At 46.1% G+C, this 57,671-nt stretch carries 49 protein-coding genes, 4 tRNA genes and 3 pseudogenes (1 of these 56 running past the window's edge); 35 read left to right on the top strand and 21 right to left on the bottom strand.

The features are described 5' to 3' along the window. The 30 genes from LRY47_RS10345 to LRY47_RS10200 all read left to right on the top strand — a co-directional run. Positions 1 to 1,267, top strand: partial view of a hypothetical protein gene (locus LRY47_RS10345; protein ID WP_295225034.1) — the 3' portion only. The gene continues 5 nt to the left of window position 1, outside the view; the window shows 1,267 of its 1,272 coding nt (coding positions 6-1,272); the start codon falls outside the window, past its left edge; its stop codon occupies positions 1,265 to 1,267. 2 nt (positions 1,268 to 1,269) lie between these two features. Next, positions 1,270 to 2,715, top strand: coding sequence for a CDP-glycerol glycerophosphotransferase family protein (locus tag LRY47_RS10340; RefSeq protein WP_295225031.1), 1,446 nt, complete (start codon positions 1,270 to 1,272; stop codon positions 2,713 to 2,715). Between the two features lies 1 nt (position 2,716). Next, entirely contained in the window at positions 2,717 to 3,181 is a 465-nt protein-coding gene (locus tag LRY47_RS10335; RefSeq protein WP_295225028.1) for a hypothetical protein, read from the top strand. Beyond that, on the top strand, positions 3,168 to 3,854 hold the full coding sequence (locus LRY47_RS10330; protein WP_295225025.1) for a formyltransferase family protein: 687 nt from the start codon (positions 3,168 to 3,170) through the stop codon (positions 3,852 to 3,854). Before LRY47_RS10335 ends, LRY47_RS10330 begins: the two co-directional genes overlap by 14 nt. Positions 3,855 to 3,904: 50 nt before the next feature. Further along, complete coding sequence (locus LRY47_RS10325; RefSeq protein WP_295225023.1) at positions 3,905 to 5,125, top strand: glycosyltransferase; 1,221 nt, start codon at positions 3,905 to 3,907, stop codon at positions 5,123 to 5,125. Between the two features lie 16 nt (positions 5,126 to 5,141). Then, the gene (locus LRY47_RS10320) at positions 5,142 to 6,371 is read left to right on the top strand and encodes a glycosyltransferase (protein ID WP_295225020.1); all 1,230 of its coding nucleotides are present in this window, start codon (positions 5,142 to 5,144) and stop codon (positions 6,369 to 6,371) included. A gap of 1 nt (position 6,372) precedes the next feature. After that, the gene (locus tag LRY47_RS10315; RefSeq protein WP_295225018.1) at positions 6,373 to 7,557 is read left to right on the top strand and encodes a glycosyltransferase family 2 protein; all 1,185 of its coding nucleotides are present in this window, start codon (positions 6,373 to 6,375) and stop codon (positions 7,555 to 7,557) included. A gap of 69 nt (positions 7,558 to 7,626) precedes the next feature. Continuing rightward, positions 7,627 to 8,136: an adenylyl-sulfate kinase gene (locus tag LRY47_RS10310; protein ID WP_295225016.1), complete on the top strand. Its 510-nt coding sequence runs from the start codon at positions 7,627 to 7,629 to the stop codon at positions 8,134 to 8,136. Positions 8,137 to 8,174: 38 nt separating this feature from the next. Further along, positions 8,175 to 10,526 carry a PEP/pyruvate-binding domain-containing protein gene (locus LRY47_RS10305; protein ID WP_295225014.1) on the top strand — a complete coding sequence of 784 codons (2,352 nt, stop codon included), beginning with the start codon at positions 8,175 to 8,177 and terminating at the stop codon, positions 10,524 to 10,526. After that, entirely contained in the window at positions 10,523 to 11,140 is a 618-nt protein-coding gene (locus tag LRY47_RS10300; RefSeq protein ID WP_295225011.1) for a gamma-glutamyl-gamma-aminobutyrate hydrolase family protein, read from the top strand. Before LRY47_RS10305 ends, LRY47_RS10300 begins: the two co-directional genes overlap by 4 nt. Then, a complete protein-coding gene (locus LRY47_RS10295) occupies positions 11,137 to 11,895 on the top strand; it encodes a phosphocholine cytidylyltransferase family protein (RefSeq protein ID WP_295225009.1) in 759 nt (252 codons plus the stop codon). Before LRY47_RS10300 ends, LRY47_RS10295 begins: the two co-directional genes overlap by 4 nt. Positions 11,896 to 11,905: 10 nt before the next feature. Further along, complete coding sequence (locus LRY47_RS10290; RefSeq protein WP_295225006.1) at positions 11,906 to 12,481, top strand: SIS domain-containing protein; 576 nt, start codon at positions 11,906 to 11,908, stop codon at positions 12,479 to 12,481. After that, positions 12,478 to 13,467, top strand: coding sequence for a GDP-mannose 4,6-dehydratase (locus tag LRY47_RS10285; protein ID WP_295225003.1), 990 nt, complete (start codon positions 12,478 to 12,480; stop codon positions 13,465 to 13,467). Before LRY47_RS10290 ends, LRY47_RS10285 begins: the two co-directional genes overlap by 4 nt. A 111-nt stretch (positions 13,468 to 13,578) precedes the next feature. Further along, positions 13,579 to 14,541, top strand: a complete 963-nt coding sequence (locus tag LRY47_RS10280; protein ID WP_295225001.1) for an SDR family oxidoreductase — start codon at positions 13,579 to 13,581, stop codon at positions 14,539 to 14,541. Continuing rightward, entirely contained in the window at positions 14,525 to 15,325 is an 801-nt protein-coding gene (locus LRY47_RS10275; protein ID WP_295224998.1) for a transketolase, read from the top strand. The genes LRY47_RS10280 and LRY47_RS10275 overlap by 17 nt, the downstream gene beginning before the upstream one ends. After that, positions 15,318 to 16,235, top strand: coding sequence for a transketolase C-terminal domain-containing protein (locus LRY47_RS10270; RefSeq protein WP_295224996.1), 918 nt, complete (start codon positions 15,318 to 15,320; stop codon positions 16,233 to 16,235). Before LRY47_RS10275 ends, LRY47_RS10270 begins: the two co-directional genes overlap by 8 nt. Further along, positions 16,232 to 16,834: a hypothetical protein gene (locus LRY47_RS10265; protein ID WP_295224993.1), complete on the top strand. Its 603-nt coding sequence runs from the start codon at positions 16,232 to 16,234 to the stop codon at positions 16,832 to 16,834. The genes LRY47_RS10270 and LRY47_RS10265 overlap by 4 nt, the downstream gene beginning before the upstream one ends. After that, the gene (locus tag LRY47_RS10260; protein WP_295224990.1) at positions 16,827 to 17,801 is read left to right on the top strand and encodes a phosphotransferase; all 975 of its coding nucleotides are present in this window, start codon (positions 16,827 to 16,829) and stop codon (positions 17,799 to 17,801) included. The genes LRY47_RS10265 and LRY47_RS10260 overlap by 8 nt, the downstream gene beginning before the upstream one ends. Positions 17,802 to 17,808: 7 nt before the next feature. Beyond that, complete coding sequence (locus tag LRY47_RS10255) at positions 17,809 to 18,471, top strand: class I SAM-dependent methyltransferase (RefSeq protein ID WP_295224987.1); 663 nt, start codon at positions 17,809 to 17,811, stop codon at positions 18,469 to 18,471. Between the two features lie 8 nt (positions 18,472 to 18,479). Next, a complete protein-coding gene (locus tag LRY47_RS10250; RefSeq protein ID WP_295224984.1) occupies positions 18,480 to 19,529 on the top strand; it encodes a zinc-binding dehydrogenase in 1,050 nt (349 codons plus the stop codon). Beyond that, positions 19,526 to 20,230 carry an SDR family oxidoreductase gene (locus LRY47_RS10245; protein WP_295224982.1) on the top strand — a complete coding sequence of 235 codons (705 nt, stop codon included), beginning with the start codon at positions 19,526 to 19,528 and terminating at the stop codon, positions 20,228 to 20,230. Before LRY47_RS10250 ends, LRY47_RS10245 begins: the two co-directional genes overlap by 4 nt. Position 20,231: 1 nt before the next feature. Beyond that, complete coding sequence (locus tag LRY47_RS10240) at positions 20,232 to 21,302, top strand: class I SAM-dependent methyltransferase (protein WP_295224979.1); 1,071 nt, start codon at positions 20,232 to 20,234, stop codon at positions 21,300 to 21,302. 17 nt (positions 21,303 to 21,319) lie between these two features. Next, entirely contained in the window at positions 21,320 to 22,813 is a 1,494-nt protein-coding gene (locus LRY47_RS10235; protein ID WP_295224977.1) for a PfkB family carbohydrate kinase, read from the top strand. After that, positions 22,810 to 23,523, top strand: a complete 714-nt coding sequence (locus LRY47_RS10230) for a nucleotidyltransferase family protein (RefSeq protein WP_295224974.1) — start codon at positions 22,810 to 22,812, stop codon at positions 23,521 to 23,523. Before LRY47_RS10235 ends, LRY47_RS10230 begins: the two co-directional genes overlap by 4 nt. Further along, positions 23,520 to 24,665 (top strand): glycosyltransferase family 2 protein, encoded by a 1,146-nt coding sequence (locus tag LRY47_RS10225; protein ID WP_295224972.1) that lies wholly within the window; start codon positions 23,520 to 23,522, stop codon positions 24,663 to 24,665. Before LRY47_RS10230 ends, LRY47_RS10225 begins: the two co-directional genes overlap by 4 nt. Further along, complete coding sequence (locus LRY47_RS10220) at positions 24,662 to 27,229, top strand: glycosyltransferase (RefSeq protein ID WP_295224970.1); 2,568 nt, start codon at positions 24,662 to 24,664, stop codon at positions 27,227 to 27,229. Before LRY47_RS10225 ends, LRY47_RS10220 begins: the two co-directional genes overlap by 4 nt. Continuing rightward, positions 27,226 to 28,242: an NAD-dependent epimerase/dehydratase family protein gene (locus tag LRY47_RS10215; RefSeq protein ID WP_295224967.1), complete on the top strand. Its 1,017-nt coding sequence runs from the start codon at positions 27,226 to 27,228 to the stop codon at positions 28,240 to 28,242. Before LRY47_RS10220 ends, LRY47_RS10215 begins: the two co-directional genes overlap by 4 nt. Further along, complete coding sequence (locus LRY47_RS10210) at positions 28,227 to 29,288, top strand: NAD-dependent epimerase/dehydratase family protein (RefSeq protein WP_295224965.1); 1,062 nt, start codon at positions 28,227 to 28,229, stop codon at positions 29,286 to 29,288. Before LRY47_RS10215 ends, LRY47_RS10210 begins: the two co-directional genes overlap by 16 nt. An 8-nt stretch (positions 29,289 to 29,296) precedes the next feature. Beyond that, positions 29,297 to 30,400 (top strand): radical SAM protein, encoded by a 1,104-nt coding sequence (locus LRY47_RS10205; RefSeq protein WP_295224963.1) that lies wholly within the window; start codon positions 29,297 to 29,299, stop codon positions 30,398 to 30,400. After that, positions 30,397 to 31,455: a DUF354 domain-containing protein gene (locus LRY47_RS10200; RefSeq protein WP_295224961.1), complete on the top strand. Its 1,059-nt coding sequence runs from the start codon at positions 30,397 to 30,399 to the stop codon at positions 31,453 to 31,455. Before LRY47_RS10205 ends, LRY47_RS10200 begins: the two co-directional genes overlap by 4 nt. On the opposite strand, the gene LRY47_RS10195 is transcribed toward LRY47_RS10200, so the two are convergent. Genes LRY47_RS10195 through hisB form a run of 5 tightly spaced genes read right to left on the bottom strand, consistent with a single transcriptional unit; the run spans position 31,452 to position 35,104 of the window. After that, positions 31,452 to 32,678: a CinA family nicotinamide mononucleotide deamidase-related protein gene (locus LRY47_RS10195; protein WP_295224958.1), complete on the bottom strand. Its 1,227-nt coding sequence runs from the start codon at positions 32,676 to 32,678 to the stop codon at positions 31,452 to 31,454. The genes LRY47_RS10200 and LRY47_RS10195 overlap by 4 nt on opposite strands. A 7-nt stretch (positions 32,679 to 32,685) precedes the next feature. Next, the gene (locus LRY47_RS10190) at positions 32,686 to 33,153 is read right to left on the bottom strand and encodes a phosphatidylglycerophosphatase A (RefSeq protein ID WP_295224956.1); all 468 of its coding nucleotides are present in this window, start codon (positions 33,151 to 33,153) and stop codon (positions 32,686 to 32,688) included. Beyond that, on the bottom strand, positions 33,154 to 33,873 hold the full coding sequence (gene hisA / locus LRY47_RS10185) for a 1-(5-phosphoribosyl)-5-[(5-phosphoribosylamino)methylideneamino]imidazole-4-carboxamide isomerase (protein ID WP_295224955.1): 720 nt from the start codon (positions 33,871 to 33,873) through the stop codon (positions 33,154 to 33,156). Further along, the gene (hisH, locus tag LRY47_RS10180; RefSeq protein ID WP_295224953.1) at positions 33,867 to 34,487 is read right to left on the bottom strand and encodes an imidazole glycerol phosphate synthase subunit HisH; all 621 of its coding nucleotides are present in this window, start codon (positions 34,485 to 34,487) and stop codon (positions 33,867 to 33,869) included. The genes hisA and hisH overlap by 7 nt, the downstream gene beginning before the upstream one ends. A 32-nt stretch (positions 34,488 to 34,519) precedes the next feature. Further along, on the bottom strand, positions 34,520 to 35,104 hold the full coding sequence (hisB, locus tag LRY47_RS10175; protein WP_295224950.1) for an imidazoleglycerol-phosphate dehydratase HisB: 585 nt from the start codon (positions 35,102 to 35,104) through the stop codon (positions 34,520 to 34,522). A 115-nt stretch (positions 35,105 to 35,219) separates the two neighbouring features. Between hisB and LRY47_RS10170 the strand changes: the two genes are divergently transcribed. Both LRY47_RS10170 and secA read left to right on the top strand, forming a co-directional pair. After that, positions 35,220 to 36,110: a phosphate-starvation-inducible PsiE family protein gene (locus tag LRY47_RS10170; RefSeq protein WP_295224949.1), complete on the top strand. Its 891-nt coding sequence runs from the start codon at positions 35,220 to 35,222 to the stop codon at positions 36,108 to 36,110. Between the two features lie 12 nt (positions 36,111 to 36,122). Then, a complete protein-coding gene (gene secA, locus LRY47_RS10165) occupies positions 36,123 to 38,723 on the top strand; it encodes a preprotein translocase subunit SecA (protein WP_295224947.1) in 2,601 nt (866 codons plus the stop codon). On the opposite strand, the gene LRY47_RS10160 is transcribed toward secA, so the two are convergent. From LRY47_RS10160 to LRY47_RS10110, 11 genes are all read right to left on the bottom strand, one after another. After that, complete coding sequence (locus LRY47_RS10160; RefSeq protein WP_295224945.1) at positions 38,720 to 39,874, bottom strand: hypothetical protein; 1,155 nt, start codon at positions 39,872 to 39,874, stop codon at positions 38,720 to 38,722. The two genes, secA and LRY47_RS10160, sit on opposite strands and share 4 nt — an antisense overlap. 8 nt (positions 39,875 to 39,882) lie before the next feature. Then, on the bottom strand, positions 39,883 to 41,298 hold the full coding sequence (locus LRY47_RS10155) for an MBOAT family O-acyltransferase (protein ID WP_295224943.1): 1,416 nt from the start codon (positions 41,296 to 41,298) through the stop codon (positions 39,883 to 39,885). A gap of 171 nt (positions 41,299 to 41,469) precedes the next feature. Further along, the gene (gene rpsU / locus LRY47_RS10150) at positions 41,470 to 41,688 is read right to left on the bottom strand and encodes a 30S ribosomal protein S21 (RefSeq protein ID WP_132871188.1); all 219 of its coding nucleotides are present in this window, start codon (positions 41,686 to 41,688) and stop codon (positions 41,470 to 41,472) included. Positions 41,689 to 41,713: 25 nt separating this feature from the next. Next, positions 41,714 to 44,023, bottom strand: coding sequence for an endopeptidase La (gene lon, locus LRY47_RS10145; protein WP_295224938.1), 2,310 nt, complete (start codon positions 44,021 to 44,023; stop codon positions 41,714 to 41,716). A 114-nt stretch (positions 44,024 to 44,137) separates the two neighbouring features. Next, on the bottom strand, positions 44,138 to 45,379 hold the full coding sequence (gene clpX, locus LRY47_RS10140; protein WP_295224936.1) for an ATP-dependent Clp protease ATP-binding subunit ClpX: 1,242 nt from the start codon (positions 45,377 to 45,379) through the stop codon (positions 44,138 to 44,140). A 119-nt stretch (positions 45,380 to 45,498) separates the two neighbouring features. Then, the gene (gene clpP, locus LRY47_RS10135; RefSeq protein ID WP_295224934.1) at positions 45,499 to 46,086 is read right to left on the bottom strand and encodes an ATP-dependent Clp endopeptidase proteolytic subunit ClpP; all 588 of its coding nucleotides are present in this window, start codon (positions 46,084 to 46,086) and stop codon (positions 45,499 to 45,501) included. A gap of 1 nt (position 46,087) precedes the next feature. Continuing rightward, a complete protein-coding gene (tig, locus tag LRY47_RS10130) occupies positions 46,088 to 47,437 on the bottom strand; it encodes a trigger factor (protein ID WP_295224932.1) in 1,350 nt (449 codons plus the stop codon). Positions 47,438 to 47,490: 53 nt separating this feature from the next. Next, a tRNA-Gly gene (locus LRY47_RS10125) sits at positions 47,491 to 47,563 on the bottom strand. Between the two features lie 13 nt (positions 47,564 to 47,576). Continuing rightward, positions 47,577 to 47,657 (bottom strand) — tRNA-Leu (locus LRY47_RS10120). Between the two features lie 19 nt (positions 47,658 to 47,676). Continuing rightward, positions 47,677 to 47,749, bottom strand: a tRNA-His gene (locus LRY47_RS10115). Positions 47,750 to 47,761: 12 nt separating this feature from the next. Beyond that, a tRNA-Arg gene (locus tag LRY47_RS10110) sits at positions 47,762 to 47,835 on the bottom strand. A gap of 130 nt (positions 47,836 to 47,965) precedes the next feature. Here LRY47_RS10110 and LRY47_RS10105 point away from each other — a divergent pair. Genes LRY47_RS10105 through LRY47_RS10095 form a run of 3 tightly spaced genes read left to right on the top strand, consistent with a single transcriptional unit; the run spans position 47,966 to position 50,367 of the window. Beyond that, positions 47,966 to 48,748: a DUF72 domain-containing protein gene (locus tag LRY47_RS10105; RefSeq protein ID WP_295224930.1), complete on the top strand. Its 783-nt coding sequence runs from the start codon at positions 47,966 to 47,968 to the stop codon at positions 48,746 to 48,748. A gap of 1 nt (position 48,749) precedes the next feature. Further along, entirely contained in the window at positions 48,750 to 50,030 is a 1,281-nt protein-coding gene (locus LRY47_RS10100) for an aminotransferase class III-fold pyridoxal phosphate-dependent enzyme (RefSeq protein WP_295224928.1), read from the top strand. 16 nt (positions 50,031 to 50,046) lie between these two features. Beyond that, on the top strand, positions 50,047 to 50,367 hold the full coding sequence (locus LRY47_RS10095) for an EscU/YscU/HrcU family type III secretion system export apparatus switch protein (RefSeq protein ID WP_295224926.1): 321 nt from the start codon (positions 50,047 to 50,049) through the stop codon (positions 50,365 to 50,367). A gap of 98 nt (positions 50,368 to 50,465) precedes the next feature. Here the strand turns inward: LRY47_RS10095 and LRY47_RS10090 are convergent, their stop codons facing one another. The 5 genes and pseudogenes from LRY47_RS10090 to LRY47_RS10070 all read right to left on the bottom strand — a co-directional run. Then, positions 50,466 to 50,819, bottom strand: coding sequence for a response regulator (locus LRY47_RS10090; protein WP_295224924.1), 354 nt, complete (start codon positions 50,817 to 50,819; stop codon positions 50,466 to 50,468). Further along, positions 50,816 to 52,279: a HAMP domain-containing sensor histidine kinase gene (locus LRY47_RS10085; RefSeq protein ID WP_295224922.1), complete on the bottom strand. Its 1,464-nt coding sequence runs from the start codon at positions 52,277 to 52,279 to the stop codon at positions 50,816 to 50,818. Before LRY47_RS10085 ends, LRY47_RS10090 begins: the two co-directional genes overlap by 4 nt. 65 nt (positions 52,280 to 52,344) lie before the next feature. Beyond that, positions 52,345 to 54,968 (bottom strand): annotated as a pseudogene (gene ppdK / locus LRY47_RS10080) (pyruvate, phosphate dikinase). A gap of 16 nt (positions 54,969 to 54,984) precedes the next feature. Beyond that, positions 54,985 to 57,047: pseudogene (gene glyS / locus LRY47_RS10075) on the bottom strand (glycine--tRNA ligase subunit beta). Positions 57,048 to 57,281: 234 nt separating this feature from the next. After that, positions 57,282 to 57,671, bottom strand: a pseudogene (locus LRY47_RS10070) (isopropylmalate isomerase); the annotation flags it as partial.

Genomic DNA, 57,671 nt, shown 5'->3' with positions numbered 1-57,671 from the left:
ATATCTTCATATACCCGAAGGTTTTACCGACAGACAGACATTGGAAAGAGTGCTCGGCGTCATAGCGTACCGATGGAAAAACGTGCCTCTGAAACTCCTTGTCAACGAACGGTCACTGCCTTTGGACGGTTCAATACTATATAAAGAAGAACCTTCGGTGCTTTCACCTATGTGGCTTCACGGCACTTTCGGTATCTCTCCGGATAAATCCGACGTTCTGGTCTCCATGAGAACTGAAATTTCAGACGATTTTAACATTCCGATATATCTGCCCAATATGGACGGCTACGCGGGGTTGAGCGTCATAGGAAAGTTCGATAATAAGGCTTGCAGCCATCTGGACACACATTATTTCTCCAGCATAAGCGCTGCGGAAGGCTATGGACTTTATTACTTTCCTTACACCTTCATGCAAAGAACAAACGGGTTCGGAGATATAAACGAATACGGATTCAGAATCCCCGAAAACTGGCGGGAGGCATCTGCCAGAGGGAAAAACGAAAAACTTATTCTCATCTTCGGCGGGTCGGCTGCGTTTGATATTCTGTCGAAAGTCGGCGAAAGATTCAGCGACATCCTCGAATCACGTCTGAACGAACATTTTAAAAATAAGGATATTTCGTTCAGAGTTTTCAATTTCGGCGCATCTGCCTATGTTCTGCTAAATGAAATGACGGCGTTCACCCTGTTTTGCCATAATCTCATGCCTGATGCCGTAATTTCCCATACCGGATACAATGACCTGATGAACGGTCAGATCAGCAGTATCGGGCTTCAAAGACAGTTTGATATCAACTACATGCAGGAACAGGAAAAATGGGCTGATAAGGTTCAGAGTCGTAAATCCGTTCAGAACTTTGGAACCGTAATGTCATCCGTACCTGCGCATATCGTCTGTGAAACATTTGCAAAACGGGTCTCCCTGTTTGAATCTTATGCCGGATCATACACCGGAGGCAGGTTTATTCTGGGGTTTCAGCCGTTCATAAACAGCAAAAAGGCAATTTCCCCCATCGAAGCGGAAACAATAAGCAAATATGAAAACAACTCTCACAGGTTTTTACATAAGCAGCTCCCAAAACTGTACGACGAATCAGACAGACTGCTTAAAGCCGGCGTTAAAGAATACATCAATTTCCATGAGATATTCCGTCAGTACGGTTCGGGAAGTACAATGTTTCTGGACACAGTTCACCAGCTTCCGGAAACAAACAGCATCATCGCAGAAGAATATTTCAAAAAACTTATCGGTATTTTTGAGGTCTGATTATGAAATATGCTCTTTACCCGTCAGGAATACACTATTCGTCAGTCAGAAAAATTGCCGAAAAATACGCTGACATGGAGCTTGAATTCATAATTGACGATTCAAAATGCGGAACCTGCTTCGACGGTGTTGATGTGGCGGGACTTGACGATGTTTCCGACAGGATAAAGCGCGAAAACATCTGTGTGATAGTCAATTCAGATACGTATGCGGAAGCTATCACGGAAAATCTCCGAAAAAAGGGAATTACAAATCATACGCACTACAAAGACTTCATTGTCACAACCCTTGACCGTATCGCAGAGAACATGGCAAAAGGGAAAAAAGGCAGCATAGGTATATATTTCCAGCACAACATGTATCGCAGGCACCTGGGCGATATCCCTTTCAGACTCAAAGAGATGGGTTACGGAGTAACGGTTTTTTCGGAAGTTGATTCCAAAGACCGCTACTCTGAAGAATTTCAGTTTATCGCTCCTATTGAGGGCTGGATGGTGGAAAACCTTAAGAATATTGATGTCTTCATCACAACCGATATGTTCACTAAACTTCCGAAAGCGTCCCGAAGAGTACATTTCCCCCACGGCATGTTCACATTTGAAAGCTTCGTCAGCACTGACCTTGTTGACAAGGACAACAGAGCCAACATACCAAGATTCACAGAGATTTTTGAGGGATTCGACTATATCGCCTGTATGAGACCAAGCACTATCAGGCTTCTTGAAACCGTCTCGGATTATACCCGCAGAGAAAAATCCACCGTGCTGATCCCGTGCGGATACCCAAGCGTCGATATAAATCTGAAGGAAACCTCTGACATTTCAGATGCAAGGGACAGCGTATTGTATGCTCCGGCAGGCAAATACGTTCCCGGTTCCTCCACTTTTGCAGATTACACATCGTTTCCGAAATACAGCGCAGATATCTTAAATGAACTGGCAAGAATATTTGAAGATAAACGGATAATTTTCAGACCCCACCCGGGTTCACTGAAAGATGCCTCAGAACACATCGCAAGGATAATGGAAGAGACCGCATTGTCAGGCAGGGTGGTTCTGGACTCCGGCAATAATTCTCAAAAAGAAGCTATGTCAAGATCTGTTCTGACAGTAACTGATCACTCATCCACAGGGTATAATTTTGCTCTGACACAACTTCGCCCCGTTGTCTTTTTCCAGAGGGGAAATCCGGACATCACCGCCTTTGTAGGAGAAACGGCTTTTACAGACGCCTATTTCAGATTCCGCAACGAGGTCGGAGTTGTCGTATCCTCCGTAAATGAACTTAAGCAGGGTATAGAAAGCGCTTTCAGAAAATTCGACGAGAAACATATTATGGAGTTCAGAGAAAACTTTTTCTTTAATCCGGGTAAATCAGAAGATTATTTCATAGAGAACTTTGAATCCATTATAAAAGGTACAAACGCCTCCGGCTGGAAAATGGTGTGACATGAGCGGCTATCCGTACACCGAAAGAGACCTTCTTATTGAGCCTGAAAAATATTCGTTCTGCGACTGTTCCGCGCCCGATTTTCTGGATTCATACAGAGAGAACAGAGCGGAAGCTATCAGGAAAATTGAAGTTCTTTGCGGCAAACTGCCGGAAGAAGCGCCAAAGGCAGATGTCTTTGATATGACTCTCCTGAAAAGATTCGAGATATCAAAAAGACTGGACAAAGCAGATTATGACAATGATATAAAGCTGATAACTTCGGCTTCATATGCACTTTCGGCAAGGTGTCTTTCAGTTGGAAAGCCTGAGCTTCTCATATGTTTCAATACCCTTTTAAAGATGAACGACTCTCTGATATCAGCGGCTTATGAACGGCTTTCCGGAGAACAGCTGATCCTTTTCGCATTTTCGCTCATGAACGAATTAAAAATATTTGAAGAGCTTGTGAATGAAAACCATTAACTGTTCTGTAATAGGCACACCTTCTTCAAGACTGTTTATGTACCTCTACGCCATGCGGAATGTGGGTTTTCTCCCCGCACAGATATACCTTTACGGCGCAAAGAAAGCAGTTTCACCAGGTTATGGCTTCTGCGAAAAACTGCATAAAAAACCGGAAATCAGCTTTGAAGAGCTCACCGAAAACATACCGATAATAAACATCGAAGCAGACGACATCAACTCTGCCCTTGAGCATGTTGCTGAAGGGGCTGATTTTTACATATTCGCCGGAAAGGGCATAGTTAAGGAACATCATGTCAGCAGATTCAGGATTCTGCATATCCATCCGGGTCTGCTGCCGCTTTACAGAGGCAGTACGACTATTTACTATTCCCTGCTAAACGAAGGAAAGGCGTACGCCACTGCATTCATAATGGACAAATCAATCGACGGCGGATGTATCGTCGCCGCAAAAGAGTTTGAAATATGCGGATGCAGTGTTGACGGTTCATACGACAGCAGGATACGTTCGGAACTGCTTGCCGACGTTTTAAAGGAGTACGACAGAAACGGCTCATTCAGCCAGACACCTCAACCGCAAAACAAAAGCATGATGTTTTATAAGATTCATCCGGTACTCAAAAAAATAGCCCTTAACAGACAGGATCAGATATCCAATAACAATATCCGGTAATTATCCCCGTTTTTCAGACGATAATTAATAAAATGCACCTCGGAGGAGCAATGCCTCTTTTTTCCATATTGATAGCAACATACAACCGACCGGAAATGCTTGTAAAAGCTGTGGACAGTGTTCTTTGTCAGGACTTCGGTGATTTTGAAATAATAATTTCAGATGACTGCTCAAACGAAGCCTGCTCTGAAAAAGCAAGAGACATTGCCGCAGGCGACAGCAGAATAAGGTATTACCGCAACAGCGAAAATATGGGACCGGTCAGAAACAGCAGAAAAATGTGCATGGATTACCCAAAAGGCGAATACACAATATTTCTGTGCGACGATGATTATTTTACCGATGAAACTTTTTTCAGATCTGTTGCCGATGTTGTCCGTAAAAATCCCGAAACGGGTATGGTTGTCGCCAACAGCAGAATTTTAAATACCTTCGACGGTTCATTTCTGGACGGAATACAAAAAGAATACGGTGTTTTCTACGGCAAAGACTATCTGAGAAAATATGACAATATTGTGCCTAACTTCGGCACAGCCTTTTTAAAGACAGAGCTCATGCAAAGCTATTATGCGCAGGTGGCTGATTCAAACTGGGAATCGGGTCTGGAGATAATGCTTCTGGCCTATTACTACACAACAGTTGCCCATATCAGCAACATGGCTTTCGTCTGGCGGTTCCATTCCGAAGGAACCGGAAATGCCGTCGCAATAAAAGACCCGAAAATCTATGTCAGAGCTATCGACGCCTACTGGAAACTGTTTAAATTGTTTCGCAATGACGGCTATTTTACAGAGACCGAAAAGATGGAAATGGAATATAATTATATGATCCGCCCTCTGAAAGAATTCCTTACGGTTCTTGTCGGCGGCAATATTAAGAGTATTGCGGAAACATCTGATATTTTTGCCGAAAGAGATATGGAGCTGGGTTCTTATGTCAGAAAAACAATCATGGAAAGACGTTCCGGACTGTTTGATAAAGAAAAACCTTTCGCCATATACGGCGCAGGTGTAGCAGGCAAAGAGGCGGCGGAATGTCTCATCAACGGCGGATTTACCCTTGCTTATATAGCCGATGACAGAAAAGAAGGGAGCATCTGCGGAATTGAAATTGTTAAACCCGATTCTGTGGACTGGAAACAGTATAATATCGTAATAGGTGTCGGCGACAGAAAAATATCAGTAGATATACAAGATCGGCTCGAAAGTATTAATGCCGAACACATAAGCAAATTTGAAAATTTTGTTTTTGACTTGTTTGATGATGTTTAAGGAGCAAGGTAACGCCATGCCTTTATTCTCAATTCTCATCCCGACATACAACAGATCAGCTTTGCTTATCAATGCTCTGAAAAGCGTTATGGCACAGGATTTCGATGATTTTGAAGTCATTGTATGCGACGATTGTTCAACAGATGATACAATGTCCGTTATGCAGGAAATATCCGGTAATGACAAAAGAATAAAATATTACAGAAACAACTTTAATCTCGGTCCGGTTGAGAACACTAAAAAACTGCTCTATGATCATGCCGCAGGTAAATACGTTCTGTTTCTCTGTGATGATGACTATCTTTTTGACAGTTCATTTTTCAAAGCAGCCGCAGACGCCATATTTGAAGATCCGGAAGTCGGCGTTGTCATAGCGGATTCAAAAGTTGTCAATTATCATGATAACAGTGAAATAACTGCCAACCTTGAAGGATACGGCATATTTCAGGGGAAGGACTATTTCAGAACCCACAGGCGTCTGGTACCGAATATAAATGCCGCATTTATCGAAACGGAACTTGTTAAAAAGGTATATCGGAGTATCTCCTCTACAAACTGGGAAGCGGGACTTGAAATTCTCTTCAAAACCTACTGGTATTCCAAAGTTGCCCATCTGAACATTACTGCATCTGCATGGGTTCACCATCCGGGCGGAACAGGATTTGCGGCGGCAAACAGAAGTGCCGTATTTTTTATCAGAGCGGTTGACTGCTACTGGAATCTTTACCGTATAATCCTCGAAGACGGAACATTCACAGCCGACGAAATGGCACACGTTGAAAAATATTTTCTCACAAACCCGTTATACGATTTTTTATGCGCCCTCTATAAAGAAGGTATAAGAGACGCGGCAGAAGTTGAAAAACTGTTCAGCGAGAGAAATCCTCTGCTGGGTGAATACCTGCATGAAAAGATAAGCGGACTGACGTGCCGAGGATACGCAAACGGCAAAGGGTTCGCCATATACGGAGCCGGCATAGCGGGAAAAGAGGTTGCCGCGTACCTTAAAAAAGCAGGCATAAAGACAGCTTTCTTTCTTGATGACGGCATAACCGGGGAAGTTTCAGGAATACCTGTCCGTAAAATCTCTTCAATTAATACAGCAGATTATAATATCATCATAGGCATAGGAAACTTAACGGTTTCGGAAAAAATACATGAAGAACTGACTTCACTCGGCGCAGCCAGTATATGCGGATTCAACGATTACATATTCGCCCTTTTCCTTAAAGGCGGGGACAACTGACATGCCTTTCTTCTCTGTTCTGATAGCAACATACAACAGGTGTGATCTGTTACCGAGAGCTGTTGAAAGCGTCATGAGCCAGACCTTTGCAGATTTTGAGGTAATAATCTCCGACGACTGCTCCACAGACCAAACAGCTCAGGTTGCAGAAGAACTGACAAAAAAAGATAAACGTATCAGATATTTCAAAAATGAAAAAAATCTTGGTTCGGTTGCAAACAGTAAAAAGATGGCAATGGAATATGCAACAGGCAAATATTGCATCTACCTGTGCGATGACGACTATTTTACCGATCCGGACTGTTTGGACGAAGTTTATGTGGCGGCGCAATCAAGTACAGATATCGGCTATATCACAGGCTGTTCCGATATCGTAAACGATGACGGAACGTTTTTAAAAAAGAACTGCCACGGATTGCCTTCCGGCACTTATTCAGGAAAGAGGATATTACTAGATCATAAGCTTTTTCTGTCGTTCAACGCCGCATTTACTGAAAGAAATATATTGAAAAAAATATATTCGGATGTTGCAGACGACAACCTCTCTTCCGATGCGGAAATAGTTCTTTCAATTCATGCCTCTGACTGTAAAACAGCTTATATTAACAAAGTTTTTGCCTGCTGGGTGCAAAGTGACGACAGTTACGGGTTTGCTGAGATGGAAAAGTATCCCGCAAAACTCATGTGCTCACTGGACGGATATTGGAAAGCCAGAAACAAATTCAAAAACGAAGAACTTCAGAGATACGATGAACTGCATTTTGTGCCGAAACTTCTGGAAATTATCATGAAACTTGTCGTTTCCGGCATAGATGTCAAAACCGCCTTTCTTTCTATTGAAAAAAGATGTGCGGGAATTGAAGAATATTTTCAAGCAGAAGTTGCTGCAGCAGAACATATTTTCAAACCCGAAGGTAAAAATGCAGTATTCGGCTATGGATTTCTGGGCAGTCTGTTCTGTCGTCTCCTCGATAAATTCAACATCAAATATGACATTATCGACGACAACCCGCAGATATCTGCCGTACGCATGTCCGAAGTAAAACAGAATGAGTATGGCATGTGCGCCATAACCGTGAGCGATTCGGAAGTGTTTAAAAAAATATCCGCAAAATTAAGTGAAAAGAATATTCTGTCGGCAGGTCTGAAAGAGAGCGTCTTTTCGGTTCTTCTATCAGCTCTTTAAAACAAACAACTCTGTACTTGAAAATATCAATTTGGTACAATCAGGTTATACTATTTTGGCGGTGTTCTTTTGGCTAAACTCATCTGGATAACCGGACTCGCGGGAAGCGGAAAAAGTACGATAGGGAATATTATCTACGAACGTTTCAAAGCACTTTCGCCTGCCACAGTATTTCTCGACGGAGATAGAATACGGAATATCTTCGGGGACGATCTGGGGCACGACCCGGACGGACGCATCAAAAATGCCAGAAGAATAGCCGGCTTATGCAAATTCCTTGTTGAACAGGATATCAACGTCATCTGCGCGACCATGTCCCTTTACTCTGAAATTCATGAGTTCAATAGAAATTCCCACACTGAATATTTTGAAATATTCCTCGAATGCAGCATGGATGAACTGAGAAAACGCGACCAGAAGGGGTTGTATTCCATGGCTATGGAAGGCAAAGCCAAAAACATCGTAGGCGTTGATTTGGCTTATGATAAGCCGGAAAAAGCCGATCTGGTTCTTGAGAATACTGCTATGTCAGACATAGAAGGCAATGTAGAAAAAATCCTGAAACTTGTTTTACCATAAGCAGCTTAAGGACACATCGCAGACCCTCGCAGGATAAGATGAAAACAGAAACTTCTGAAAAGAATGAAAAAATAATACTGTCTTCCAAAGCTCAGAATCTTTTTGCGCTGAAAGATCGCGTTAAACAATCTGTAATACTCCCGCTTTTCTGCTTCAAAGTCTCCGATTTTTTTGAAAATGAAAACGCCGTGGCAGACAAAGCCGTGTCTATGTTCGGTAAAACAGACGTAATAATAAGGTCATCCGCAATGTCCGAAGACTGTGCGGAAAGTTCATGTGCCGGAGTTTTCCGCAGTGTGCTTAACGTTTCACCGGATAAAGAAAGCATCATTTCCGCTGTAAGGGAGGTCATAGACAGCTATGACAATTCCGGAGAAAATGAAGTATTCATCCAGCCGATGCTGACCGGCACGGAATATTGCGGCGTAGCTTTTACGGAAGATCCGGAAACAGGGGTCGGTTATTACATCATAAACTACTCTGCAGACGGCTACACCGACACTGTTACGGCAGGGAAAAACAATACCGAAACATGCATAGTTTTCAAAGAAGCAAAAGACATGTGCGCTGACAATTTCATTAAAAAAGTCATCGGTTCATGCGAAGAGATCATGTATCTTACGGGTGAACAAAGGCTTGACATAGAATTTGCATACGCTGAGGAGACAGTTTACATTTTTCAGGTACGAAAAATCACTACTGTTCCGGATGCAGCATTTTCGACGCTGAATCTCTCCGATTCGCTTAACAAGATACACAAAAAAATAAAGAAGCTTAATTCCAGACATCCGGGACTGCTCGGGGACAAAACCATCCTCGGCGTTATGCCCGACTGGAACCCCGCAGAAATAATAGGACTGCGCCCGAAAATGCTGTCGCTCTCCCTTTATATGGAACTTGTAACGGACAGCATCTGGGCATACCAAAGAGATAATTACGGATATCGCAATCTCCGCTCACACCCGCTGATGGTCTCTTTTTTAGGTATACCCTATATTGATGCAAGGGTTTCGTTTAACTCGTTTATTCCTAAAAATCTTGATGACCGCACAGCGGAAAAACTCGCCGGATATTACCTGCGCAAGCTGGAAGATAACAAATTCCTTCATGACAAGGTTGAGTTTGAAATAGTTTTTTCATGCTGGTATCCGGGAATCCAAAAGAAACTGGAAACGCTCTGCAACTGCGGATTCACAAAAGACGAAACAGCCGGGATACGGAATTCTCTGCTGGAACTTACCAACAGGATAATGAAAGAGGACGGCGGGCTTTTCCGCTCCGATATGGCACGGATAGAGACGCTCAATGAAAAATATAAAGAAATATGTGAAAGCGAACTGCCCATTGTCGGTAAAATATACTGGCATCTGGAATACTGCAAAAGATACGGCACCCTGCCCTTTGCGGGGATAGCCAGAGCAGCATTCATCGGTGTTCAGTTTTTAAATTCATTCGAGGAGTGCGGACTTATCTCTTCACATGAAAAGGCGATGTTTCTCTCTTCTCTGAACACCGTCAGCAGGCAGATAAATTCTGATCTGCACAATCTGGACAAAAATGTTTTTCTTGAAAAATACGGACATCTCAGACCCGGAACTTACGACATTCTGTCAAAACGATACGACGAAAGTTTTGAGACCTATTTCGGCGTTGCCGATAACGAAGTACCCGATAAAGAAAATAATTTTGATTTTTCTTCAGAATTCTATTCCGTTCTGGATCAGCTGCTTGATTCGGAAGGCTTTGTCTGCAAAGGCAGAGAACTTGTAAGGTTCATCAAAGACGCTATAGAGGGCAGAGAATATTCAAAACTGATATTCAGCAGATCGGTCAGCATGGTTCTCAAGCTCATCGGCGAATTCGGTGCGAGGGTCGGTCTTGAACCGGAATATCTGGCATTTCTGAACATCAACACCATAAAAAGAATGTATTCATCCATTAACCATCAGGATGTTAAAGATATTTTTATGGAAGATATCAGAACTAACCGTACAGCGTATGATTATACCCTGTCCGTTAAACTTCCCGCTCTTATAACACGCGAGGACGACATCTACAGCTTTATGATAGCTCAGGAGAATCCGAATTTTGTAACTCTGGGACGCGTGCAGGCGGGCGTTGTTGCAGACGGGGAGATAAACTCGTCAGCTCTTCAGGGCAAGATAGTCTGCCTTCCTTCCGCAGACCCCGGATATGACTTTCTCTTCACATGCGGAATCAGCGGGCTTGTAACCTGTTTCGGCGGCGCGAACTCGCACATGGCCATAAGATGCCACGAACTTGGTATCCCCGCCGCAATAGGCTGCGGCTCACGAATATATAAGAAATGCGTATCTGCAAAAAAACTCGAACTGGACGCAGGGAACAGAACGCTGAAGGTGATAGCTTGAAAAAGATAGGTATCACCCAAAGATTTGTTAATATGGAAGAATACACCGAAATAAGAGCCTGTCTGGATATAAGCTGGTTCAGCCTGCTGAACTGCGCAGGATATCTGCCGTGTCCTGTTCCGTATACGGAGGATATCAGCTCCTTCATTCAATCCGTCGGTTTAAACGGAGTGATATTAAGCGGAGGCAATGACCTTTCCTCCGTGTCAGACTCCAATTTGTCGGCGATGCGCGACAGTCATGAGAAAAAAGTAATGGATGTGTGTAATGAAGCAGGAATACCTGTTCTCGGAGTATGCAGAGGGATGCAGTTCATTAATGGTTATTTCGGCGGAGAACTCAAGACAGCGGAAGGACATGCAGGCACACGTCACGATCTTGCCCATAGCAGCGGCAGGTTTTCATTTCTGACGGAAAGATTTAAAAATGTAAACTCTTTTCATAATTATGAGATAGATATACCAGGGTTCGGACTCAGAATACTGAGCAGGTCGGGTGACGGCTGTATCGAATCTTTTGAACACGAGTATCTGAAAATTCTCGGTATCATGTGGCACCCCGAACGAGGTACACAGGAGAACGACATAGAACTTATAAGAAGGTTTTTTGAATGAAACTGATTATTCTTGCTGGCGGCGAAGGGCGAAGACTGCGCCCTCTGACAGATGAAAAACCGAAATGTATGGTGGAAGTTTACGGCAGACCCATGATAGACCACATACTTGATGTATCTGCGAACGCAGGTTTCAGTGATATTGCGGTTGTGTCGGGCTACAAAAGCGAAGTTCTGCACAACCACCTGAAAGACAGAGGAATAACCTTTTTTTTCAACGAGCGTTTCAGCACAACAAACATGGTAGAAACTCTTTTCTGCGCTTCATCATTCGCAGAAGGGGATGATGTGATCATCAGTTATTCCGATATTATTTATAATCCTGAAATCATGCAGAAGCTTTGCTCTGCAGCGGGCGACATGCAGGTTGTCGTTGATACGCAATGGCAGAAACTATGGCAGATGAGGATGGAAGATCCGCTGAAAGATGCGGAAACCATGAAGATAGAGAACGGCAGAATAGTTGAACTAGGTAAAAAACCTGAAAAGATGGAAGATATCCAGGGGCAGTACATCGGATTGATACGGATGTCTCCTGAAACTTTCAAAAAAGCGAAGGAAATCTACAGAAAAGCTCTGCAAGATTCTCCCGATGCCGTAAAAATGTACATGACCGATCTTCTGCAAAGCCTTATTGACACGGGTGTCCCCGCAGTTCCGGTATTCATAAACGGAGGATGGCTGGAGGTCGATTCCGCAGAGGACCTTGAAGCGTACCAAAACAACACCGAACTGCAAAAAAGTATAACAGGTTAAAAGGTTGTATATGATTAATGAATTTATAGAAAACTACGTTAAAAAACTTAAGGGGCTTCTGGACGGAATAGACAGCAATGCCATTGCAGATATAATCAGGATACTGGAAACAGCTCAGCATAAGAAGAGCAATATATACGTTATGGGAAACGGCGGCAGTGCAGCAACAGCTTCGCATATGGTAAACGATCTCGGTGTCGGGCTTCAAAGACGCGGACTGATGTATTTCCGCATATCAAGCCTTGCTGACAACACGCCTGTAACAACTGCTTTAGCCAACGATGTCGGATACGACAATATCTTCGTAAGCCAGCTTGTTAACAGACTTGAACCGGATGATGTTATCATCGCAATTTCGTGCAGCGGCGATTCACCCAATATCGTCCGTGCCTGTGAATATGCGGCAGAGGTCGGAGCAACCATAATAGGCGTCACCGGTTTCGGCGGAGGACGTCTTAAAGAGCTTGCCGACATCTCGTTCCATGTCGACACCCCAAAAGGCGAATACGGGCTGGTGGAGGATATGCACCTTATCCTCGACCACATAATATATTCTTATTACATCAGCAAAGGCGGCTCAAAATGAATAAAGTGATGGTTATCGGATGTAACTCTTTTTCGGGAGCATCTTTCACAGATACATGTCTCAAAGAAGGCTTACAGGTCTTGGGAATAAACAGAAGCGCAGACACCAATCCGGTTTTTCTTAAATACTCGTCAAACCCGAATCTGAACAGATTCACTTTCCGCCCGTATGACCTCAACAAGCATCTTAACGAGATAATTGATGCGGCAAAAGCCGAGCGCATTGACACTGTTGTGAATTTCGCATCACAGAGCATGGTGGGCGAAAGCTGGCAAAAACCTCACCACTGGTATATGACAAACACTCTCTCAACTATAAACCTGCACGAAAGGCTCAGACATCTGGACTTTCTGGACAGATACGTCCATATCTCCACACCGGAAGTTTACGGCAGCTGTTCCGGCGATGTCACCGAAAACAGAAACTACAACCCCAGCACACCCTATGCGACATCCAGAGCCGCAGCAGATATGAGCCTTAAAAACTTTTTCGATACCTATAAATTCCCCGTTCTTTTCACCCGCGCGGCAAATGTTTACGGCGAACATCAACAGCTTTACAGAATTATCCCCAAAGCGCTCCTCTGCTTTTTTTCAGGCAAAAAACTGCCGCTCCACGGCGGCGGACATTCCGTGCGCTCGTTCATACACATAGACGACGTTTCAGACGCAACACTGAAAATTGCAGAAAAAGGACAAATCGGCGACATTTACCACATCGCCACCAGAGAGACTATCTCCATTCGTGCGCTCACACAGAAGATAGCAGCCTATCTCGGCATAGAATATTCGGACGCGGTTGAGATAACCGACGACAGACCCGGCAAAGACAGCGCCTATCTGCTGGACAGCACAAAACTCAGAACCGAGACAGGATGGCAGGACACAGTGGGGCTTGACGAGGGGATAGCCAGAACAGCCGACTGGATAAAAGCAAATCTTGAACTGCTGAACACTCTCCCCGACTATTATATTCATAAGGAATGAACAAATGTTAAAGTTCATAATAAGCAGTTTCGCTGTAAAAGCGGAAGACCTCGGCGACTATTCACCCATGGGGCGAGCGTTTAAAATAATAGAATATTTCGGAGAGTGATCATGGAAAATATACTTGTAACAGGAGCATGCGGATTTAAAGGTACTGTTCTGACAGAAAAACTTCTCAACGCGGGATACGGCGTTACAGCCGTTGACACCATGTGGTTCGGCAACTTTCTGCCCGACCATCCGAAACTTAGAACGATAAAAGCAAACATACTTAAAACCGAAGTCCTTCCCCTTGAAGGGATAGATACCATCATACATCTGGCAAACATTGCAAACGACCCATGCGGAGACCTTAACTCAAAGCTCTCATGGGAGGTCAACTGCCTCGCGCTGATGAACATGCTCGAAAAAGCCATCGCCTGCGGAGTTAAGAAATTTATCTACGCCAGCTCCGGCAGTGTTTACGGTGTTAAAGAAGAGGAACAGGTTACAGAAGAGCTTTCACTCGTTCCAATCTCCGACTACAACAAGACAAAGATGATAGCCGAAAGAGTTCTCATGAGCTATTCCGACAGGATTCAGACAGTGATAATCCGTCCGGCGACCGTCTGCGGATATTCACCCAGAATGCGCCTCGACGTCTCCGTGAACATGCTCACCATGCAGGCGCTCACTAACGGCAGAATCACCGTTTTCGGCGGAAAACAGGTGCGTCCCAACATCCACATACAGGATATCACAGACGTCTATCTTTTCATGATGAACGAAGGAAAAAACCTCACAGGTGTTTACAACGCCGGATTTGAGAATATAAGCATACTCGACATAGCGGAAACAGTCACAAAATACGTTCCGGCAGAGATAGTCGTTACAGAATCCAACGACCCCAGAAGCTATCGTCTGAACTCCGACAAACTGCTTAAAACAGGTTTCAAACCGAAATACAGCATCGCAAAGGCTATCGAAGAGATAATTGAAGCATACAGAAGCGGAAAGCTGAAAGACGCACCCGACTGGTACAACATCAAAACCATGAAGCGTATGGTGGAGGAGAACCGTGACCTCTTCGTATGATGCCGCAGAACTGAAAAACGCATCCGACAGAATACGTTACGGGATTATAAAAAACTCGTCCATGAATCATGTTCCCCATCTGGGTTCATGCCTCTCATGCACTGATATACTTGCGACCCTGCACCTGTCCGTGATGTCTGATGATGATATATTCCTTCTGAGCAAGGGTCACGCCGCACCCGCCCTTTACTTTGTTCTGGCAGAGAAAGGCATAATTTCTAAAAAGGAGATGGAGGACTACGGCAGTGACGGTTCGCTCTTTGGTGAACATCCTCCCGCTCATGGCATAAAAGGCATACATGCAGCCACAGGCTCCCTCGGTCACGGACTGCCTATTCTCTGCGGAATGGCTTTGGCAGCGAAGATTAAAGACGACAGCAGAAGATTTTATACGCTCCTCGGAGACGGCGAATGTAATGAAGGCTCTATTTGGGAAGCTGTGATGTTCGCATCGGCAAAAAAATTGAGCAATGTTACCGCTATAATAGATTTTAACAAGTGGCAGGCAACCGACAGAAGCAGAGAGATCATGCCTCTTGAGCCGTTTGCGGACAAATTCCGCTCATTCGGATGGGAAACAGCAGAGATAGACGGTCATGACCACACCCAGATATTCAAAGCTCTTGCACCTGCTGACAGAGAAAAACCTCTGGTCATAATAGCGCATACGGTAAAGGGTAAAGGTGTCTCTTTTATGGAAGACGACAACAACTGGCACTACCGCACACCGTCAAAGGACGAGGTTGCGGCGGCGGCAAAAGAACTGGGGGCCGCCAATGCGTGACGCATTCGTAAAAGAGCTTGAGAAGCTGGCGGAAACCAACGACAAACTTGTTCTGCTCTCCGGCGACATCGGAAACAGGATGTTCGACAGGTTCAAGGCGGCACACCCTGAAAGATTCTACAACTGCGGAATTGCGGAGGCTAACATGGCTTCCGTTGCGGCGGGACTGGCACTGGAAGGCTTCATCCCCGTGATATACACTATCGCGCCGTTTGCAACGACACGCTGTCTTGAACAGATAAAAATTGACCTCTGCTACCACAACCTGCATGTGATAATCGCCGGAACGGGAGCCGGACTTTCATATGCACCGCTCGGACCGACCCACCACTCAGCAGAGGACATAGCTATTCTCAGGGTCATGCCGAACATGCGGGTACTCTGTCCCTGCGACGCCACAGAAACAAGGCTCGCCCTTGCGGCGGCAGTCAACTCCCACGGTCCCGCCTATCTGCGTCTGGGCAAAAAGGGCGAACCCGTCATATTTCCCGAACCTTATTCGTTTGCTATAGGGAACCCGACACCTGTCATTGACGGAAAAGACGTCTGCCTGCTGGGTATAGGCAACACTGTTCCGCAGTGTCTCGAAGCGGCAAAAATGCTTGAGAATGAAGGCATATCAGCCGCAGTTTACAGCTATCACACGGTAAAACCTCAGAACGAAGAGTTCCTTAAAGATATATTCAGCAAATTTAAAAAGGTCTGCACTGTGGAAGAGCATTTTCTTGCAGGCGGCGGCGGAAGCTCCGTTGCGGAATGGCTCGCCGACAGCGGCATATCCGGCGCAAAACTTATCCGCTGCGGCATAGACGACACATTTATGAAGACCACAGGTTCGCAGAGCTATGCCCATGGGCTTTTCGGTCTGGACAGTGAAACCATACGCAAACGGATACTCGGTGGCAAATGAAAATAGGACTGGATTTTGACAACACAATCGTCAACTATGACAACGCCTTCTGCCGCTGTGCTGAGGAGGAAGGACTCCTTTCGGGTGTGCAGGCGGCAAAAAAAGATGATGTCAAAAGGCTGCTCATAGATTCCGGACGTGAAGAGAGCTGGACAAGACTTCAGGGACTTGTCTATGGTGCGAGGATGGAATATGCCGTTCTCAACAAAGGATTCGGGGATTTCATCAGCACAGCGAAAGAGCTTGGCGCGGAACTGTTCATAGTAAGCCACAAAACCAGATACCCCTACCTGGGTGAAAAATACGACCTCCACGAAGCCGCGTGGGGCTATATCAACAAAAACATAGTATCCAAAGGGTTGGTCAGAAAAGAGAATATATTTTTCCGCCTGACCAAAGAGGAAAAGATTCAGAAGATAGCGGAGCTTAAATGTTCCATGTTCATAGACGATCTGCCGGATATACTCACACACAAACTTTTTCCGAAGACCACTCTTCCCCTCCTCTACGGATTTTCAGATTATCCGGTGTCAAACATAATCCCCTGCCCCGACTGGGCAACAGCAGCAGAAATTTTGCGGAAGTGTACAAATGGATGAGGCTCTGGTCAAAGCGGCAGAACTTTTCGCAGGATACCACTGTGAATTAGCGCCTCTTAAAAGCGGGCGAAACAACAGGGTCTTCCGTTTCGGCTCGGATGGGCAATACGTTCTGAAAGTATTTTTCAAGCACCAAACAGACACCAGAGACAGATACCGTTCGGAAACCGAATTTCTCACTATGATGAACAGCGCAAGGAGTAAGTCCGTTCCCGCACTTCTGCGTCTTCTTCCGGAGCTGAACGCGGAAATTGCCGGATACATCGACGGTTTCAAGGTTGAGCAGGAGAATCTGACAGAAAATGATGTTCTCACCGCCGCCGATTTCCTTCTGGAAATGAACAGCGAAAAGCACAACAGAGCGCCTCTGGGTAATGCTTCCGAGGCTTGTTTCAGTATAAAAGATCATTTCGCTGCCGTTGCAGGCAGGGTGGAACGTTTCAGAAACATGTCGCCAAAGACCAGCGTCGAAAAAGAAGCGGCTGAAATACTTGCATGGACAACAGACAGTCTTGAAAAACTGAAAAACGAATATGCAATGGAACATGACGAAACTGCGGACAGAATAATCTCCCCTTCGGATTTCGGTTACCACAACGCTATAAGGACAAATGAAGGAAGCACAGTTTTCATAGATTTTGAATACGCAGGATGGGACGACCCCGCAAAAACCGTGTCGGATTTTTTCCTCCAGCCGGATTCCGCTCCAGATTTCAGATTCCGCAAATTATTTATGGAAAAAACATCATATCTGGTGAATAATAAAAACGACTTTGAAATCCGATGCGATATTCTGACAAAGCTTTACGCGCGGAAATGGATATTTATAATGCTGAACGAGTTCAGCGCCGACGACCTTCTCCGCAGAAACTTTGCAGACCATCAGGAAACAGCACAAAGACAGGAACAGCAGCTTGCAAAAACTGCTCGCTACATCGAAAAATACAAAGCAATTAATATCTTATAGGTGAAGTATGCGATACATCGACCATCTGGCAGATCTGCACAAAAGAACAACCAGAGACTATCTGGGCAGAATGAACGAATATCCCAAAGCACAGGCTATTGAGAAAGCGAAAAAATACGGATACGACTATTGGGACGGAGACAGAAAATTCGGCTACGGCGGATACAAATATGACGGAAGATGGAAGGTTGTCGCCGAAAAACTTGTTAAAGCATACAACCTTACAAAAGACAGCAAAGTTCTCGACATTGGATGTGGAAAAGCATTTCTTCTCTATGAAATAATGCAGCTAGTCCCCGGAATCAAAGTTACCGGAATAGACATCTCCGAATATGCCATCGAAAACGCAAAGGAGGAGGTAAAACCCTTCCTTCAGGTTGCGGACGCGGCAAAACTCCCCTTTGAAGATAAATCCTTCGACCTGATAATCTCACTTAACACACTGCACAACCTCTTCTGCTACGACCTTGAAAAGGCACTTCTTGAGATTGCCAGAGTGGGCAAAAAAGATAAATACGTCATTGTTGAATCATACAGAAACGAAGAGGAGAAGGTAAACCTGATGTGCTGGGTGCTCACAGGCGAGTGCTTCTTCAGCCCGAAAGAATGGGAGTGGTGGTTCGAGAAATTCGGATACGACGGTGACTATTCTTTCATTTACTTTGAATAGAGGTTCATATGCAGGTTAAAACTACCAAAGCGGCCATTCTGAAAGAACTGAATTCGCCGCTGATAATAGACGAAATAACCCTTCCGGAAAACCTTGCCTACGGACAGGTGCTTGTTCGCATACACTACAGCAGTATATGCGGCTCACAACTTGGCGAGATAAGCGGCGTTAAAGGGCATGACCCCTACCTTCCTCACATGCTTGGACACGAAGGCAGCGGTGTGGTTCTTGAGGTCGGCGAAGGTGTCTCAATGGTAAAACCCGGAGACAGGGTTGTAATGCACTGGAAACCATCAAACGGAATAAACGCAAAACCCGCGAACTATACATGGCGCGGTGCAAAGCTCAATTCGGGGCAGATAACCACTTTCTCCGAACATGCGGTGGTCTCCGAGAACAGACTCACACCCATTCCCGATGATTTCGACATGAAAATCGCACCCCTGTTCGGATGCGCCGTGACAACAGGCCTCGGCGTTATAAAGAACGATGCGCAGGTGAAGATAGGCGATTCTGTGATCATCTTCGGTGCCGGAGGCGTCGGTCTGAACATGATTCAAGGCGCTGTGATGTCCGGTGCTTATCCTGTCATAGCCACAGACATCCACAAGAACAGACTGGAAATGGCGAAGAAGATGGGCGCAACTGTCTGTCTGCTTGCAGACGACAAAGAGGGTCTGGAAGCCGCAATGAAGCAATACTCGATAAAGGGCTTCGACATAGCCATAGACAACACGGGAAATCCCGCCGTAATCGCACAGGCATACGGAATAACATCGCCGGAAGGACGCACAGTTCTGGTGGGGGTACCCAAAAAAGGCAACAACACAGAGCTTTATACTCTGCCCCTGCACTTCGGCAAAAGCATAACAGGCTCACACGGCGGCGGAACAATTCCTCAGAAAGATATCCCCGCATATATCAGGCTGTACAAGGCGGGTCGCCTCGACCTTGACAGGCTTATCACGCACACATTTAAGCTGGATGACATAAACACCGCTCTGGATATGATGCGCAAAGGAGAAACGGACGGAAGATGCCTTTTGGAGATGATATGAACAGTGAAAAAATACTGGTGACAGGCGCAGCGGGCGGAATGGGCAATGCCCTCTGCCTTATGCTCAAGGACAGCGGGGCTTTCGTTATAGCCGCCGACAAGTCCGAATGTGCCGTCTGCGACACGCAGTACACACTTGATCTGACTTCCGAAGGCGCACCTGAAACCCTCTGCAAAAAACTCAACGCCAACGGTCATAAGCCCACATGTGTTGTGCATCTCATGGGCGGCAGGCTGGAAACTGACACACAGCCGCCAAGCGCTGAAACAATGGCAAAGACCATGCGCCTTAACCTGACAGCGGCAACAGAGATAAACTCGTTCATAATCCCCGCCATGGTTGAAGCAGGCGGCGGAAAGATCATACACATCAGTTCCGATGCGGCAGATAACGGCAATGCCTCGCCATGCTACGTTGCGGCGAAAAGCGCAGTTAACGCATATGTTCGATCATCCGCAAGATACTACGGCGAAAAAGGCGTTCTCATATGCGCCGTTGCTCCCGGCATAACAGAGCACCCCACAAGCGACTGGACACAAAAAAAAATCACAAATCCCGATTATTACAATGCCCGAATAAACATGATGCCCCTTAAAAGATTTCTACGCGCGGACGAAACCGCCGAGATAATTCTGGCGGTGATACGCATGAAAGGGATGGCTCTGAATGGGTCTGTAATAACGGCAAACGGCGGGCTTTGAGATGGGCTGTATCCTCTGCGGCAGCGGAGACACCCATGAAATACTCTCCTTAAGCTGTTCCGTATCTTCCGACAGCAGATTTCTTCCTTTCGGATTTTCGCTGGTCAGATGCGGTTCATGCGGAACGCTGCAAAAAAAAGCCGATGAGACATATAAACTTAATATAACAGAGCTTTACTCCCATTACAGATCATACCCACTGACCGAAGGCAGAGACCAGCTGAAATCCTTCGGCAAGATACCTGTCACCCGCGCACAACTGATAGAAAAAAACTGTGCAGACCACCTTCCCGAAACAGGCAGTGCGCTGGATATAGGTACAGGCAGCGGAAGTTTCCTCAAAGTTATGTCCGAAGCCAAACCAAACCTTAAACTTTTCGCGCAGGATATAGGGCGCGACCCCGATTTCTCTGTTGATGTGAAAAAATTCTACACCTGTCCGCCGGATAAAATATCCGAACGCTTCTCTATGATAAGCATGATACACGTTCTTGAACACATCACAGAACCCCACGAGTTCCTTGAGAATGTTAAAGGGCTTCTCACCGAAAACGGCGTTCTGCTGATTCAGGTACCAGACATCTCCTCTAACATATTCGACACGGCTGTCTTAGACCATGTTGTTCACTTTTCAAAAGCCAGCCTGTATTCCCTGCTTAAAGAGCATTTTAAATGTGTAGCCCTTCCGGAAGGACAGGTTGCAAAAGAGATAACCGCAATTGCATCAATGCATGGAAGAGACACAAAACAGCCGGAAAAAGAAACGGTGGATTTTGAAAAATATATCGAATATCTGAAAACAGTCAGCGAAATAAACGAGCCGATGTACGTTTTCGGCACAGCCCCCGTAAGCACTTTTTTCGGCGGATACATAGGCGACAGGCTGGTTGGTTTTCTGGACGAGGACACCTTTAAACAGGGGAAACTGCACCTTGATAAAAAAATTATAAGCCCCTTAGATGCCGAAAACGGGATAAAATGTATACTTCCCTTCCCGCAGGAAATGGCATCAAATATCAGCGCAAGATTCAACAAAATAGACTTTATTACGATTTGTAGTAGTACACTCTGAAAACGGGAGAGTCTCTCATGGTCGAACTGAAAGCGATAGCAGAACATATCCGCAATGCGGCAAAGAATAAAAAATTAGTATTTGTATCAGGTAATTTCAACATCATCCATCCCGGACACCTGCGTCTTCTTAACTTTGCGGCATCAAACGGGAAATATCTCGTTGTGGGCGTAAACCCAGATTCCGATGCCACAATAGTATCTCAGGACGACAGACTGGAAAGCATCCGCTCCATCTCCGTTGTAAACCACGCTTTCATCCTTAACTGTCCCCCGCAGGATTTCATCTCCATACTGCAACCCGACATCGTTGTGAAAGGAAAGGAGTTTGAAAACAAGCAGAATCCTGAACAGGACGTTGTCTGCGAATACGGCGGAAAACTGATATTCGGGTCGGGCGACATAGTTTTCTCGTCCACAGACCTCATCATGAAGGAGTTCAAACTCCACGACGACGTTAAGCTGATCAAACCGCAGAGCTATCTGGAAAGACACGGCATAACAAAAGAATCTATAACATCGGTTCTCTCAAAATTTTCTGATATAAAGGCAATCGTTATAGGCGATTCCATCATCGACGAATACATCACATGCCAGCCACTCGGCATATCGCAGGAAGACCCGACAATAGTGGTCACACCTCTGTTCTCCAACACTTTTCTCGGCGGGGCGGGCATAGTCAGCGGTCACCTGAAAGGGCTGGGTGCAAACGTCTCCTTTTTCACTATCACAGGGGCGGACGAATACAGCAGTTTCGTCAGCGAACATCTGGAAAAATGGGACATAAAACCCTACATTTTTAAAGACGAGACAAGGGTGACAACACTTAAGAAAAGATACAGAGCAGGCAACAAAACACTTCTGCGGGTCAACTCGCTTAAGGCACACGGCATAAGCAAACAGATACAGTCCAAAATTCTCAGGAGTATGGAAGAGGAGATGAAAACCGCCGACCTGCTGGTGTTCTCCGATTTCAGCTACGGCTGTCTGCCCGCAAGCCTTGTGGAAGCTATAACAGCTATGGCAAAAAAATATAACGTACTGATGTCGGCGGACAGTCAGACTTCTTCCCAATCCGGCGACATAACCCGCTTCTCAGGGGTATCCATGATAACCCCCACAGAGGTAGAGGCGCGCGGTCCCATGAAAGACTACGAATCAGGACTTGTTGTCCTCTGCGAAAAGATACGCAAAAAAACAGGGGTGAAAGACATTCTGCTCACAATGGGCGCAGAGGGTGTCCTTATACACACCACCAGAGAAAAACCTCTGAAAGATCAGGACGACTGGGCAACGGACAAACTGCCTGCTCTGAACGAATCGCCTAAGGACGTTGCGGGAGCCGGTGATTCCATGCTCTCATGCGCATCGCTGGCGCTGGCAAGCGGTTCGGACATATGGCACGCCGCATATCTCGGTTCGGTCACAGCGGGACTGCACGTCACAAGAGTGGGTAACACACCGATAACCATGGCAGAGCTGATGCACAACATCGAGGTGAATTTCAAATGAAAGCCCTCCTTTTGGCTGCAGGACTTGGGACAAGGCTGTACCCCGTGACCAAAGACATGCCCAAGTGTCTTGTGCCTATAGACGGAAAACCGCTGCTTTGGTACTGGCTCACACTGCTTAAAAAAGCAGGAGTGGATGAAATAATTATAAATACACACCACTTCGCCGGACAGGTGGAGGATTTCATAAAGAATCAGAAGGTCTTCGACAACGCCGTATGCGTATACGAAAAAGAACTGCTTCTCACAGGCGGAACCATCCTGAAAAACAGCCCCCGTTTCGGCAATGAGCCTTTTATAGCCGCTCATGCAGACAACCTTTCCGTTTGCAGCTATGCCGATTTCATTCAGGCACACCGCAACAGACCGACAGGCACAGACATGACCATGATGACCTTTATAACTGAAACACCAGAAAGCTGCGGTATAGTGGAATGTGACAGCGAAGGCAGAGTTCTTAAATTCCATGAAAAAGTGCAGAATCCGCCATCCAGCCATGCAAACGGCGCCGTCTATATACTGGAACCTATCGTAGTAGATTACATAGCATCTCTCGGCAGAGAAAAAGTCGATTTCAGCACAGAGGTCATCCCTGCTTTCATGGGCAGGATAGCAACGTTCAATAACAATGTTTACCACAGGGACATCGGCACACCGGAAAGTCTGGAAATTGCCAGAAAAGACATAAAACAGCTCGGAGAATATCTGTGAACAGAACAGCCAGCGTAGTCATGACGACATACAACAGAGCAGATATGCTAATGAGCGCCGTTTCTGCGGTTCTCGGACAGACCTACACAGATATTGAACTGGTAATATCCGACGACTGTTCCACCGATACCACAGAAGGCGTTATTCGTTCCATAAACGACCCGCGTGTCAGATACGTCCGCACCGAAAAAAATTCGGGATATACTCTTAACTCCCTGAACGGAATCAGACACGCATCAGGAGCATATATTATTTTCGTAAGCGACGACGACAGAATCTGCGACGAGCGATTCATAGAGGACGCAGTAGCGCTTATCGAAAAAGGCGCGGACATGGTTTTTTCCCGTGTCAGGCTGAAAACCGAATACGGCGACATAGTTAACAATCACCCGTTCAAAGCGAGCTGTACTCCCGCAGAATTCATCCAGTCCCTGCTCGATATACGCCTGAACCACCCCGAACATTTCTGTTTCAGCAATTTCCTGTTCAAAAGAGATATGCTGATGCAGACCGCTCCGTTCGTGTCCATGTTCAAAGATTCCATAGCTGCCGATATCGCAACAATAATCAAATACGCGGCTGACTGCGAAAAAATCGCTTTTCTGGACAGAGTAACATACGAATGGACAAGAAACTCCGAAGAGAGTTTCAGCCACAGTGGAAAGGCGAATCTGATAAAACAGACGGAACTTAACCTCTCCGCACCCTTAGACATGCACAAATATTTCAAAGATAAAAACCTCTCTGCACCTCTCAGGGCAGTGATAAATACATATCTCGACCGCAGAACAGAATACACGTTCCTTGCTATTCTGGCTGACAGGGACGCCTGTTCAAACGAACAGAACTTCCGCCGCGCTCTGGCACAGATAACTGACGGACAGACTGCCTACATCTGTTTCAAAGGTTGGGTGGGGCTGGCTCTGCATGAATACATGGAGAAGGCAGACGTCCGTTTCGGCGGATTCATAGACGATTTTAAAAAGGATGCGATGAGCTTTGAACAGTTTGCAAAAACCGCAGAAAAGCCGTGCAGTGTGATAATCGCCGGATACAAACATAAAGACGTCCTGCGGGCTTACAAAAAGCTGTGGAAAATCCCGAATATCAAAATAATTGATATCCTTCAAGAGGAACAATGATATCCGCATTCGTACCAACCCTGAACAATGAAAACACCATCCGCAGGGTGCTTAGCGCCATAAAAGCGCAAACAGTGCAGCCGTCTCGGTTCATAGTCATAGACAGCGGTTCCACAGACAACACGGAAAGCATTTGCCGCGAAGAGGGTTTTGAGTTTTATCCGCCGTCACATTTCGGCATAGACGGTATCCTCGGTCTCGGCAGAGCGAGAAACCGCATACTGGAACTCATCGATACACCTTATCTTCTCTCCGTTGACAGTGATATCATTCTCCGTCCCGACCACATAGAAAAACTTTTGCCTATACTAAAGAACAACCCGAAACTTGCAGGTGTTGCGGGAAAGCAGATAGAGCTTAACCGCACGGAGATGGGCGACAGATGCCGCGCTCTTGTGGATATGCGCGACCTTTACAAACCGCTCGGTTCCGAAACAGACGAATACCGCGAATTTCTGCTTGGTTCAAACAGCATATACAGAACAGAGGCGCTTCATAAAGCAGGCATAGCCGAAAACGGCAATAAACACAGACCTTTTGACGACAGCCTGATGTCCAACTACGAAGATGTGGACATCGGCATAAAACTCAGAAAACTCGGTTACGAACTGCTCTGGCACCCAGACCATCACACATATCACCTTCAGAAAGATGATGTCGCCTCATATCTCAACCGTGCGTACCGCTACAGAGTGTTCAAATGGTCGATGAATAGCGCATTTCAGGATGAAACCCTCTACCGCAAAAAGGCGGAACACAACATCAACTACACCCGAATGGGTTTAGACATTATAACTGAAAAATCCCGAAGCTATCTGGTGTATCCATACATACTGGCAGGCTTCAAATTTTTTCTGGAAGACATTTTAAGATTTCAGGAAGATGCCCCTGCCGCGCAGAGGATTTATAGTTCCTTCATAAAATCCCTTAACCATTTTACATCCGACAAAATCCGTCAGGGCGTTCTTGATTTCAACAAGGACATACTGGATAAAATAGCACTCACCCCCTCAGAAGAAACTGATAAAGAGATATTCGAGTGGTTCCGATCACTTGCGACCCTTGATGTACTTCATAAAAAATTCCCCGCCATGCACGACACAAAGCTGACGGAAACAGATACCGAACTCAAAACAAAGGCTGTGGAAGCATCAATGCAGCGTATGGAGTATGAAAAACAGCTCAATGCATACGGCGATTTCAGGGTAATGACCGTCAACCTGCCTTGGAGACAGAACGGCAGGGCAGGCGTTAACGCAGGAAGCCGCTGGCCGCATACATACGATATGTCGCGTTATGAGGCGAATTTGCAGCCCTACATACCCTATCCATTCTTCATGGGACATCTTTTCAGCCTGCTGAAAGAGAACGGGATTAGCGCATGGATAACGGATGGCGTTGCAGAGGGATACGCCCCCGAAGAGATTATATACGAAGCCTTCGGCTACGCACCGGATCTGCTGATAACCGAAACATCCGCCCCGTCATTTGAAAACGATATGGCACTTCTGAAACAGATAAAAGAGTTCCTGCCACATACAAAGATATGCGTTACAGGCTCGCACGTAGGTTTTCTGAAAGAAAATATTCTGGATGAGGAACATATCGACTTCGCCATTCAGGGAGAATACGAACTCTCCGCACTTAAGCTTGCGAAATGCCTGAAAGAGGGAAAACCTTACGGACATATTGACGGGCTGATACATATCTGCGGAATCAATCCTCCCCGCAAAACCACCGATTTTGCCGCATTGCCACGCCCCGAAAGGCTCATCACTCCATTTTATAACTACAACGACAGACCCGTTAACGCTCTGGCATACCCGTCTTTCCAGACTCAGCTTTCCCGCGGCTGTCCGTACAAATGCTGTTTCTGTCAGTGGGTGCATACAATCTACGCTAACGGATACAGGAAAGCCGATACTGATACCATTGTAAAAGAGATTCTCGACGCGCAGGGAAAATTAGGAATCCGGTCATTTTATCTGGACGACGAGACATTCAACATAGATAAAAAGCATTTACACCGTTTCTGCGATTCGCTGGGGGAGAACGGCGTAAAACTGCCGTGGATGGCTATGGCGCGTGCTGACGGCGGGCTTGACGAGGAACTTATCATCCGCATGAAAAACAGCGGTCTCATAGGGCTTAAATTCGGCATAGAGAGTGTGGATGAAACCGTTCTGAAAGAGATAAACAAGAAACTCGATATAATAAAATGCGAACAGACCCTTTCGCTGTGCAGAAAACACGGGATAGAGGTACACCTTACATTTTCCATCGGCTATCTTGCTGATACCAAAGAGACCATACAAAAAACGTTCGACTGGATGCTCGCACAGAACCCCGACTCGCAGCAGGTTTCAATAGTTACGCCATTTCCCGGCACTCCCATGTATAACGAGCTTATCAAAAAGGGTGTTTTGGTCGATGATAATCTTACGGACTTCGACGGTCACAATACCCATGCCTTCCGCGGAAATCTCGAAAGTGACGAGATAGTAAGGCTGAAAGACAAATGGGTTAAGGACTGGACGAAACACAAAAACAGAGGCACAAATTGAACATTCTCATAACAGGCGGCTGCGGCTTTGTGGGCAGCAGTCTGGCACTGAATATAAAACAGAAATATCCCAAATACGAAGTAACCGCGTTGGACAATCTCCACAGAAACGGCAGTGAACTTAATATCCCGATACTCCACGAGGCGGGGATAAACTTCATTCAGGGCGACGTGCGCCGACCGGAAGACCTTGAACCGCTCAGCTATGACCTCATGATAGAGGCGAGTGCGGAACCGTCTGTGATGGCGGGACTTAACGGCGACGACAGGTATCTGATGGAAACAAACTTCGGCGGGCTTTTCAACTGCGTCCGTTCGGTGCTGGACAACAATGCAAAGCTGATCTTCCTGTCAACCAGCAGGATATTCCCCATGTCTGCCATAAACGGGCTGGAATATATAGAAGAGGCGTCACGCTACACCATGAAATACGGACACGGCATAGCAGAGAACTTTCCGAAAGAAGGAACGCGCTCCCTCTACGGTATGAGCAAGTATGCGGGCGAGCTACTGATCGCAGAATATATAGAAATGCTGGGACTTAAAGCGATCATAAACAGATGCGGGCTTCTTGCGGGCAAAGGTCAGTTCGGCAAAACCGATCAGGGCGTTGTAACACACTGGGCGGCAAGCTATATCTACGATAAGCAATTAAGCATCTTCGGAAACGGAAAACAGGTGCGCGATATTCTAAACGTGCGCGACCTCTTCCGCCTGATCGACATGCAAATACACAGCTTTGACAGATTTCGCAGTGAGCTTTTCAACATAGGCGGCGGGATAAATAACTCGCTGTCCATATTTGAGCTGGATGCGCTTTGTAAAAAACTCATAGGCGCTAAAGAAGTGCCGTTCATGCCGGAACGTGTTCTGGATATAAAATACTACGTCACTGACAATACAAAGATACAAAGTTACGGCTGGTCGCCTGAAATTTCGGCTGAGGAAACTCTGAAAGAGATAGCAGACTGGATTACAGAGAACAAAGAGGAACTGAAATGGATATTTGCCTGATAACCGGAAGCGGAGGACTGATAGGCTCGGAAGCGGCAGAGTTTTTTTCCGCTCATTTCGACAAAGTGATAGGCATCGACAACGATATGCGCTCATACTTCTTCGGACAGAGTGCGTCAACATCGTGGAACGTTTCACGTCTGTCGGAAAAACTGAAAAATTATGAACATTTCAACATAGACATCAGAGATTTTGAAAAACTGGAAAAACTCTTTGCAGAATACGGTACGGACATAAAATTCGTTCTGCACACAGCGGCACAGCCGAGCCACGACTGGGCGGCAAAGGAACCATTCACGGATTTCGGCGTTAACGCCAACGGCACGCTGAACGCACTGGAAGCCGCAAAAAGACACTGCCCCGATGCGGTCTTCATCTTCACATCCACAAACAAGGTTTATGGAGATACGCCTAACCTTCTGCCTCTGGTTGAGCTTGAAACACGCTGGGAAATTGACAAAAGCCACCTTTATTTCGCAAAAGGCATAGACGAAAGCATGTCTATAGACAATTCAAAGCATTCCATTTTCGGTGCGAGCAAGGTCGCGGCGGATGTCATGGTTCAGGAATACGGACGCTATTTCGGCATGAAAACCGCAGTTTTCCGCGGCGGATGTCTCACAGGCCCCAACCACTCCGGCGCACAGCTTCACGGTTTCCTGAGCTATCTGATAAAATGCGCAGTCACCGATACGCCCTACACCGTTTTCGGCTACAAAGGCAAACAGGTGCGCGACAACATACACTCTTTCGATATGATAAACGCGTTCCACAGTTTCTATAAAGCACCCCGCTGCGGCGCAGTGTACAACATGGGAGGAAGCAGACATAGCTGCTGTTCCATGCTGGAGGCGATCGCTATGCTGGAAAAGCTGACCGGCAAACCATTCCGCCACACATACACAGAGGACAACAGAAGCGGCGACCATATCTGGTGGATAAGCGACGTTTCAAAATTTAAAGCCGACTATCCTGAATGGGACTACACATATAATGTTGAACAGATTATTTCCGAAATATATGATACTATGAAACAAAGATTCTGAGGTTCATTTTGAGAGAATACAACATTGAAGACATCTCCTACACCATTACTGAATACTGCCCGGGACCCTGCCGTTATTGCTCCATATGGAAGCAGGAAGACAGACGCGGCGAAGAACTCACCGACACTGAGCTGGACAGCATCTTCTCCTCAAAACACCTCGATCTGAAAAAGGTTCACCTCACAGGTGGCGAACCCCACATGAGCGACACATATCTGCGCGTGGTGGACAGTATCTACCGTTTCCATGACAGCGTGGTCATAGATTCACCCATAACAGGCTGGTTTCCCGAAAGACACGAGGAAATAGCGAAATACGTCCTCAAAAAGCATCCGCTCTACCGTCTTGACATATCGCTGGACGGTGACGAGGAGACCAACGCAAAAATACGCCTGCGCAAAGACGGCTTTAAATCTGCGATGGAGACCCTTGAGCGGCTGAAAAAATTAAAAGGGCTTGTTCTGCGCTTCCAGTTCACCATTTACAAAGAGAACCTCCACCTCATCGAATGGATATACAACTTCGCAAAAGAGATGGGCGTCGGGCTTTATATCGGCTACGGAAGGTTCAGCAGTGAACGTTATAAGAACACTCAGGACAACCTTGAAAAATGCACCCTGAACAAAAACAGCTTCATCTGGACTGACGACGAACTGAAACAGATAGACGAACAGCTTGTAAAAATAGGCTACGACAAGGGACGTTACAGAAGCAAATATTTACTGCAAAAAGCGGTTTACGAAGGACAGAAGATAGACTTCAACTGCTATATGGGCGGTCGGAGCATCGACATCGACCCATACGGCAATGTGTTCCCCTGTCTTCTGTGGCTGAACTATCTGAAAATGGGCAATGTGCGCAAAGCCGGCGGTCTGGACAAGGTTCTCGAAGGCGATCAGGCGCAGGATGTTCTTACCATGATACGCTCGAAACAGTGCCACGAGGACTGCCTTTACACCTGTGCGAACAAAATGACGCTCATCAACCCCGAAATACCCGCTGTCGGCATGATAAAGTATCAGGGGAAATACGGATACATTTTCAGCGAAAAGGACGTTATACCCGTCAAACCCTGGTGGTATGACGAATACGTCCAAAGGGGCATAATTTGATCTGGTTCGACCTTGTTACGCCGAAATCCGTTATGTTCTTCCGCCCCTTCATTGAGGGCATAAAGGCGCGCGGCAAAACCGTTCTCGTAACGGCGCGGGAGGGCGACGGCTACAAAGAGGTTGTGGATCTGCTCAACCTATACAAAATAGAGTTTGTGAACCGCGGATACTTCGGAGGCGCGAATCTTGGCGACAAACTTAAGGCATCAATCCACCGTCAGCTTGCTCTGATGGAATATATAGAGAAATGCAGTATCACGAAGCTGGTCTGTCTTTGCAGTGTGGACGCGAACCGAGTTGCTTTCGGGCTTGGGATTCCGATAGTCAATTTTTATGATATCCCTCTTTCAGACCATACGGCAAATTTCCGTAAGGCACTCCCGCAGGCAAGGCTCACCCTGCCCCTTTCAACTAAGGCATTCAGACCCTATATGGTACCGCAAAGCATTTTTGAGCGTTTCTCACTGGAACCCGAACAGATATTTTCATACAATTTCCTCGACGTTGTGGCATGGCTCCACGACTTCAGACCGGATATCAACTTTTTCAGAGATTTCCTTAAATCACGCGGACTTAACCCGAACAAAAAGACCATAGTAGTGCGCGAGGAAGAGTTTAAGGCGTCATACGTTGGGAAGAAATATCCGGTACTTTATGAAGGGCTTGAGCTGATAAAAGAAAAAATGAACGTCAACATCGTCCTTATCCCCAGATATGAGGCGGAACCACTTAAAGCTCTTTTCCCCTATGCCACAGTCATTGAGGAAAAGATGGTTATCCAGCACCTTCTGGCGTTCGCCGACCTTTTCATCGGCGGCGGCGGAACGCTTAACTCCGAAGCGTGCTATTTCGGCACACCCGTAATATCCACCCGCTCGTTCATCTCTCACTATGACAAACTGCTGATTGACAGCTCGCTCATGGAAAAAGCGGACACAGCGGAAGAGCTTCTTGAAAAAGCACAGCAGATAATATCAAAACGGCACGATCCGAAACCGCTGTTCGATACCATGTCTTTTGACATGGACAGCATTATTGAGGAGATACTTGCTTAGGGCTGATACTTTTTCACTAAATTATTGAGTTCTATCAGCGCCGTTTTCATTGAACGGATGCGTATTGCGTCGCGGTCGCCGGCAAAGTTATATTTCTTCGTTACAACCTCTCTGCCCACACACCAGCCGATGCATACGGTACCCACAGGCTTTTCATCCGTACCGCCGCCGGGACCCGCAACACCTGTGACCGAAACAGAGCAGGACGTGCGAAGCTGGTTCGCAACACCCACCGCCATGGCACGCGCGCACTCTTCGCTGACAGCGCCGTGGTTGATAAGTATATTTTCCGGAACGCGCAGAACGCGCATCTTAACATCATTGCTGTAAGATATCACACCGCCCATGAACACGTCGCTGGAACCTGCGATATCGGTTATCTCTTTGCCTATCATCCCGCCGGTACAGCTTTCTGCAACTGAAAGGGTCAATCTCTTTTCCCTGAGCGTCCGAAGAACAACGGCTGCTATATTGTCGGAACCGTAGCCTATAAAATTATCAGAGAATCTGCCTCTGACGCGTTCCGCATACTCCATTAGCATCGCTTCGTCAAAACCTCTGAGTTTCACCAGAATCTCGCCTTTCGCGACATTGATGATACATTCCATGCCTTCGGGAAAGCCGAATTCCCGCAGAACGTCGTCAACCTCCGATTCGGGAAGGGAACCTATGCGGATATCAATACTGTGGCGTTCGCGCATTTCAAACCGCTCCCGCAGAAACGGCATAACGTGTTCCTCAAACATCAGATACATCTCATAGGGAACGCCCGGCATACTTATTATGATATGCCCGTTCTTCTCCATACCGAAGCCCAGAGCTGTTCCTCTGCCGTTGGGAAACAGTATACAGCTCTTCGGCAGCATCGCCTGACGGAGATGGCTGTCTTTTATATTGACCCCGCGCTCTTTCAGGCGGTTTATCATATGCGTCTTGGCAGTTTCGTTCATCTCTGTTTCAACGTCTGTCGCTTCGGCAACAGTCTCTGCCGTGAGGTCGTCAAACGTAGGTCCCAGCCCGCCGGTGGTGAATACGCAGTCGTATTCTTCAAGCGCCTGACGGAAAACTGAGACTATCATCTCTTTATTGTCGGGGATAAGTCTTACCTGTTCAACATCGAATCCGGCTTTTACAAGCCTTGAACCAAGCCACGCGGAATTGGTGTCAACGATGCTCCCCTCCAGAAGCTCGCTTCCAACCGCAAAAATCGCACATCTGACCATAGATCACCTATATATGAGAAAAGAAAAATATGTATCCGAGATAAAACAATCCCAGAAGTATGATTGAGTATACCGCCGCCATGATGTCATCTGCCATGACGCCAAGTCCGCCGTCTATCTTTTCAAGTTTTTTGATGGGATAAGGCTTCCATATATCAAATATCCTGAACAGCACAAAACCCAGAGGAATTGTAAACACGTTCGCAGGGATAAATAAAAAAATCATATAATAAGCGGCTATTTCGTCTATTACGACTTCGGAAGCATCCTTTTTACCCGTCAGCTTTTCATATCTGTCCGCCGCCCAGACACCGCCGAACATCAGAACAATAAATACAAAAGCCTTAAAGGGATAAGCAAGCTGTTCTGTAGCCAAAACCGGAAGTATCGCAAAAAGCGTCCCGAAAGTGCCTGGAGCCTTCGGAGCAAGCCCCGAACCAAACCCAAGCGCAACTATCTTCGCAAATCTGTCCATTTATATTTCCTGCAGTTTGAGAGCTTCTTTAAGGTCTATCTTGCCCTCATAAAAAGCCTTTCCTGTAATAGCGCCAAGAATACCTTTCTTACCCTGAAGCGCCCTTATATCGTTGATGTCTTTGAGACCTCCGGAGGCTATTACGGGATATTCTATACTCTCCGCCAGTTTCAGCGTCGCTTCAATGTTTATGCCTGTGAGCATCCCGTCTCTCGATATGTCGGTATAGATGACGCTTTCCGCAGAATAGCCTTCGTAGCTGTTGATTATCTCAACTGCTGTGACCGTACTCTTTTCGTACCAGCCTTCGGTTGCAACGTATCCGTCCTTTGCGTCCACGCCCAGAATGATTCTGTCGGGATATTCGCTCATTGCCTCTTTAACGAACTCAGGGTTCTTGACAACCACAGTGCCGAGGATTCCGTATTTAACGCCTATCTCGAAATAGGCTTTCAGCTTTTTCATATCGCGTATGCCGCCGCCTACTTCAATATCCATTCCGGCGGTTGCAACCATCTTCTCGATGAGCGAGAAATTGGTTGTTTCGCCCTTTTTCGCACCGTCAAGGTCAACGATGTGAAGTCTTTTTACTCCCATTTCGGCGAACATTTTCGCCGCGTCCAGCGGGTTGTCGTAATATACGGTGAAATCGTCCATGTCCCCCTGTTTAAGGCGCACTGCCTTAGCGTTTAAGAGGTCTATGGCGGGTATTATCAGCATTTCCATTCTCCGAAGTTTTTAAGCAGGTGCAGACCGAGTTTCTGACTCTTTTCAGGGTGAAACTGGGTCGCCGCCATATTGTCGCGGATTACCATAGCGGAAAAATCTATTCCGTATTCGCAGGAGAGCGCTTCAACGCCCTCTTCCTCCGCCTTTACACAGTAGGAGTGTACAAAATAGAAATAGTCGCCTGTATTGATACCCGCAAGCAGAGGGTGGTTCATCTTTTTTGTTATGCAGTTCCAGCCCATCTGGGGGATTTTCATCCCTTTTGCGATTATCTCTTCGGGAAATTTTCTGACCGTTCCCTTGAAATAGCCAAGCCCTTCGTGTTCGCCAAATTCAAGGCTCTTCTCAAAAAGGAGCTGCATCCCGACACAGATACCGAGGAAAGGCTTTCCTGTCTTGATGAACTCTGACGCCGCCTCTTTAAGCCCTGAATCTATCAGCCCCGTGCGGCAGTCGGCAAATGCGCCCACGCCCGGCAGAACGGCTCTGTCAGCCTTTATAACCTTGTCGGGGTCGGAAGTTATCTGCGCGTCAAAACCGAGAGACTGCAACGCCTTCTCGACACTGCGCAGGTTTCCCATTCCGTAGTCTATCACTGCGATCATTTATATGTACTCCGTTAGATATTGAAAAGATGTCAGAGACTGCCCTTAGTGGACATTATCCGGTCTGACTCAATGCGCACCGCATCCTTAACGGAGCGCGCGAAGCATTTAAACATCCCCTCAATGATGTGGTGAGTGTTTCTTCCGTATCTTTTAATGATGTGCAGGTTTATACCCGCTCTGTCGGCAAACGCTTTGAAAAACTCTTCAGTAAGTTCCGTATCGAAGTCCCCTACCTTTTCCGCAGGGATATCCGCATCGAAGTTGAGGTAGGTTCTGCCGGAAAAGTCCACCGCACACTCGATAAGTGTTTCATCCATGGGCAGAAGGAAAAATCCGTATCTGCGGATGCCCTTCTTGTCGCCCAGCGCCTCGCGGAAAGCGTCGCCCATCACTATTCCGATGTCCTCTGCGGTGTGGTGTCCGTCGATGTGCAGGTCGCCTTTTGCCTTAAGCTCCATATCGAAACCGCCGTGGCGTGTGAAAAGCTCAAGCATGTGGTTCAGAAAACCTATTCCCGTGTCAACGACGTATTTCCCGCTGCCGTCCACATTAAGAACAATGGATATTTCCGTTTCCGTTGTCTTCCTTGTGATGCTTGATTTTCTCTCTGCCACCGCAAACACCTCGAACTTTTATTTTACTTTACTGTCCTGATATATTATCCTAACATGACGTAAAAATAAATATCTATTGCAGATGTTTTCCCTTTTATGAGAGACAGCATATAAAATGAGATACCGTAAAACGCTCACCAAAAACTATGATCTGAATGAAAACGACGTCGACAATCTTCTTCTTATCAAGCCCATGATATCGAAATACAAAGACGAGTTTATCGAAGACTTCATGGAAAAGATGAGAACCTATTCCGTTAACGAAAAGCAGATAGCCGCGATGGAAGCTAACAGTGCAAAGCTCGCACAGTGGTTTGATTCGCTGTTTGAAGGCTACGCCGACAACGCCTACTTCGCCTTTGTAGGGAAACTTGGTGTTTCACTCAATAAATACCGATTTGAACCGGAGTTCATCTCCTCAATGATAAGTTTCGTGCGCCTCTGGATGCACGAAAAGATATTCAGCCTTATTGACGACGACATCCGCAGAAAGGGCATACTTCTCTCCATGCATAAGATGCTCGACATCAACAGCGAAATAATCATCAGCTCATATTATGAAAAGCTGGTCAGCACATACAACCCTGTACACAGCTACCGCAACAGAGTTGTCGATCTCAGCGAAAAGTTTTCGTTTCTGGTACACGCCCTCATGGTCATTACTCTTATCGGTCTGACCCTTACGGCGGGTATCGCGTTTCTCCTTGAGACCATACATCTTTTCGGCGAACAGCCCGACCACGCGCTTATAAACGCGCTGGGTTCACTGCTTATAATCTGGGTACTGGTGGAGCTTCTCCACACGGAAGTTCAGATGCTGAAAGGCGGAAAATTCAAAAACTCGATATTCATAAGCGTCGCCCTGATAGCCTTTATCAGAGACCTCATGATAATCACGCTTAAACATGAAACAACAAACATGCTCCAGCATGGATTCATTCTTGCGGCGATAACCGTTCTCGGTATAGTTTACTGGCTCATTGTCCGCACGGAAAATAATAATTAATCGGGGTTTTTAATGTTCAAATCTGTTATGAAGAAAATATTCGGCTCATATGCCGAACGCTATATCAAGACCATGCAGCCCATGGTCTCTGCCGTTGCCGCACTGGAACCGAAGATGCAGGAACTCACCTTCGACCAGATAGCGGAAGCGGCGGAAATGCTCAAGGAAAAACTTAAGAACGGCGCAACAGAAGACGACATTATGAATCAGGTTTTCGCCCTCGTCCGCGAGGCAGGACGCAGAACCCTTAACATGCGTCACTTCGACGTTCAGCTTATGGGCGGATACGCTCTGCACAAAGGCAAGATTTCCGAGATGAAGACAGGTGAAGGTAAAACCCTCGTCGCAACCCTCGCTATGTCTCTTAACGCTATGGGCGGAAAAGGCGCACACCTTGTAACTGTTAACGACTACCTCGCAAGACGAGATGCACAGTGGATGAGCCCAATCTATCTGGCGCTGGGTCTTTCCGTGGGCATAATAAACCACGAACGTTCGTTCCTCGTTGAATGGGACGACAAAGAAGCATTTACCACCAAACTTATCGAAGTTACAAGACCCGAGGCTTATGCCGCAGACATCACATACGGAACGAACAACGAATTCGGTTTCGACTATCTCCGCGACAACATGAAACCGCCTCACGAACCCACTGCACAAAGAGAACTTAACTTCGCCATCGTGGATGAGGTTGACTCAATCCTTATCGACGAAGCGAGAACACCCCTTATCATCTCCGGTCCCACAGAAAGAAGCACTGAGAAATATTATAATGTCGATGTGGTTGTCCGCCAGCTTCGCGCGGAAACTCACTATAAAGTTGACGAAAAAAACAGAACCGCACAGATGAACGACGAGGGCATCAACTTCGTTGAAAGAGAACTGGGCATTGAAAACCTTTACGATATCAAACACGTCGATATTCTGCACAATGTCAACAACGCACTTAAAGCTCATGCAATCTTCAAACGCGACGTAGATTACGTTGTTAAAGACGGTCAGGTTATAATTGTCGATGAGTTCACCGGACGACTTCAACCAGGCAGACGCTATTCCGACGGCATACATCAGGCTTTGGAAGCGAAAGAAGGCGTACAGATAGAGAGCGAGAACCAGACCCTCGCCTCCATCACATATCAGAACTTCTTCAGAATGTACAAAAAGCTTTCCGGTATGACAGGTACGGCTCTCACAGAAGCTAACGAATTCCTGTCTATTTACAACCTCGGCGTTGCCGTTATCCCCACTAACATGAAGATGGTGCGTAAGGACTTCACAGACGTTATCTTCCGTACTGCAAAAGAAAAATACATAGCCATCGTTGATGAGATAGAAGAGATGAATAAGACCGGCAGACCAGTTCTTGTGGGTACAAGCTCCATCGAAAAGTCTGAACTCATCAGCGATCTGCTCAACCGCAGAAAGATAAAACACGAGGTTCTGAACGCAAAGAATCACGAACGTGAAGCGGAAATTGTTAAAGACGCAGGTCTTCAGGGTGCCGTTACCATCGCCACAAACATGGCGGGTCGCGGTACGGATATTAAACTGGGTGACGGCGTAAGAGAACTCGGCGGTCTGCACATCATCGGTACGGACAGACATGAATCAAGACGTATCGACAACCAGCTCCGCGGTCGTGCCGGACGTCAGGGCGACCCCGGTTCGTCACGTTTCTTCGTTTCCCTTGAAGACGACCTTATGCGCATCTTCGGATCCGAAAAGATATCCTCTATCATGCAGAAACTCGGTATGAAAGAGGGCGAATCAATAGAACACCCAATAATAACCCGCTCTATCGAAGGCGCACAGAAGAAAGTCGAGGCGTTCCACTTTGAAATAAGAAAACACCTGCTGGACTATGACAACGTAATGAACCAGCAGAGAAACGTCGTTTACAGCCTGCGCCGTGATATAATTTCCGGCGGTGCCGCAGAAGAGATTATTGCCGAAACCATTGACAATGTTTTAGACGCAATGCTTGAAGCACACGTCAATGCAGCAGATAAACCCGATTATGAAGAATTTCAGAAAGAGATATTTGAAGTTTTCGACATAGAGTTTACTTTTGCTGAGGACAGAAGACAGCTTCACAACGAAATGGAGCGCCTGAAAGGTCTCGTTAAAGCCAAACTCGAGCAGAAAAAACAGGATTTCGGCGGTTTCTTTTCCGACGTTGCAAGGTTCCTCTACACCTCCATACTCGACTCAAAATGGAAAGAAAACCTGCTCCAGATGGATCATCTGCGTGACTCTGTCGGTCTGCGCGGTTACGGACAGAAAGACCCGCTTAACGAATACAAACGTGAAGCATACAACCTTTTCGTCGCCATGATGAACAAAATAAACAGCGAAGTCATACGCGTTCTGTTCCATGTAGAGATGAACCAGAAATCAGACATTGAAGCAGCCGAACAGAATCAGGAACGGGTTCAGACCAAAGAGGAACAGCGCGACATTTTCGCCGAAAAACCCCAGCAAAGCGAAGAGAAACGCACACCCATCAAAAGGGAATATCCGAAGGTCGGCAGAAATGACCTCTGCCCCTGCGGCAGCGGAAAGAAATATAAAAAATGCCATGGCGCAAACGAGCCGGACGCTAACGAAGATTAATCTAAGTCAAAATCAGCGGAAGTCTTTGAAAAAAGGCTTCCGTTTTCTTTTAAATACTTTTTCAGATAATCCGCTCTTTCCTGTTTCATCTTAGCCAGATAACCGTCCATCATCCGCGGGTTAAGTTCTATTCCGAATCCGTCTTTAACAACACCGCTTTTGAGCCGTTCCAGAACCATATCTCCGACATTTCTTTTAAAGTGACTGGTGTCATAATAATATTGCATTTCATTGGATGAATGTGGGATTTTCTCTGTTGTGATATCATTATAGACAGCAAAATCTATGATTGGAAACGGCTTTTTGCCATGTTCTTCTGCCGATTTGTATACTGCATCAACAACATCCTTTTTCCATTTAAGCCAGCTGTCATACCCGACATTAAGAGTCGCCACTTCCCATTGCAGCACGTGCGAAGGGTTGAAAACAAGCTCAACTTCAATATTGTTCTTATAACATTCATCCAATATTGTCGAAAAATCATCAAATGAATTTCTTTTAGTATCACCGTATCTGTAATCTGAGGACATATCGGCATACAGCTGAGTATATTTAAGTAAGGACATAGCAACGCTAATGTTATCCAGAAACATATTTTTTTCTGTCGATTCTGCGACTCCTCTTGCAGTAAAAGTCCTATGAGTTCTTTTTAATGTACCCAGTGCTTTTTTTATGCTGTCTTTAACTGCGTCAAATCTGATCGTATAAGTATAAAACCATATCTGCTGCTGCTCGTAGTCATCAAAATTTTTCTCGCGTACATGAAGCTGAGCATTGAACGATAGATAATCAAGTCCAATCAAAACTTTTTTTAAGTTTCCCTGTTTTAAAGCAGAGTCAAAATACTTATTTACTTCATACATGCTGGCACCGCCAACACCAGCATTATATGTGTTATTATCAAAATAGGCATTTATAGTGTCATACCCTGCATATGCCCTTGAGCTACCTAATATAAGATATGACGGTTTAAGTTTTTGAATCTGCTTAAATTTGATATATCGCATATTATAATCTGAAAAACTATTATAGTCTCTGTTTTCAATTTTCCCTAAATCATGAGGATCAGAATACCAGACAAAAACAGCTGTCGATATTCCTATCAATAACACTGATACAAAAAAAGTTAAAATCCATTGCTTACTTTTCATCAGTTACCTCAAAACACAAAATAAATGAACTGAGGCGATTTCATGTTAAACAATATTCCTATGGCAAAGCAAACTGCCGCCAAAACAGCTGTATTATAATTCGATTTAAAATTATTCAGTCTCTGAACAGAATTTACGGGATAGAGAATAATTCCCATGCCCAAAGTGATTATTAAGAGTTTACGCCAGATTATGAGGAAATAACTCAATGACTCATTAACGGAAAAACTGCTGAAGGAGAACATGGCACTGAACATTCTCCCCACTGCGCTCATATTGTCAGCGGTAAATATGGTTATTGATACACTGACGAAAATAAAAGTTATAAACCATGCGGCAAGATCAGGCAGCTGATACGATATTTTCTTCTTCCAGAAATGATTGAACGCCACAGCAACTCCGTGTACTGCACCGAAAACAATAAAAGTCCAGTTTGCACCATGCCACAAACCGATTATAACCATTGAAATGAATATCGCGGTCATAGCCTTTGCAAGGCTGTAACTGCCGAAAGCCCGCAGGATAGGCATAAAAACATATTTATTTACAAATTGCGAAAGTGTTATGTGCCATCGCCGCCAGAAATCTGCTACCGAATGTGCTCTGTATGGTGAATCAAAATTAACGGGAATTCTGATATTAAAAAGCAGACCCAATCCTATAGCCATATCTGCGTAACCGCTGAAATCAAAATATATTCTTATTGTTGCCGCAAAACTATAGCACCAGGCGGCAGCAAAGCACAAAGGATCTGTTCCGTTAAAGCCCTCGGTTACAAACTTCGTAAGACTGTCTGCAATAAAAGTTTTTTTAAACAGACCAATTGAAAAAATGAAAAGTCCTTTTGCAATATTATCATAATCAATTTTACCGACGTTTTTACACTCAAACTGGGAAATAATATCTTTGTGATGAGTGATCGGTCCAGCTATCAGTTGGGGGAAGAATGTTACGAACAAAGCATAGTTGACCAGACTGTACTCTTTCGTCTCTCTTCTGTATGAGTCCACGAGATATGCTATCTGCTGAAATGTAAAAAAAGAGAGACCAAGTGGAAGTGCAATATGAAGCAGAGTCAGCGAACTGCCTGAGACATAATTCAGATTAGTTATGAAAAAGTTATAATACTTATAGTAGAACAGTAACATTATATTTGCCAGAACAGCCAAAGTGAGAATGCTTTTCGGCGTAACTCTGAAAATGCGTCTTTTTTCACTTAAGAATCTTCCTGCAGTGTAGTTAAAGATGATCGACAGCAGAATCAGAGGCAAAAAAGCTATATTCCAGTAGCTGTAAAAAAAGAGAGAGGCCGCAAGCAAAAAAAATCTTGAAACACCTTCTGAAGTTTTAGAAGACAACAAAAAATACGCACAGAACGTCACCGGAAGAAAAACAAATATGAAAACATCACTGTGAAATAACATTGAGAAACCTTCAAAAGGGTTGTCCTGGGAGATTATGAATACAGTGTGATCTTAACATGAGTTGAATTTGATTGTAAAGCAAACGATTGAAAGTAAAATGACCGATAGAGGCCTCGCTCTACCGGTCACTTCTCATTAAGACAGCCGCTTTATCCAAGCAACCATACATTCTTAATAGTATTTGTACTTATCGTTGAGTTTACGCTGAAGTTTCTGCTGTTTGCGTTTTGCTTTAAGCAGTTTTTTTCTGCGAACCTCTGTGGGTTTCTCATAGTAGGTATGAGTTTTAATCTCCCTAATGAGACCCTCGCGCTCTATCTTCTTTTTCAGAAGTTTAAGAGCGTAGTCGACGTTATCGCCGTCAACCTTTACAATAGCGTTTATTGCCACTGTAATCACATCCTTTTCTATAAATTTAAATTAACACTATATCCAACACCTGATCAATATGCTCGACCAGATGGATACGAAGCACAGTTCTAACATCACTGGGAATGTCTGTCAAGTCCTTATCGTTGGCTTTCGGCAAAATAACCTCTTTTACACCCGCTCTGTGTGCGGCGAGAACTTTTTCTTTAACACCGCCTATCGCCAATACACGTCCTCTTAATGTTATCTCTCCTGTCATGGCGATATCGCAGCGCACCTGACGCTCGGAAAGAGCGGAGAGAATCGCAGTTGTCATCGTAATGCCCGCACTGGGTCCGTCCTTAGGCACAGCGCCTTCCGGAACATGGACATGAAGGTCAAACTCCGAAAATCGTTTAGCGGGTATCTGAAGCCTTGTGGCACAGCTTTTCGCAACTGTAAAAGCTGTCTGTGCCGATTCCTTCATAACGTCACCAAGCTTGCCCGTGAGCTGTAATTTGCCGTTTCCTCTGTATATGGCGACCTCTATCTGCAGGATATCACCGCCGTATGGTGTCCATGCCAGTCCGGTTGCAACGCCTGTTTCAACTGGCGCGGGTATCGCTTCGGAGCGGAACTTCATCTTCCCCAGATACTTATCCAGATTCTTTTCATTAACTTTAACAGCCTTAAGCTCCGGATTTTCAACTATCTTCTTAGCGGCTTTTCTGATTATAGAAGCAATCTCGCGCTCAAGGTTTCTTACGCCTGCCTCTTTTGTATATCCTCTGATAACGCCGTATACGGCGCTGTCTGCTATCTTCACTCTTTCGCTGTCGAGGTTATGCTCTTTGAGCTGTTTCGGCAGAAGGAACTTAGTTGCTATGCCGAATTTTTCCTTTTCAGTGTAGCCTGTTACAGGTATCACTTCCATTCTGTCCAGAAGGGGTCTTGGTATACCGTCAAGGCTGTTCGCAGTTGTAATGAACAGAACTTTTGAAAGGTCGAATTCCACCTCAAGATAGTGGTCGACAAAGGTTGAGTTCTGTTCGGGGTCAAGCACCTCAAGCAGAGCAGACGACGGGTCGCCTCTGAAATCCGCACCCAGTTTATCAATCTCGTCCAGCAGAAACACGGGGTTCATGCTTTTCGCTTTTTTGACGCTCTGAATAATTTTACCCGGCAGTGAGCCGATATATGTTTTCCTGTGTCCGCGTATCTCCGCCTCGTCCCGCACGCCGCCAAGGGACATACGAACGAACTCTCTTCCCATGGCTTCCGCTATGGAACGAGCCAGTGAGGTCTTGCCCACACCGGGAGGTCCTGTAAAGCAGAGTATTGCACCCTTGATATCAGGTGCGATCTTTTTGACTGCGAGGTATTCGAGTATGCGTTCTTTCGGTTTTTCAAGTCCGAAATGGTCGCGGTTAAGTATCTCTTCCGCGTTCTTAAGCTCAAGCTTGTCTTCCGTATAGTTGCCCCAGGGCATAGAGAGTATCCAGTCCAGATAGTTGCGGACAACGGTAGCCTCTGCACTCATAGGGGACATCAGTTTCAGTTTCCTGAATTCCTTTTTAGTTTTTTCCTTAACAACTTCACTGAGCTTCGCGGAGGTTATCTTTTCTTCAAGCTCGTCAATGTCCGCCTTGAAATCGTCGTCTTTGCCAAGCTCTTCGTTGATCGCCTTGACCTGTTCGCCGAGGTAATACTCTTTCTGAGCTTTTGACATCTGGCTTTTAACTTTCTGGCGGATGCGGTTATCCATTTTCACAAGTTCAGTGTAGGTCTGCACAAGCTCAATGACCTTTTCAACACGTTCCTGTGCGCTGTCTGTCTCAAGAATTGTCTGCTGTTCAGTATTTTTCACAGGCATATATGAGGCAACAGAATATGCCAGCCTGTTAATATCGTCTATTTCACTTACAGTGCTGAGAATATTTTCGTTAATCTTCTTTGAAAGTTCAGAATAGGTTCTGAAATTTTCCGCCAGCATTTTGAAAAGCACCGGTTCTTCCGAATGTTCTATTTCGCCGTCTGAAAGCATGCTGGCATTAACAAAAAGGCAGTCGCCTTCGTCAGCCACAGACAGTATGCGTCCCCGCTGCATCCCTTCCATCAGGAGTTTAACTGTTCCGTCAGGCAGTTTAAGTACCTGCAGTATCTTTGCGGAAACACCTGTGGTGTACATATCTTCAAACGCGGGGTCGTTTATCTCTTCGTCCTTTTGAAGAACGAAAAAGACATAGCCCCCTGTCTTTTCAGCAAGTTCAACGGCATTGACAGACTTATCACGCCCTACAAACACCGGAGTTATCATATAAGGAAAAACCACCATGTCCCTGAGGGGGATAAGCGGATATTGCTCTATTCTCTCCATTCATCACCTGTAATTTCAGATAAATAAAGCAAAGCTCCCCGAAGGGAGCGTTGCTTTTATGTATAATAAGTTGATTTTTACAAAAAGGGCAAGGGTTACTTGCTGGAAATGCTTTTACGCGGTCTCTTTTTTATTTTCATACATCAGGATGGGTTTTGCGTTATCGTTTATCACATCCTCATTGATGATACATTCGACAATATCGCTGTCGGAAGGCACATCATACATGATTTCCATCATGGCTTCTTCAAGGATTGAACGCAGACCTCTCGCACCTGTCTTTCTGTTCAGCGCCTTTTTGGCAACTGCTTTCAGAGCGGAGTTTGTGAAGGTCAGCTTAACGTCGTCAAAAGAGAACATCTGAATGTACTGTTTGATGAGTGCATTCTTAGGTTCCTGAAGTATGCGAACCAGAGCCTCTTCATCCAGATCCTCAAGAGCCGCAGCTATGGGGAGTCTGCCCACAAATTCGGGGATAAGACCGAATTTCACAAGGTCGTCGGGACGAAGCTGTCTTAAAAGCTCAAATCTCGTATAGTCTTTTGTTCCGACGGATTTTTTTGTAAATCCGAGTGATTTTTCGCCTATACGTTTTTTGATAAGGCTGTCGAGGAACTCAAAAGCACCGCCGACTATGAACAGGATGTTTGATGTATCAACCTGAATGTAGTCCTGCTGCGGGTGTTTGCGCCCGCCCTGCGGCGGAACGTTGGCGATTGTGCCCTCAATAATCTTAAGAAGCGCCTGCTGAACACCTTCACCGCTAACATCTCTCGTGATGCTGGGGCTGTCGGTCTTCTTGGCTATCTTATCTATTTCGTCGATAAAGATGATGCCGTTCTGTGCTCTGTTAACGTCGTAGTCGGCATTTTGAAGAAGTTTAAGAACAACGTTCTCAACATCCTCGCCAACATAGCCTGCTTCTGTCAGTGTAGTTGCATCGGCTATAGCGAATGGAACATTAAGCACTCTTGCCAGAGTTCTTGCAAGAAGGGTCTTTCCTGTTCCTGTGGGTCCGAGCAGAAGAATATTGCTCTTTTCAAGTTCAACTTCGCTCTTCTTGCCGTGGAGAACTCTTTTATAGTGGTTGTGTACAGCAACGCTAAGCACTTTTTTGGCTTCCTGCTGACCTATGACATATTCGTCAAGCTTCTCTTTTATCTCCGCCGGAGTGAGAAGTTTAAGAGCAGTGTCCTCTTTGATGCCGTCTTCGAGGTCTTCTTTAAGAATCTCGTTACAAAGCTCTATACATTCGTTGCAGATAAATACGTTGGGACCTGCAATCAGTTTTTTTACTTCGTCCTGAGTTTTTCCGCAGAATGAACAGGAGAGTGTTTCTTTTTTTGATTTTGCCATGGACACACCTCGCGTGGACAACAAAACGACATCCTGCCGCTCTGCCGCCTGAATTAAACGCGAACCTAGTCCGCGTCGGATTGTTTATCTACACAAATATATGCATATGTGTAAATATTTCAACCCCTCTTGGTGAATACATCGTCTATAAGACCGTACTCTTTAGCCTCTGCTGCTGACATGAAGTTGTCTCTGTCGGAATCTTTCGCAAGCTGATCAACGGTTTTACCGGATGCGGAAGCAAGAATTCCGTTCAGAACTTCTTTAACGCGAAGGATCTCTTTCGCGTGAATCTCTATATCTGTCGCCTGACCCTGTGCGCCGCCGAGAACCTGGTGGATCATGATGCGCGCGTGGGGAAGAGCGAATCTTTTGCCTTTCGCACCTGCCGCAAGGAGAACGGCGCCCATGCTGGATGCCTGTCCGATGCAGATTGTGGATACGTCGGGTTTGATGTAGTTCATAGTGTCAAGTATGGCGAGACCGTCTGTAACAACGCCGCCGGGGCTGTTGATATAAAGGAAGATGTCCTTATCGGGGTCTTCCGCCTCAAGGAAAAGAAGCTGCGCAACAATGGAGTTTGCCACTCCGCTTTCCACCTGCGAACCTAAGAATATGATCCTGTCTTTAAGCAGACGGGAGTAAATGTCGTAAGACCTTTCTCCTCTTCCTGTCTGTTCAATGACATAAGGGATATAATAGCTCATATTACGCTTCCTTGGCAGCCTTTGACGCCTCAGCTATTTTCGCGTCTCTTTCCGCCTTGCTGATAACTTTTTCGGCTATTTTGTTATTAGCAGTAAGATAGTCATAGACCATGTTGGTGAAAACTGTGTTTCTGAAAGAAGCTATGCCGCCGTACTGCTCAAGTTCTTTTTTGAAATCATCAACAGATCTTTCAAATTTTTCCGCGTATTCCGCGATTGCCTTATCAACGTCCTCGTCTGTGGGGTTGATATTGTTCTTTTCGGAAATCTTATTAATAACAAGAGCGCTTTTTATCTGTCTTTCGGCAGCGTCCATGTGCTGTTCGGCAATTTTTTTCTTATTCATTCCGAATTGTTCGGGGTTCATGCCGTACATGCTGTATTGGCGAAGCGTCTGTTCAGCAAGTTTTTCCGCTTGTTCTACAACCATGACAGCCGGAATATCGAAAGGGTTCTCAGAAATTATTTTTTCAAGCATTGCATTGTAAAGAGCGTCTTTTGAAAGGTCTGCCGCTTCAGCTTTGAGGTCTTCCTCAATAGCCTTCAGAAGAGCTTCTGCTGTTTCGTATTTTTCGCCTATGCTTTTTGCGAATGCATCGTCAAGTACGGGAGCTTTTTTCTGTTTTATTTCATGCAGGGTGATTGTGAAAACCACAGGCTGACCTGCGAGAGATTTCTCATGATATTCAGCGGGGAAAGTTACAGTGATGTCTTTAACATCGCCGACTTTCATACCGATGATCTGCTCTTCAAATCCGGGGATGAATGTGTTAGAGCCGATTTCAAGTGAGTAAGCTTTTGCGCATGCAGAGGGGATAACCTCGCCGTTAAGCTTTCCTTCAAAATCTATTACAGCCATGTTTCCGTCAGCGACTTCGCCGCCTTCAACGGTTTCAAACTGAGCCTGACGTTTCAGGAGGTTATCAACAACATTATCGACATCCTCTTTTTCAACGCTGTTTATCTCTTTGGTGAACTCAAAACCTGTATAGCTTACGACATCAAATACGGGGAAAACGTCAACACACACTTTAAAAGTGATGGGAGAATCGTCGTCTTCAAATTTAACGTCTTTAACTTCGGGCTGTCCCATAGCTCTGATACCGTTCTCTTCGATTGCGTTCTTAACTGCTTCGTTGATGACGTGTTCAAGGGCATAGACACGGATAGCGTGTCCTTTTTCTTTCATAACGACATCTTTGGGTGCTTTTCCTTCGCGGAAACCGGCAACTTTGACAGTTTTTGCAGCTTTATCGAATTCTTTTTCAAAAGTGTCTTTATAGACCTGTGCAGGGATCTCCACACTGAGTTCTTTTTGTGACTTCTCTTTGTCGGCAACAGTAACTTTCATTGTTTTCTCCTTGGAATCTATCAAAGAATATAACTGACTAATTTGGATTTTTAAGCGGGTGACCGGGCTCGAACCGGCAACCTCAACCTTGGGAAGGTCGTGCTCCACCAGTTGAGCTACACCCGCGGAAGGCATGATATGCGAGTGAAGGGACTCGAACCCCCACGCCAAGGACACTAGATCCTAAGTCTAGCGCGTCTACCAATTCCGCCACACTCGCCAAACCGGTAACAAAAAAAGGTGGCTGACGGGGATCGAACCCGCGACAACAGGAATCACAATCCTGTACTCTACCGACTGAGCTACAGCCACCATGCAAGAAAGCGCACCCATGAGGACTCGAACCTCAAACCTACGGATTAGAAGTCCGTTGCTCTATCCTGTTGAGCTATGGGTGCGTATCGGTCTTACGAATCACGAAACTTATCAAAAGACCTCCATTAAGTCAATAGCTAATTTGTCCTGTTTATACATTACTCCTTGATTTGAAATCAAAAACATCATATTACAATTCTACACGAGGTTAAGATGATTACATACAATGATACTCCTGTTTACATAGGCACTGCGGGGTACAAATTTGACGACTGGCTGGGTACGTTCTATCCTGAACAGTTTCCCAACGAACAGATGCTGAAGTTTTACAGCCGTGATAAGGGAATTGATTTCCTTGAACTGACATTCACTTTTTATAACGACCCCACTGAGGAAATAACTGCAAACATCGCAGAGAACGCATCAGACGAGCTGGCAATATCCGTGCGGCTGGGTAAACGCTTTCTTAAAGAACCCCCGCTGAAGGAAGACGCAAGCGAGTTCAAAAACGGTCTCTCTCCTATATATAATAGAGTGAAAGCGTATTTTGCCGATTTCTATAACGGCTTCACTCCATCAAGGGCAAATTTCGATCACATCCTGCGTCTGCGCGACACATTTGCCGATAAACCGTTCTTTGTTGAGCTGGCAAACCGCGGGTGGGCAAGACAGAAATTTCAGGAAGAACTGAAAGAAAACGGCGTAGGCGTTATCAATGCAGATTTTCCGCCATCGGCAGGACTTGCACCCTATTCCGTAAAAGCCTTCAACAATATGTCCTACTTCCGACTGTACGGCAAAAGCCCCGAATGGGAAGGTCCCCAGAAACGTGACCTGAACTACAGATACAGCATAAAGCAGCTTGAAAAGTTCAGGAAAGATATAGATATTGTAGCTTCCGTTTCAAGCTCGGTCTTCGTTTCTTTCTGCAACTCTGCAATGGGAAGTGCAGCGGCAAACGCCATCGACCTCAGAAAAATGCTTGCCGGGGACTGATATGGGCATAATATTTGACGAATATTCCAAAAAATTCCCCAAATCGAAAGAGCTTTATGAAAAAAGCAGAACGCTTTTCCCTAACGGCGTCTGCCACGACATAAGAAATTATTTCCCTTTTCCGCTGGTAACAGACCGCTGTGAAGGCATCCACATGCATGATGTGGACGGCAACAGCATCATCGACCTCTGGATGGGGCACTACGCCAACATACTGGGGCATGGCACAGAAGCCCAGAAAAGGGGTATTGAACGCGCCATGACTGCCGGAGTTCATCACGGCACTCTTAACAGATACCAGATAGAATATGCAGAGCTGGTTCAGCAGGCTGTACCGGAGCTGGAACTCATGCGTCTCTGCACATCCGGCACCGAAGCAACCATGTACGTTACCCGAGTCGCCCGTGCATTCACAGGCAGGCATGTCATTGTGAAGGCAGAGGGTGGATGGCACGGCGGTAACTCCGTATTATCAACCGGCGTCGTTCCTCCGTTCGTAAAGGATAAAAACGCACCCGAAGGGCAGAAAACCGTCACTGTGCCTTACAACAACGTTGAAAAGACAGCGGAAATACTCCGCTCATACAATGACGAGATAGCCGCAATAATCATAGAGCCCATGATGGGTTCCGGCGGCGGTATAACTGCAAGTCCCGCATATCTGAAACTTCTGCGCGACTTCTGCGACCTGACAGGAACTCTTCTCATCTTTGATGAAGTTATCACAGGTTTCAGATTCCGCTACGGCAGCATATGGAATATTCTCGGTGTTAAACCTGACCTTTTCACATTCGGGAAGGCAGCGGCAGGCGGCATACACATAGGTATTTACGGCGGACGCAAAGATGTTATGGACACCATAACCGTACAGAAACTGTTCGTCGGCGGAGGAACCTATTCCGCAAATCCGGTGGCTATGTGTGTGGGGATAGAAACTCTTAAAGAACTGCAAAAACAGGACTATGAAAAACTCAATGCGGCAGGTGACGCCTTCCGGAAAAAACTTGCGGCTATGACTGCAAAACTCAGCCTACCCGCATATGTCACAGGTTTCGGCTCTTTCTTCTGCGTACACTTCACAGATCAGAGATTCAGCGAAATAACACCTCAGATAGTTATGGCACACTCCGACCGAGAGACGGAAAACCTGTTCAAAGTGGCAATGCTGATAAATAATGTGTTCACAATGCATTCCGGAGGCGCATTTTCATTTATGCATCTCGATGAAGTGACGAATAGTAAACTTACAGAGGCATACAAAAGATCGTTTGAAATGATATAGCCTCTTCGGGGGTAACTTGGCTTATATAAGAAAAAAAGCCGCCGCCATAAAGTATGACAACAAGACCGACAAGGTTCCTAAGCTTATTGCAAAGGGCAAAGGGCTTGTGGCGGATAATATCATTGCGAAAGCGAAAGAACACGGGATTTATATAAAAGAGGACAAAGACCTCGTTGAGGCTCTGTCCACACTCGATCTTTTCGACGACATACCCGTTGAACTGTATAAGGTCGTTGCCGCACTGCTTGCGGAGCTATACCATATCAACGGAAAGATAAAAGAGCAGAAAGCACAGGCAAAAGCGCCCGTCAGTAACGAAACCAATCAGAACAATTAATAGCCCAAAGGTTTCAGGATGAAACCCGCTTGCGTGAGCGAAGGAAGGCTTGCCGACCTGAGCGTTACATAATTTTGGCAGGGATGGACAAAATTATGCTAACCTTCTAAGTGTTCCTTGATTCTGCGCAGAAGTATCTCTATCTTCTTGTCCTTTGTGAAATATTCCTCGGCATACAATGATGCGAAGTTCCTCTTGTATTCTTCATAAGCCGTCAGAAGAAAAACAACCTGTCCCTCTTTGACAGACTTGATATCTTTCAGAACCTCAAGCCCCGATCTGTCCGGCATGTTGACATCCAGAAGAACAAGATCATATTCGCCAGCCCTGAACATTTCCAGACCGACCGTACCGTTTTCGGCAGTGTCAACCTTGAACCCTTTCTCTGAAAGGAGATTCTGATAATGATCTCTGATATGCTCTTCATCATCAATAATAAGTATCTTTTTCATTCCTGTCCCCTTTTAGGCAGCAGAAGCGTAAAGACCGCTCCTTTCTGGGCATCGGAAACATAAATGTCCCCGTCGTGTGCTCGCATGACTTTTTTACACAGCGCCAGCCCCAAACCTGTTCCGTCTTTTTTGTTTGTATAGAACGGCTCGAATATTTTTTCGCGAAGTTCCTCAGGAACACCGTTTCCGGTGTCGGCAACTCCTATTGTAACATAGCTTTTGCTCTCGGAAGCGCTTATGATGAGATCGCCCCCTTTTTTCATCTCCTGAACCGCATTGGTTATAAGGTTCATGAGCACTTGCTGTAAAAGCCCTCTATCTGCATCAACATACATCCCGTTTCCGATATTTACAACGACATTTATTTGTTCAAATGAAAAGCAATTTTTCAAAATCTGAATAACTTCCTCTGTAAACTGCACCAGATTTATCTTTTCGTATTCAAGCTCAACTCTTTTCGTATAGGAAAGAATATCACCGACTATCTTTTCAAGCCTGTTAACTTCAGACTGCACGATGCTTATCCAGTGGTGCTGGTCTTCTGAGAGACCGCCCGCCTGCTCAACACGCTTCGCAAATCCTCCGATGGCTATCAGAGGGTTTTTAAGCTCATGAGCAACTGTGGCGGAAAGGCTGCCTATCTGAAGCAGGTTGTCGTTGTTGGAAGATATGCGCTTCGCTTCGTCCAGCTCCGACCTTACCAGTTCAAGCTGTTTCACAGCTCTGAAATACTCAATTGACAGTGAGCAGATGTTACCGAAAAGCCTGAGCGCATCTTTGTCCGCTCTGGAATATGTCGGCTTGCAAACCATAAGAACACCGATCGGCTTACCGCCAATGCCCAGCGACGAAACCAGAACTTCATCGCAGAAGTATCTTTTCAGCGGATCGTATTCATCGGATGAATTAAGGTCAATGGTATCGGTCTTGTCGAAAAACATAATGTCTGAGAGCCTGTTTTTAGTTTCAAAGCCCACTTTCAGGTTGCGGAACAGAGTAACGTCTATTTTCATGTCACTGTTGCAGAATATTCCGCCGCGCAGTTCAAGTAAGGCCTCGTTAAGAAACATTATTCCGGCTCTTCCGAACTGTCCGTTTATTATAACAGACGAAATAAGCTGGTGCAGAACTTCGTCCAGATTTTTTCTGTTCGTTATCGTTTCAAGTATTTTCGCCCCGGCGACAACCCTTGAAAGAGCTGCCCCGAAAGGTGCAAAACTGTATATGTTTATTATCTTTTTAAGCATTTCCGTCTGAGCTTCAGACGGGAATATCTGCTTGTTCGTGAAAACGGACGCAGCACAGCCGCCGGAAACAAGGCTGTATTCCGTCATTTCGGAAGAGGTGTTTCCAGTGTGAAGAATGGTTCCTTCCGTGTCTCTCACCAGAAGACCTTTAATCTCGGTTTGCAGGACGGATTCGAGTAAACCAAGAAGGTCTTGAGTCGCTGAACGCCCCATTGGCTGCTCCGATAGTTGAAAATAAAACAGGGGAACGTCTTTTCAGACGCTCCCCTTGCGATTTGTTATTGTTTCAGTGCTGCATGAGCTGCCGCAAGCCTTGCCACGGGAACGCGGAAGGGGGAACAGCTTACGTAGTTGAGTCCCGCTTTCTGACAGAATGCTATCGACTCAGGGTCGCCGCCGTGTTCGCCGCAGATGCCTGTTTTAAGATCTGCCCTGATACTGCGTCCTTTGCTTACGCCCATTTCAACAAGCTGACCGACGCCGCTGACATCAATGGAGACAAAGGGGTCTTCTTTATATATCCCTTTCTCAACGTAGATGGGCAGGAATTTGCCCGCGTCATCACGGCTTACCCCCAGAGTTGTCTGGGTGAGGTCGTTTGTTCCGAACGAGAAGAACTGTGCGTGTTCTGCTATCTCGTTCGCTGTGAGCGCCGCTCTGGGAAGCTCTATCATCGTACCGACGAGGTAATCCAGCTTAACGCCGTATTTTGCTATTACCTCCGCGGCAACTTCGTTTGTCATATCTTTCAGTATCTCAAGCTCTTTGTATGAACCCACGAGAGGAATCATAACTTCCGGTTTAACAACCTTGCCCTGTTTAACAAGCTCACATGCCGCCTCGAAGATGGCATAGACCTGCATTTCATAAATTTCGGGGAAGGTGAGACCCAGACGGCATCCTCTGTGACCAAGCATCGGGTTGAACTCGAAAAGCTCAGTCGCCTTAGCTTTAAGGTGGTCTGCGGAAATACCGGAGGCCTTGGAAACGCGCTCAATCTCCTCATCTGTGTGGGGGATGAACTCGTGAAGAGGCGGATCCAGCAGACGGATTGTTACAGGCAGCCCTTCCATTGCGGTGAACAGTCCGAGGAAGTCCTCTTTCTGATAGGGTTTAACCTTCGCAAGTGCCTTTCTGCGTCCCTCTTCGTTGTCAGCAAGTATCATCTCGCGCACGGCATCGATACGGTCGCCGTCAAAGAACATGTGTTCCGTACGGCAAAGACCGATCCCCTCCGCTCCGAAATCCCTTGCCACTCTTGAATCATGGGGGGTATCAGCGTTTGCGCGCACGCCGAGGGTTCTGAATGAGTCTGCCCATGTCAGTATCTCTGCGAACTCGCCTGAAAGTTCGGGTTCTATAAGTTTCGCCGCGCCGAGTATAACCTCGCCTGTGGAACCGTTTATGGTTATGATGTCACCCTCTTTAACGGTGGCGCGCCGGCGGTGAAGAATTTCTGTACATCGTTGATGCGTACCGCGCCGCAGCCTGCGACACAGCATTTTCCCATGCCTCTGGCAACAACAGCCGCGTGGCTTGTCATACCGCCTGTGGCAGTAAGGATACCCTGTGCGGCGTGCATACCGCCGATATCTTCGGGTGACGTTTCAGCACGCACAAGGATAACTTTTTCGCCCTGTGCCGCCCAGCTTTCAGCCTCTTCCGCAGTGAAAACGACCTTTCCAACAGCCGCGCCGGGAGAAGCGGGAAGACCTTTTGCGATAACGTCGTATTTAACGCTGGTATCTATCATGGGGTGCAGAAGCTGGTCAACCTGCTCCGGAGCAACACGGAGTACAGCCGTTTTTTTGTCGATAAGTCCTTCCGCAACCATGTCGAAAGCGATCTTAACAGCCGCTCTTGCGGTTCTTTTGCCTGTTCTTGTCTGGAGCATGTAAAGAGTTCCCTTTTCAATGGTGAACTCAATATCCTGAACGTCTTTGTAGTGGTTTTCCAGTTTTTTATAAACTTCTTCAAGCTGTGCAAAGACTTCCGGCATAGCTGTTTTCAGTTTCGCTATGGGTTCCGGGGTTCTGATACCCGCAACAACGTCCTCGCCCTGTGCGTTCACAAGGTATTCGCCGAAGAACTCTTTGTCGCCTGTGGAGGGGTTACGGGTGAACGCAACACCTGTTCCGCAATCGTCGCCCATGTTTCCGAAAACCATGGACTGCACGTTTACTGCAGTTCCCCAGTCGTCGGACATTTTGTTTATTTTTCTGTAGGTTTTCGCTCTCTGATTGTTCCATGAGTCAAAAACCGCATCGATAGCATATCTGAGCTGCTCTTTGGGATCCTGTGGAAATTCCTTTCCGATCTCCTCAACAACAAGAGCCTTATATTTTATAACAAGCCCTTTAAGGTCGTCAGCGTTAAGCTCCGTATCCTCTTTAACACCTCTGGCGTTCTTCATATCCTTAAGGATATGCTCGAACTGGTGGTGTCCGATGCCCAGAACAACGTCAGAGAACATCTGAATGAATCTTCTGTAGCTGTCATAAGCGAATCTGGCATTGCCGGAGGACTTTTCAAGCCCCTTGACAGATTCGTCTGTCAGACCGAGGTTAAGAACTGTGTCCATCATACCAGGCATTGAAACCCTTGCGCCGGAACGGACTGAAACGAGGAGAGGATTGTTCACATCTCCGAATTTTTTTCCCATTGCAGTTTCAAGTTCTGTAAGAGCCGCAATCACCTGATCCCAAAGACCTACGGGATAGCTCTTGTTATCCTTGTAATACTGCACACAAGCTTCTGTCGTAATGGTAAAGCCGGGAGGCACGGGTATGCCGATGCTGGTCATTTCAGCCAGCCCCGCTCCTTTCCCGCCGAGAAGGTTTTTGTTCTTACCGTCCCCTTCCGTGCGTCCTTTACCGAAAAAGTAAACCCATTTGGTGCTCATTGCGATAAACCCCCTGTTATATGATTTTTGTCAGATCGCCCAGCAGATTGAACAGACCTATCAAACGGTTCAGCAAACTTAATCTGTTCTCCTTCACCTTCTCATCCTTCGCCATAACCATGACGTTCTCGAAAAAGCGGTCAACAGGGCCGCTGAAGGTCAAAAGCTGGGTCATCGCCTCAGTGAAGTTCTCTTCACACACCTCTCTATTAATACCGGCAGCCTTTGTGTTAATAAGTTCTGCCAGTTCCCTCTCGTGGTCGGACTCAAACAGTGCGGCGTCATACTCTGTGCCAGTATGTCCGCTCTTTTTAAGGATGTTGTTGATACGTTTATATCCGGCTGCGATGCTTGCAAACTCCGCAGTCTCTCTGTACTGCGCAAGGGCTTTCGCTGCCTTATCTATTTTGATTATATCACCGGAAATGCTCGCTGCACAGTCAACACAGTCAGAAGCTAGCCCTTCCGTTGTGAGCATTTGACGAAAACGCTGAATAATGAACTCATTCACGGCATCAACTGTTTTCTGTTTATCAAATTTTATATAGTCCGCAAGGATATCCACACTCTTTTCAACAAGAGCTGAAATGTCAGCACGCAGACCTTTCTGGCGGATGATGTTCAGGATGCCGATGGCGTTTCTGCGAAGCGCATAGGGGTCCTGATTTCCCGTAGGAATAAGGTCAACTGCGAAACAGCCGACTATCGTATCCAGCTTGTCCGCCATGGAAACAAAAGCTCCGGCATCTGTTGTGGGAAGGTCGTCGCCTGCGAATCTGGGCATGTAGTGTTCATCTATGGCAGTGGCAACGGTTTCATTTTCGCCCTGCAGTCTCGCATAGGTTCTGCCCATGATACCCTGCAGTTCTGGAAACTCATAAACCATAGAGCTGAGAAGGTCAGCTTTGCAGAGGAATGCCGCGCGGTCTGTGTCCGCTTTTGCGGCGGGTGCGAACTGTTCTGAGAAAAACACGGCAAGTTTGCGGAAACGTTCCATCTTCGCATATGAAGTGCCGAGTTTCTCCTGATATGTAACTTTTTTAAGCTCTTCGACGTGCTTTTCAAGAGGATAGACCTTGTCATTCTCCCAGAAGAAAGCCGCGTCGGCAAGTCTTGCGCGCAGAACCCTTGCATAACCCGCTTTAACAACAGCAGGGTCTTTCGGGTCGTGTTTGAAACACCGATGAATCTGTTAACAAGTTTGCCTGATTTATCTGTTACATAGAAATATTTCTGGTGATTTTTCATGGAAGTGATGAGAACGTCTGCGGGCAGGGACAGGTATTTTTCCTCGAACTCGCCCATGAGCGAAACGGGATACTCCACAAGCCCCGCAACGGTGTCCAGCAGACCTTCATCAAGGTCGACCTTGTAACCCGTCTCCTTCTCGATATCGGCAACCTGTTTCTTCACAAGTTCCCTTCTGGCTTCAGTGGAGACTATCACGCGGGCTTTTTCAAGCACTGTCATATAGTCCGTAAAATCTTTAACTGGAAATTCCGTATTAAAATGGATGCGGTGTCCCATGGTGGTATTGCCGCTTTTTATGCCGTCTATCTCAAAGTTTATTACTTTTCCGCCGAAGATGGCAAGGAACCAGTGGATGGGTCTGGCATAGCGGAATGTTCCGTCACCCCATTTCATTGATTTCTTAAAAGGGATGCCTTTGATGATATTCGGCACCAGAGTTTCAAAAAGCTCTGTGGTATCTACACCTTTCGTCTTTTTCACGCCGCTGAGGTACTCGCCCTTTTCGGTGGTCTCTTTTTTCAGCGTACCAAAATCAAGCCCTTTTGACTTGGCGAAACCTTCGCCCGCCTTTGTGAGCTTGCCTTCCGCATCGAAAGCCACAGACGCGGGAGGTCCCATAATAACCTCTTCGCGGTCAGGCTGTTTTTCGCTCAGTCCCGTAATGTGTATATAGCTTCTTCTGGGCGTTCCGTCAGATTCAACTGATGAAAACGGAACTCCTTCTTCGGTAAGTTTTTTTGTGAATTCTTTGACAAGGTATTCGCTGGTTCCTTGAATGAAACCCGCAGGTATTTCCTCGCTACCTATTTCAAGCAGAAAATCGGGCATTGTAACACCTAAACATGATTATTTTAGTCCTAGCATCCTACAATAGATTCAGATAATTTCAAGAAGTTTATACCTTTATATATATAAGATGCAAGAATTTGTGAGGTGTTCATCAGGCACGGGTTTCAGAGATAGGATTTATCAATATGGAAATAAAGGAAACATGATTTAAGGAGCAACCCCTCCCGAACCCTCCCTTTGAGAAAGGGAGGGCGGAGAAGGATTTATATTCCATTATACGAAAGAGTATTTCAGTGTTTTTTCGACTTCTTTTACCTGAGAAAGTCCGTTGAGCAGTTCCGCCAGTGAGTCGTAGCTTCCTTCAAGGAAAGCCTTTCTTGCGTTGGGTTTGATTTCAACGGCATATTCCTTGCCGTTGAAGCTGACCTTTGATGAGTCAACGTCGATGACCATCTCCGCAGAAGGATTAGCCTCCGCATCCGCCATGAGAGCGTCACGGGTTGCCTTGTCGGCCACAACGCAGACTATGCCCAGCATTGTGCAGTTGCCGAAGAATATCTCGGCATAGCTTCCCGCGATAACAGCGTTGAAGCCTGCGCGTTTGATAGCCTGCGGAGCATGTTCACGGGATGAACCGCAGCCGAAGTTATCGCCTGATATTAT

The sequence above is a fragment of the Seleniivibrio sp. genome (assembly GCF_021209385.1).
Classification (GTDB): domain Bacteria; phylum Chrysiogenota; class Deferribacteres; order Deferribacterales; family Geovibrionaceae; genus Seleniivibrio.
This window is presented reverse-complemented; position numbering and strand designations above follow the sequence as displayed.

What these genes read in the sequence shown, in the direction of transcription:
- LRY47_RS10340 (WP_295225031.1), top strand. Translation starts at nt 1,270, where the DNA reads ATGAAATATGCTCTTTACCCGTCAGGAATACACTATTCGTCAGTCAGA.
- LRY47_RS10335 (WP_295225028.1), top strand. Translation starts at nt 2,717, where the DNA reads ATGAGCGGCTATCCGTACACCGAAAGAGACCTTCTTATTGAGCCTGAA.
- LRY47_RS10330 (WP_295225025.1), top strand. Translation starts at nt 3,168, where the DNA reads ATGAAAACCATTAACTGTTCTGTAATAGGCACACCTTCTTCAAGACTG.
- LRY47_RS10325 (WP_295225023.1), top strand. Translation starts at nt 3,905, where the DNA reads ATGCCTCTTTTTTCCATATTGATAGCAACATACAACCGACCGGAAATG.
- LRY47_RS10320 (WP_295225020.1), top strand. Translation starts at nt 5,142, where the DNA reads ATGCCTTTATTCTCAATTCTCATCCCGACATACAACAGATCAGCTTTG.
- LRY47_RS10315 (WP_295225018.1), top strand. Translation starts at nt 6,373, where the DNA reads ATGCCTTTCTTCTCTGTTCTGATAGCAACATACAACAGGTGTGATCTG.
- LRY47_RS10305 (WP_295225014.1), top strand. Translation starts at nt 8,175, where the DNA reads ATGAAAACAGAAACTTCTGAAAAGAATGAAAAAATAATACTGTCTTCC.
- LRY47_RS10295 (WP_295225009.1), top strand. Translation starts at nt 11,137, where the DNA reads ATGAAACTGATTATTCTTGCTGGCGGCGAAGGGCGAAGACTGCGCCCT.
- LRY47_RS10290 (WP_295225006.1), top strand. Translation starts at nt 11,906, where the DNA reads ATGATTAATGAATTTATAGAAAACTACGTTAAAAAACTTAAGGGGCTT.
- LRY47_RS10285 (WP_295225003.1), top strand. Translation starts at nt 12,478, where the DNA reads ATGAATAAAGTGATGGTTATCGGATGTAACTCTTTTTCGGGAGCATCT.
- LRY47_RS10280 (WP_295225001.1), top strand. Translation starts at nt 13,579, where the DNA reads ATGGAAAATATACTTGTAACAGGAGCATGCGGATTTAAAGGTACTGTT.
- LRY47_RS10270 (WP_295224996.1), top strand. Translation starts at nt 15,318, where the DNA reads ATGCGTGACGCATTCGTAAAAGAGCTTGAGAAGCTGGCGGAAACCAAC.
- LRY47_RS10265 (WP_295224993.1), top strand. Translation starts at nt 16,232, where the DNA reads ATGAAAATAGGACTGGATTTTGACAACACAATCGTCAACTATGACAAC.
- LRY47_RS10260 (WP_295224990.1), top strand. Translation starts at nt 16,827, where the DNA reads ATGGATGAGGCTCTGGTCAAAGCGGCAGAACTTTTCGCAGGATACCAC.
- LRY47_RS10255 (WP_295224987.1), top strand. Translation starts at nt 17,809, where the DNA reads ATGCGATACATCGACCATCTGGCAGATCTGCACAAAAGAACAACCAGA.
- LRY47_RS10250 (WP_295224984.1), top strand. Translation starts at nt 18,480, where the DNA reads ATGCAGGTTAAAACTACCAAAGCGGCCATTCTGAAAGAACTGAATTCG.
- LRY47_RS10245 (WP_295224982.1), top strand. Translation starts at nt 19,526, where the DNA reads ATGAACAGTGAAAAAATACTGGTGACAGGCGCAGCGGGCGGAATGGGC.
- LRY47_RS10240 (WP_295224979.1), top strand. Translation starts at nt 20,232, where the DNA reads ATGGGCTGTATCCTCTGCGGCAGCGGAGACACCCATGAAATACTCTCC.
- LRY47_RS10235 (WP_295224977.1), top strand. Translation starts at nt 21,320, where the DNA reads ATGGTCGAACTGAAAGCGATAGCAGAACATATCCGCAATGCGGCAAAG.
- LRY47_RS10230 (WP_295224974.1), top strand. Translation starts at nt 22,810, where the DNA reads ATGAAAGCCCTCCTTTTGGCTGCAGGACTTGGGACAAGGCTGTACCCC.
- LRY47_RS10220 (WP_295224970.1), top strand. Translation starts at nt 24,662, where the DNA reads ATGATATCCGCATTCGTACCAACCCTGAACAATGAAAACACCATCCGC.
- LRY47_RS10210 (WP_295224965.1), top strand. Translation starts at nt 28,227, where the DNA reads ATGGATATTTGCCTGATAACCGGAAGCGGAGGACTGATAGGCTCGGAA.
- LRY47_RS10195 (WP_295224958.1), bottom strand. Translation starts at nt 32,678, where the DNA reads ATGGTCAGATGTGCGATTTTTGCGGTTGGAAGCGAGCTTCTGGAGGGG.
- LRY47_RS10190 (WP_295224956.1), bottom strand. Translation starts at nt 33,153, where the DNA reads ATGGACAGATTTGCGAAGATAGTTGCGCTTGGGTTTGGTTCGGGGCTT.
- hisA (WP_295224955.1), bottom strand. Translation starts at nt 33,873, where the DNA reads ATGCTGATAATACCCGCCATAGACCTCTTAAACGCTAAGGCAGTGCGC.
- hisH (WP_295224953.1), bottom strand. Translation starts at nt 34,487, where the DNA reads ATGATCGCAGTGATAGACTACGGAATGGGAAACCTGCGCAGTGTCGAG.
- LRY47_RS10170 (WP_295224949.1), top strand. Translation starts at nt 35,220, where the DNA reads ATGAGATACCGTAAAACGCTCACCAAAAACTATGATCTGAATGAAAAC.
- secA (WP_295224947.1), top strand. Translation starts at nt 36,123, where the DNA reads ATGTTCAAATCTGTTATGAAGAAAATATTCGGCTCATATGCCGAACGC.
- LRY47_RS10160 (WP_295224945.1), bottom strand. Translation starts at nt 39,874, where the DNA reads ATGAAAAGTAAGCAATGGATTTTAACTTTTTTTGTATCAGTGTTATTG.
- LRY47_RS10155 (WP_295224943.1), bottom strand. Translation starts at nt 41,298, where the DNA reads ATGTTATTTCACAGTGATGTTTTCATATTTGTTTTTCTTCCGGTGACG.
- lon (WP_295224938.1), bottom strand. Translation starts at nt 44,023, where the DNA reads ATGGAGAGAATAGAGCAATATCCGCTTATCCCCCTCAGGGACATGGTG.
- clpX (WP_295224936.1), bottom strand. Translation starts at nt 45,379, where the DNA reads ATGGCAAAATCAAAAAAAGAAACACTCTCCTGTTCATTCTGCGGAAAA.
- clpP (WP_295224934.1), bottom strand. Translation starts at nt 46,086, where the DNA reads ATGAGCTATTATATCCCTTATGTCATTGAACAGACAGGAAGAGGAGAA.
- tig (WP_295224932.1), bottom strand. Translation starts at nt 47,437, where the DNA reads ATGAAAGTTACTGTTGCCGACAAAGAGAAGTCACAAAAAGAACTCAGT.
- LRY47_RS10105 (WP_295224930.1), top strand. Translation starts at nt 47,966, where the DNA reads ATGATTACATACAATGATACTCCTGTTTACATAGGCACTGCGGGGTAC.
- LRY47_RS10100 (WP_295224928.1), top strand. Translation starts at nt 48,750, where the DNA reads ATGGGCATAATATTTGACGAATATTCCAAAAAATTCCCCAAATCGAAA.
- LRY47_RS10090 (WP_295224924.1), bottom strand. Translation starts at nt 50,819, where the DNA reads ATGAAAAAGATACTTATTATTGATGATGAAGAGCATATCAGAGATCAT.
- LRY47_RS10085 (WP_295224922.1), bottom strand. Translation starts at nt 52,279, where the DNA reads ATGGGGCGTTCAGCGACTCAAGACCTTCTTGGTTTACTCGAATCCGTC.